The organism is Cellulosimicrobium sp. GQ32 (genome assembly GCF_059758455.1).
The window spans coordinates 225,810-283,480 of the sequence record NZ_JCAXEP010000006.1; the positions used below are offsets into that span (position 1 = coordinate 225,810).

General features: G+C 74.9%; 49 protein-coding genes (2 of these 49 cut by a window edge). 29 read left to right on the forward strand and 20 right to left on the reverse strand.

The window, feature by feature from the left end; translation table 11 throughout:
• Positions 1-526: the 5' portion of a winged helix-turn-helix transcriptional regulator gene (locus AC6CH9_RS12285; protein WP_498155128.1), read on the reverse strand. 245 nt of this gene lie to the left of the window's left edge; 526 of the gene's 771 nt are visible here — the first part of the coding sequence; its start codon is at positions 524-526; the stop codon falls past the left edge of the window.
• A 280-nt stretch (positions 527-806) separates the two neighbouring features.
• On the opposite strand from AC6CH9_RS12285, the gene AC6CH9_RS12290 reads away from it, so the two are divergent.
• The 3 genes from AC6CH9_RS12290 to AC6CH9_RS12300 are packed head-to-tail and all read left to right on the forward strand — an operon-like array spanning position 807 to position 2,539.
• Entirely contained in the window at positions 807-1,541 is a 735-nt protein-coding gene (locus AC6CH9_RS12290) for a hypothetical protein (RefSeq protein ID WP_378219024.1), read from the forward strand.
• Positions 1,538-2,020, forward strand: coding sequence for a thioredoxin family protein (locus AC6CH9_RS12295; RefSeq protein ID WP_498155129.1), 483 nt, complete (start codon positions 1,538-1,540; stop codon positions 2,018-2,020). Before AC6CH9_RS12290 ends, AC6CH9_RS12295 begins: the two co-directional genes overlap by 4 nt.
• 39 nt (positions 2,021-2,059) lie before the next feature.
• Complete coding sequence (locus tag AC6CH9_RS12300) at positions 2,060-2,539, forward strand: DUF4395 domain-containing protein (protein ID WP_498155130.1); 480 nt, start codon at positions 2,060-2,062, stop codon at positions 2,537-2,539.
• A 33-nt stretch (positions 2,540-2,572) separates the two neighbouring features.
• On the opposite strand, the gene AC6CH9_RS12305 is transcribed toward AC6CH9_RS12300, so the two are convergent.
• Complete coding sequence (locus tag AC6CH9_RS12305; RefSeq protein WP_498155131.1) at positions 2,573-2,968, reverse strand: DsrE family protein; 396 nt, start codon at positions 2,966-2,968, stop codon at positions 2,573-2,575.
• A gap of 261 nt (positions 2,969-3,229) precedes the next feature.
• Between AC6CH9_RS12305 and AC6CH9_RS12310 the strand changes: the two genes are divergently transcribed.
• The 8 genes from AC6CH9_RS12310 to dtd all read left to right on the forward strand — a co-directional run bounded on the left by AC6CH9_RS12310 (position 3,230) and on the right by dtd (position 8,849).
• On the forward strand, positions 3,230-3,826 hold the full coding sequence (locus AC6CH9_RS12310) for a heme-binding beta-barrel domain-containing protein (protein ID WP_047232347.1): 597 nt from the start codon (positions 3,230-3,232) through the stop codon (positions 3,824-3,826).
• A 62-nt stretch (positions 3,827-3,888) separates the two neighbouring features.
• Positions 3,889-5,031 (forward strand): CAF17-like 4Fe-4S cluster assembly/insertion protein YgfZ, encoded by a 1,143-nt coding sequence (ygfZ, locus tag AC6CH9_RS12315; protein ID WP_498155132.1) that lies wholly within the window; start codon positions 3,889-3,891, stop codon positions 5,029-5,031.
• Entirely contained in the window at positions 5,028-6,176 is a 1,149-nt protein-coding gene (locus AC6CH9_RS12320; RefSeq protein WP_498155133.1) for an FUSC family protein, read from the forward strand. The genes ygfZ and AC6CH9_RS12320 overlap by 4 nt, the downstream gene beginning before the upstream one ends.
• 79 nt (positions 6,177-6,255) lie before the next feature.
• Complete coding sequence (locus AC6CH9_RS12325) at positions 6,256-6,573, forward strand: type II toxin-antitoxin system Phd/YefM family antitoxin (RefSeq protein ID WP_498155134.1); 318 nt, start codon at positions 6,256-6,258, stop codon at positions 6,571-6,573.
• A gap of 7 nt (positions 6,574-6,580) precedes the next feature.
• Positions 6,581-7,018 carry a type II toxin-antitoxin system VapC family toxin gene (locus AC6CH9_RS12330; RefSeq protein ID WP_498155135.1) on the forward strand — a complete coding sequence of 146 codons (438 nt, stop codon included), beginning with the start codon at positions 6,581-6,583 and terminating at the stop codon, positions 7,016-7,018.
• A 10-nt stretch (positions 7,019-7,028) separates the two neighbouring features.
• The gene (locus AC6CH9_RS12335) at positions 7,029-7,361 is read left to right on the forward strand and encodes a DUF2516 family protein (protein WP_313663758.1); all 333 of its coding nucleotides are present in this window, start codon (positions 7,029-7,031) and stop codon (positions 7,359-7,361) included.
• Between the two features lie 7 nt (positions 7,362-7,368).
• Entirely contained in the window at positions 7,369-8,412 is a 1,044-nt protein-coding gene (locus AC6CH9_RS12340) for an asparaginase (RefSeq protein ID WP_498155136.1), read from the forward strand.
• The gene (gene dtd, locus AC6CH9_RS12345; protein WP_498155137.1) at positions 8,409-8,849 is read left to right on the forward strand and encodes a D-aminoacyl-tRNA deacylase; all 441 of its coding nucleotides are present in this window, start codon (positions 8,409-8,411) and stop codon (positions 8,847-8,849) included. Before AC6CH9_RS12340 ends, dtd begins: the two co-directional genes overlap by 4 nt.
• 626 nt (positions 8,850-9,475) lie before the next feature.
• On the opposite strand, the gene AC6CH9_RS12350 is transcribed toward dtd, so the two are convergent.
• On the reverse strand, positions 9,476-10,507 hold the full coding sequence (locus tag AC6CH9_RS12350; protein WP_498155138.1) for a CorA family divalent cation transporter: 1,032 nt from the start codon (positions 10,505-10,507) through the stop codon (positions 9,476-9,478).
• Positions 10,507-10,704 carry a hypothetical protein gene (locus tag AC6CH9_RS12355; protein ID WP_498155139.1) on the reverse strand — a complete coding sequence of 66 codons (198 nt, stop codon included), beginning with the start codon at positions 10,702-10,704 and terminating at the stop codon, positions 10,507-10,509. The genes AC6CH9_RS12350 and AC6CH9_RS12355 overlap by 1 nt, the downstream gene beginning before the upstream one ends.
• Before the next feature lie 510 nt (positions 10,705-11,214).
• Between AC6CH9_RS12355 and AC6CH9_RS12360 the strand changes: the two genes are divergently transcribed.
• The 4 genes from AC6CH9_RS12360 (at position 11,215) to AC6CH9_RS12375 (ending at position 20,224) form a co-directional block, all read left to right on the forward strand.
• On the forward strand, positions 11,215-14,274 hold the full coding sequence (locus AC6CH9_RS12360; RefSeq protein ID WP_498155140.1) for a helix-turn-helix transcriptional regulator: 3,060 nt from the start codon (positions 11,215-11,217) through the stop codon (positions 14,272-14,274).
• Between the two features lie 258 nt (positions 14,275-14,532).
• Positions 14,533-16,440 (forward strand): glycosyl hydrolase family 18 protein, encoded by a 1,908-nt coding sequence (locus tag AC6CH9_RS12365; protein WP_498155141.1) that lies wholly within the window; start codon positions 14,533-14,535, stop codon positions 16,438-16,440.
• Positions 16,441-16,745: 305 nt separating this feature from the next.
• Entirely contained in the window at positions 16,746-19,400 is a 2,655-nt protein-coding gene (locus AC6CH9_RS12370; RefSeq protein WP_498155142.1) for a glycosyl hydrolase family 18 protein, read from the forward strand.
• A 203-nt stretch (positions 19,401-19,603) separates the two neighbouring features.
• Positions 19,604-20,224: a hypothetical protein gene (locus AC6CH9_RS12375; RefSeq protein ID WP_498155143.1), complete on the forward strand. Its 621-nt coding sequence runs from the start codon at positions 19,604-19,606 to the stop codon at positions 20,222-20,224.
• 100 nt (positions 20,225-20,324) lie between these two features.
• Here the strand turns inward: AC6CH9_RS12375 and AC6CH9_RS12380 are convergent, their stop codons facing one another.
• Both AC6CH9_RS12380 and AC6CH9_RS12385 read right to left on the reverse strand, forming a co-directional pair.
• Positions 20,325-21,365 (reverse strand): hypothetical protein, encoded by a 1,041-nt coding sequence (locus tag AC6CH9_RS12380; protein WP_498155144.1) that lies wholly within the window; start codon positions 21,363-21,365, stop codon positions 20,325-20,327.
• 291 nt (positions 21,366-21,656) lie between these two features.
• Positions 21,657-23,495 (reverse strand): DUF4012 domain-containing protein, encoded by a 1,839-nt coding sequence (locus AC6CH9_RS12385; RefSeq protein WP_498155145.1) that lies wholly within the window; start codon positions 23,493-23,495, stop codon positions 21,657-21,659.
• Positions 23,496-23,636: 141 nt separating this feature from the next.
• Here AC6CH9_RS12385 and AC6CH9_RS12390 point away from each other — a divergent pair, with 141 nt between their 5' ends.
• From AC6CH9_RS12390 to AC6CH9_RS12430, 9 genes are all read left to right on the forward strand, one after another.
• A complete protein-coding gene (locus tag AC6CH9_RS12390; RefSeq protein WP_498155146.1) occupies positions 23,637-24,200 on the forward strand; it encodes an RNA polymerase sigma factor in 564 nt (187 codons plus the stop codon).
• Positions 24,201-24,269: 69 nt separating this feature from the next.
• Positions 24,270-25,730, forward strand: a complete 1,461-nt coding sequence (locus AC6CH9_RS12395) for a hypothetical protein (RefSeq protein WP_498155147.1) — start codon at positions 24,270-24,272, stop codon at positions 25,728-25,730.
• Positions 25,731-26,019: 289 nt separating this feature from the next.
• Positions 26,020-27,258, forward strand: coding sequence for an inositol-3-phosphate synthase (locus tag AC6CH9_RS12400; RefSeq protein WP_498155148.1), 1,239 nt, complete (start codon positions 26,020-26,022; stop codon positions 27,256-27,258).
• Positions 27,255-28,178, forward strand: coding sequence for an SCO3242 family prenyltransferase (locus AC6CH9_RS12405; RefSeq protein ID WP_498155149.1), 924 nt, complete (start codon positions 27,255-27,257; stop codon positions 28,176-28,178). The genes AC6CH9_RS12400 and AC6CH9_RS12405 overlap by 4 nt, the downstream gene beginning before the upstream one ends.
• The gene (locus tag AC6CH9_RS12410) at positions 28,175-29,134 is read left to right on the forward strand and encodes a sugar phosphate isomerase/epimerase family protein (protein WP_498155150.1); all 960 of its coding nucleotides are present in this window, start codon (positions 28,175-28,177) and stop codon (positions 29,132-29,134) included. The genes AC6CH9_RS12405 and AC6CH9_RS12410 overlap by 4 nt, the downstream gene beginning before the upstream one ends.
• Positions 29,131-29,835, forward strand: coding sequence for an EboA domain-containing protein (locus tag AC6CH9_RS12415; RefSeq protein WP_498155151.1), 705 nt, complete (start codon positions 29,131-29,133; stop codon positions 29,833-29,835). Before AC6CH9_RS12410 ends, AC6CH9_RS12415 begins: the two co-directional genes overlap by 4 nt.
• Positions 29,835-30,713: a TatD family hydrolase gene (locus tag AC6CH9_RS12420; protein WP_498155152.1), complete on the forward strand. Its 879-nt coding sequence runs from the start codon at positions 29,835-29,837 to the stop codon at positions 30,711-30,713. Before AC6CH9_RS12415 ends, AC6CH9_RS12420 begins: the two co-directional genes overlap by 1 nt.
• Positions 30,714-30,725: 12 nt before the next feature.
• Complete coding sequence (gene eboE, locus AC6CH9_RS12425; RefSeq protein ID WP_498155153.1) at positions 30,726-32,042, forward strand: metabolite traffic protein EboE; 1,317 nt, start codon at positions 30,726-30,728, stop codon at positions 32,040-32,042.
• Positions 32,039-33,457, forward strand: a complete 1,419-nt coding sequence (locus tag AC6CH9_RS12430; RefSeq protein ID WP_498155154.1) for an alkaline phosphatase family protein — start codon at positions 32,039-32,041, stop codon at positions 33,455-33,457. The genes eboE and AC6CH9_RS12430 overlap by 4 nt, the downstream gene beginning before the upstream one ends.
• Before the next feature lie 137 nt (positions 33,458-33,594).
• Here AC6CH9_RS12430 and gadC read toward each other — a convergent pair whose 3' ends face one another.
• The 4 genes from gadC to AC6CH9_RS12450 all read right to left on the reverse strand — a co-directional run bounded on the left by gadC (position 33,595) and on the right by AC6CH9_RS12450 (position 38,603).
• Positions 33,595-35,196 (reverse strand): glutamate/gamma-aminobutyrate antiporter GadC, encoded by a 1,602-nt coding sequence (gene gadC, locus AC6CH9_RS12435; RefSeq protein WP_498155155.1) that lies wholly within the window; start codon positions 35,194-35,196, stop codon positions 33,595-33,597.
• A gap of 10 nt (positions 35,197-35,206) precedes the next feature.
• Positions 35,207-36,607, reverse strand: coding sequence for a glutamate decarboxylase (gene gad, locus AC6CH9_RS12440; protein ID WP_498155156.1), 1,401 nt, complete (start codon positions 36,605-36,607; stop codon positions 35,207-35,209).
• Positions 36,608-36,821: 214 nt separating this feature from the next.
• A complete protein-coding gene (bsh, locus tag AC6CH9_RS12445; RefSeq protein WP_498155157.1) occupies positions 36,822-37,769 on the reverse strand; it encodes a choloylglycine hydrolase in 948 nt (315 codons plus the stop codon).
• Positions 37,770-37,919: 150 nt separating this feature from the next.
• Entirely contained in the window at positions 37,920-38,603 is a 684-nt protein-coding gene (locus tag AC6CH9_RS12450) for a DUF4241 domain-containing protein (protein WP_498155158.1), read from the reverse strand.
• An 84-nt stretch (positions 38,604-38,687) separates the two neighbouring features.
• On the opposite strand from AC6CH9_RS12450, the gene AC6CH9_RS12455 reads away from it, so the two are divergent.
• Positions 38,688-39,110: a GNAT family N-acetyltransferase gene (locus tag AC6CH9_RS12455; RefSeq protein WP_498155159.1), complete on the forward strand. Its 423-nt coding sequence runs from the start codon at positions 38,688-38,690 to the stop codon at positions 39,108-39,110.
• A gap of 90 nt (positions 39,111-39,200) precedes the next feature.
• On the opposite strand, the gene AC6CH9_RS12460 is transcribed toward AC6CH9_RS12455, so the two are convergent.
• Entirely contained in the window at positions 39,201-42,824 is a 3,624-nt protein-coding gene (locus AC6CH9_RS12460; RefSeq protein ID WP_498155160.1) for a S8 family peptidase, read from the reverse strand.
• Between the two features lie 288 nt (positions 42,825-43,112).
• Between AC6CH9_RS12460 and AC6CH9_RS12465 the strand changes: the two genes are divergently transcribed.
• Positions 43,113-43,841 carry a hypothetical protein gene (locus tag AC6CH9_RS12465; protein WP_498155161.1) on the forward strand — a complete coding sequence of 243 codons (729 nt, stop codon included), beginning with the start codon at positions 43,113-43,115 and terminating at the stop codon, positions 43,839-43,841.
• Between the two features lie 4 nt (positions 43,842-43,845).
• On the opposite strand, the gene AC6CH9_RS12470 is transcribed toward AC6CH9_RS12465, so the two are convergent.
• The 7 genes from AC6CH9_RS12470 to pnuC form a co-directional block, all read right to left on the reverse strand.
• Entirely contained in the window at positions 43,846-45,375 is a 1,530-nt protein-coding gene (locus AC6CH9_RS12470) for an AMP-binding protein (RefSeq protein ID WP_498155162.1), read from the reverse strand.
• A gap of 22 nt (positions 45,376-45,397) precedes the next feature.
• Entirely contained in the window at positions 45,398-46,021 is a 624-nt protein-coding gene (locus tag AC6CH9_RS12475; protein ID WP_498155163.1) for a hypothetical protein, read from the reverse strand.
• Positions 46,011-47,987: a hypothetical protein gene (locus tag AC6CH9_RS12480; protein WP_498155164.1), complete on the reverse strand. Its 1,977-nt coding sequence runs from the start codon at positions 47,985-47,987 to the stop codon at positions 46,011-46,013. The genes AC6CH9_RS12475 and AC6CH9_RS12480 overlap by 11 nt, the downstream gene beginning before the upstream one ends.
• Positions 47,984-49,264, reverse strand: a complete 1,281-nt coding sequence (locus AC6CH9_RS12485; RefSeq protein WP_498155165.1) for a hypothetical protein — start codon at positions 49,262-49,264, stop codon at positions 47,984-47,986. Before AC6CH9_RS12485 ends, AC6CH9_RS12480 begins: the two co-directional genes overlap by 4 nt.
• A complete protein-coding gene (locus AC6CH9_RS12490; protein ID WP_498155166.1) occupies positions 49,240-50,844 on the reverse strand; it encodes a MoxR family ATPase in 1,605 nt (534 codons plus the stop codon). The genes AC6CH9_RS12485 and AC6CH9_RS12490 overlap by 25 nt, the downstream gene beginning before the upstream one ends.
• Before the next feature lie 82 nt (positions 50,845-50,926).
• A complete protein-coding gene (locus AC6CH9_RS12495) occupies positions 50,927-52,054 on the reverse strand; it encodes an AAA family ATPase (protein WP_498155167.1) in 1,128 nt (375 codons plus the stop codon).
• Positions 52,051-52,692: a nicotinamide riboside transporter PnuC gene (gene pnuC / locus AC6CH9_RS12500; protein WP_498155168.1), complete on the reverse strand. Its 642-nt coding sequence runs from the start codon at positions 52,690-52,692 to the stop codon at positions 52,051-52,053. The genes AC6CH9_RS12495 and pnuC overlap by 4 nt, the downstream gene beginning before the upstream one ends.
• A gap of 235 nt (positions 52,693-52,927) precedes the next feature.
• Here pnuC and AC6CH9_RS12505 point away from each other — a divergent pair, with 235 nt between their 5' ends.
• Positions 52,928-53,371 carry an OsmC family peroxiredoxin gene (locus AC6CH9_RS12505; protein WP_141390928.1) on the forward strand — a complete coding sequence of 148 codons (444 nt, stop codon included), beginning with the start codon at positions 52,928-52,930 and terminating at the stop codon, positions 53,369-53,371.
• 102 nt (positions 53,372-53,473) lie between these two features.
• Here the strand turns inward: AC6CH9_RS12505 and AC6CH9_RS12510 are convergent, their stop codons facing one another.
• The gene (locus AC6CH9_RS12510; protein ID WP_498155169.1) at positions 53,474-54,517 is read right to left on the reverse strand and encodes an NAD-dependent epimerase/dehydratase family protein; all 1,044 of its coding nucleotides are present in this window, start codon (positions 54,515-54,517) and stop codon (positions 53,474-53,476) included.
• A gap of 63 nt (positions 54,518-54,580) precedes the next feature.
• A complete protein-coding gene (locus tag AC6CH9_RS12515; RefSeq protein ID WP_498155170.1) occupies positions 54,581-55,291 on the reverse strand; it encodes a TetR/AcrR family transcriptional regulator in 711 nt (236 codons plus the stop codon).
• 115 nt (positions 55,292-55,406) lie between these two features.
• Here AC6CH9_RS12515 and AC6CH9_RS12520 point away from each other — a divergent pair, with 115 nt between their 5' ends.
• Complete coding sequence (locus AC6CH9_RS12520; protein WP_498155171.1) at positions 55,407-56,168, forward strand: hypothetical protein; 762 nt, start codon at positions 55,407-55,409, stop codon at positions 56,166-56,168.
• A protein-coding gene (locus tag AC6CH9_RS12525) for a YhgE/Pip family protein (RefSeq protein ID WP_498155172.1) crosses the window boundary here: on the forward strand, positions 56,165-57,671 show its 5' portion. It continues 596 nt past the right edge of the window; only the first 1,507 of its 2,103 coding nucleotides appear in the window; its start codon is at positions 56,165-56,167; its stop codon lies off the right edge, out of view. Before AC6CH9_RS12520 ends, AC6CH9_RS12525 begins: the two co-directional genes overlap by 4 nt.

The following is a 57,671-nucleotide window of genomic DNA, read 5'->3' on the forward strand; positions in this document are numbered from 1 at the left end:
GGAGCTGGGCGCGCGTGAAGACGCGGCCCGGGTGCTGCACGAGGTACTTGAGGAGCTCGAACTCCTTGTACGTGAGGTCGATGGGGCGGCCGCGCAGCCGGGCCGTGTAGCCGCTCGCGTCGATCGCGAGCTCGCCGGCCGCGATCTCCTGCGGCCCGTCCTCGGCGGGCCCGCGCGCGGACCGCTCGATGACGAGGCGCAGCCGCGCCTCGACCTCCGCTGGGCCCGCCCCCTCGAGGAGGAGGTCGTCCGCGCCCCACTCGGCGGTGACGACGGTCAGGCCGCCCTCGGTGAGGACGAGCACGAGCGGGACGGTCAGGCCGGTCGCGTGCAGGAGGCGGCACGTGGTGCGGGCCGCGACGAGGTCGCGCCGCGCGTCGAGCAGCACGACGTCGGAGTCCGGTGCGTCCACGAGCGCCGACGGCTCCATGGGCAGGACCCGGATGCGGTGCGAGAGCAGGCCGAGCGCGGGCAGCACCTCGACGGAACCGCCTGTCGCGGGGGTGAGGATGAGCAGGTCTGCCATCCGACACCTCCTTCCGGGTCGCGGGGCGCGGGCGGCGCCCCCGGGCGTCGACGCGTGGCGACCGGGCCGGGACGTACCTCTGCCGGGCTCGCCACGTCATCGGCCACGTTCTCGGTCCGTGGATGGTTACCGTATCGCGTGCCGGGCGCGGAGACGGCGAACGTCTCACGGGCGCGCGCGCCGGGGCCGGTAGGCGGTCCGGCGGGAGACTCTGCGACACTCTGAGGCGTGCTGCACGACCCGACCACCTCCCGCGACCCCCGAACGGGGCGCTGACCGCGTGGACCTCTCGACCCGGGCCGTCGTCACGGCCTGCCTCGCCGCAGGCATCGCCGTCGCCGCGTTCTTCGGTCCGCTCCCGCTCGCCGCGGCGTCGGGGGCCCTGGCGCTGATCGTCGCGATCGGGTGGCCGCGCCTGCTCGACATCCCCGTCCACGGCGGGACGCGCGTCGTCATCGCCCTCGCCGGGCTCGGTGCCGTCGGCGCCACGGCCGCGACGCACGGCGAGCCCGCGCTGCGCCACCTGCCCGTCGTGCTCGCCCTCGCCGTCGTGCTCGCCTTCGTGGCCGAGCTCCTGCGGCGCGACGGGCGGCCGCGCCTGGTCGAGTCGCTCATCGGGACGGTGAGCGGGATCGTCGTCGCGACGTCGTGCGCGGGCTGGATCGCGACGGGCCGCACCGACGCGGGCGAGTCCCTCGTCGTGACGTGCGCGGTGGCGCTGGCCGTGGCCTCGGCGGTCTCCGCGCTGCCGCTCGGCGGGTGGACCAACGCGGCGCTCACGCTCGGTCTCGCGGTCGCCGCGGGCGGCGCCGTCGGGTACGTGATGCCCGACCTCGACCTGCTGAGCGGCGTCTGGTCCGGCGTCGTCGCGGGTCTGCTCGTCGCGTCGCTCCATGCGCTGTTCGACCAGCTCCCGGAGCTGCGGGGCCGCCTCGGCGCGTTCTCCGCGACGGCGCTCCCGGTCGCCGTGGGCGGGACGCTGATCTTCGTCGTCGGGCGGGTGATCGTGGGATGACGCCCTCCGCGCTGCCCGTCGTCCTCCTCGGGGTCACCCTGCTCGCGACGCTCGCGCTCGGCATGTGGTGGCAGCGGCGTCAGGGGGTCGTGCGGACGGCGCGCACGACGTCGTCCCGAGCCTCGGCGGACCAGGACGGGGCGCTCTTCGACTGGCCCGCCCACGGCGTCGCGCTCGGTGCCCGGAGGACGTTCGTGCAGTTCTCCGCGGAGCTGTGCGCGCCGTGCCGGGCGACCGCACGCGTCCTCGGCGAGGTGAGCGCGACGCACGACGACGTGACGCATCGTGAGATGGACGTCGACGACCACCTCGACCTGGTGCGAGCATTCGGCATACTGCGCACGCCGACCGTCCTCGTGCTCGACGCGGAGGGCCGGGAGGTCGCCCGCGCGAGCGGGGGCATGAACCGAGCCCAGGCGCTCGCGGCGCTGGCCGTCGCGGACCCGGGCTCCGTCCCCGCGAGCGAGCGCGACGCCTGACCGCGCCGTCCCCGACGGCCAGAACCCGAGGGAGACCGCATGAGCGACCAGGCCGGCCGTGGGGACACCGCCACCGAACCCCCGGCGGCGCCCGCCGGCATCGACCCGCGCGGCCCGCGTGCGGGCGCCGGGATCACGGCGGTCCTGCTCGCGGTCGTCATCTTGCTCTGGACGTCGCCCGCGGCGCTCGCGCTGCTCGCCGTCGTCGCGGCGAGCTTCCTGCTCGGTGCGGTCCGGGGCGCGCAGGGCACGTGGCAGGCCTGGGTCTACCGCATGCTGATCCTCCCGCGCATCGGCCCGACGGCGGAGCGCGAGGACCCCCGGCCGCCGCGGTTCGCGCAGGCGGTCGGCCTCGTCATCACCGGCGCGGGGGTCGTGCTGGGGCTGCTGGGCGTCGAGGGGGCCGTGCCCGCCGCGGCGGCGCTCGCGCTGGTGGCCGCCGTCCTCAACGCCGCGTTCGGCCTGTGCCTGGGCTGCGAGCTGTACCTGCTGCTGCGTCGGGTCGCGCCCGCGCGCTGACGCCCCCTGGACGTGGGCGGACGGGTGCCCGGGTCAGTAGACGAGGGCCTGCGCGCCCTCGCGCAGCGCCTCCTCGACGAACACCGCGGCACCGGCGATGCGCACGCCGGGCAGCACGTCGTCGGCCGTGATGCCGCGACGTGCGGCGCACTGCGTGCAGACGGTGAGGGTGCCGGCGGCGAGCACGGCGTCGAGCAGGTCGGGCAGCGGGGCCGCGTGCTCGAGCTCGAGCTCGGCGGCACGACCCGGGAGCCCGAACCACGCGGCCTCCCCGGTGAGCCACACGCTCACCTCGACGCCCGCGGCCACGGCCGCGGCGGCGACGGTGAACGCCTGGTTCGCGGCCTCGGGGCGGTCGAGCCCCGACGTGGCCTTGACGACGAGCGAGCGCGGACGGGGGGCCGCGGCGAGCGGCGCGGTGTCGGTCACGCGGCCGAGCGTATCCCTCCGCCGGAAGCCGCTCCCGGGCCGCGACGTGGCGCGGCCGCCCGGCCGGTAGGATCGGGCGCATGAGTCCGCACACTCTCGAGCTGATCTTCCTCGGCCTGCTCCTCGCGGCGACGGTCACCATCACGTGGTTCGCGGGATACGTCGTCTACAAGCTCTACAAGGGCCAGCGCTGACGCTGCCGCGCGGGACCGTGCCCCGCGCGTGCCCGTCGCCCGGCCCGACTCCGAGAGGTGGTCGCTGATGCCGTTCGAGTTCCCCGAGGGCCTCGCGCCCGAGGTCTACCCGCTCGCCTGGCTCGTCGGGAGCTGGCGCGGCGAGGGGGTCGTCAAGTACCCGGGCATCGAGGAGACGCCGTTCGTCCACGACGTCGTGTTCGACCACGACGGCGGCCCGTACCTGCGCTACGAGTCGACGCTGCGCGTCCTCGAGGCCGAGGTCCCCGAGACCGTCCCGGACGAGGGTGCCTGGCCCGAGCGTGACGGCGCGACCCTGGACGCCGCGGCGGCGGACGCTCCCGTGTGGTCCACCGAGACGGGCTACTGGCGCGTCTCGACGGACCGACCCGACGGTCTCGAGGACGACCGCCACCCGCTCGAGGTGCTGATCGCCGACCCCGCGGGCCGCGTGTCCGTGTACCTCGGCGCGGTCGGCAACGGCCGGGTGGACCTGGCGAGCGACCTCATCGCGCGCACGTCCACCGCGTCGGAGGTCACCGCCTCGAAGCGGCTGTACGGGTTCGTCGAGGGCCAGCTCCTGTGGGTCTGGGAATTGGCGGCCTTCGGTGAGCCGTTGCAGTCGTACGCGTCCGCGAAGCTCACCCGGCGCCCGTCGGCCTGACCGGCGCCCCTCGCCAGGAGCACGCCAGCAGGCCCGGACGCGCCGACGAAGGAGGACCACCCGTGACCACCGGCTACACCAGCCCGCTCCTGTCGCGCCACGGCGCGGTGCCCGCGACCGGCCCCGACGAGGGCGTCGCCTGGCACTACGGCGACCCGACGGGGGAGCAGCGCGCCCTGCGCACGGGCGGCGCCGTCGTCGACCAGTCGCACCTGGGCGTCGTCACGGTCACGGGCCCGGACCGGCTGAGCTGGCTGCACTCCATCACGTCGCAGGACCTGACGAACCTGGCCCCGCGCACGTCCACGGAGCTGCTCGTCCTCTCCCCGCAGGGGCACGTCGAGCACGCGGCCTCCGTCGTGGACGACGGGGAGACGACGTGGCTCGTCACCGAGCGCTCGCACGCAGCCGACCTCGCCGCGTGGCTGGACCGCATGAAGTTCATGCTCCGTGTGGAGATCGCCGACGCGACCGACGACTGGGCGGCGCTCGGCGAGCCCGTCGACGCCGAGGGCGCCGAGGGCGAGCCGGTCACGTGGCGCGACCCGTGGCCGCGCGTCACGGGCGGCGGCACGCGCTACGGGCCGCCCGAGGCCGAGCATCCCGGCACGGAGCGGCCCTGGCGGCTCGTGCTGGTGCCGCGGGCCGAGCTGTCCGACGCCGTCGCGGCGCGCGAGGCGGCCGGGTGGCGGCTCGTCGGCACGTGGGCGAGCGAGGCGGCGCGCGTCGAGGCGTGGCGGCCGCGGCTCGCGACCGAGATCGACCACCGGTCCATCCCCCACGAGACCGACTGGCTGCGCACCTCCGTCCACCTCCACAAGGGCTGCTACCGGGGCCAGGAGACCATCGCGCGCGTGCACAACCTCGGTCGCCCTCCGCGCCGGGTCGTCATGCTGCACCTCGACGGCTCCGGCCACCTGCTGCCCGGGCCGGGTGCCGAGGTCACGCTCGACGGACGCGCCGTCGGTGCCGTGACGTCGGTCGCGCGCCACCACGAGCTCGGACCGATCGCGCTCGCGGTCCTCAAGCGCAGCGTCCCCGAGGACGCTGAGCTCCTCGTCGACTGCGACGGCGGGGCGATCTCCGCGGCGCAGGAGGTCGTGGTGCCGGGCGAGGGCGTCTCCGTCGACCGCCCCGCCCCGCGCGGCCCCGTCGGTCGCGGGATCACGCCTCGCGGCGAGGGCGCGCCCACGAGCATGCTGTGAGCCGCAGGCCGGCGTCCCGCGAGGACCCCGGTCCCGGCGCGGTCGACGTCGCCCGGACCGCGTGGCGCCGGCTCCTCCTGCGGGCGCGGATCCGGCAGGGCGCGTCGCGCGTCAGAGTCGCGCTGTGGCCCATCCTCCAGGCCTCGGCCGCGGCGGGTCTCGCGTTCGGCATCGCCCGGTACGGGCTGGGCCACACGGCGCCGTTCTTCGCGCCGGTCTCCGCGTGGATCTGTCTGGGCTTCAGCCAGGACCGCCAGCTCCGGCGCGTGCTCGAGCTCGCGGTCGGGGTCGCGATCGGCGTCGGGCTCGGCGACCTCGTGGTCCACGCGATCGGGTCGGGGTGGTGGCAGGTCGCCGTCGTGCTCGCCGTCTCCGCGCTCGCGGCCCGCTTCATCGACCGCGGCGCGATGCTCACGACGCAGGCCGGCGTCCAGGCGATCGTGATCGTGGGTCTCCCGGCGGCGCAGGCGGGCGGACCTCTGGGTCGGTGGACGGACGCGCTCGTGGGCGGTGCCGTCGCGCTCGCGGTCGCCGCGCTCACGCCGGGCGACCCGCGGCGTCGGCCCCGGCTGCTGGGCGCGGAGGCGACGACGGAGCTCGCCGCGGTGCTCGACGTCCTCGCGCGGGGGCTGCGCGCACGCGAGCGCGCCGACCTCGAGGCGGCGCTCGTCAAGGGCCGCGCCTCCGAGGGGGCGCTCGAGGAGTGGCAGGCGGCGGCGTCGTCGGCGCGCGAGCTCGCGCGCGTGAGCGCGGCGGGGCTGCGGCACCGGGACGAGCTCGGCGGGCTCGAACGGCAGGCGGTGCTCGTGGACCGCGCGATGCGCAGCGTGCGCGTGCTCGCGCGGCGCGCGATGCCGGTCGCGAGCGGCCCGGACGAGCGGGAGCTCGACGGCGTCGCGGACCTCGTCGCGCGGTTCGGCGCGGGCGTGCACGTGCTCGCGGAGGCGGTCGGCGCCGGGCGTGACCCGGCGGTGGCGCGCGAGGTCCTCCTCGAGGTCGCGCACGGTGCGGACCCGCACGCTCTCGGCGACGGCGACTGGCAGGTGCAGTCGCTCGTCATGCTCGTGCGGTCGCCGATCGTGGACCTCCTCGAGGCGGCCGGGGCGTCGCCGGAGCAGGCGCGCGACGCCCTCCCCGAGCTCTGAGCGGGCGATCCTGGCCTGCCGGGCGAACCGGACGATCTTCACCCTGCACAGCGGCGCCCCGGGCCGGTACCGTCGGGGCATGGAGGTCCCCGTCAGCGCCCTGCGCGCCGAGCTCAAGTCATGGATCGAGCGGGCCAGGGAGGGCGAGGAGGTCGTCATCACCGAGCGCGGCGTCCCCGTCGCCCGGCTGACCGGCGTCGCGACGGCCGACCTCGTCACCGAGCTCGTGCGCGACGGCGTCCTGGTCCCCGCGGCGGGCGAGCGCCCCGTCCACGCCGTGCCCGGCGGGGACACCGACGCGCGGCCCGCGAGCCCGGACGGCGGGCGACCCGCCGACGGTGCCCGGTCGGCCCGTGGGGGCGGCGTGGCGGCGCTCGTCCGCCGGATCCGGCGCTGAGGCCCCGATGGCCCTGGTCTACTTCGACGCGAGCGCGCTGGTGAAGCTCTGCGTGCCCGAGGCTGGCTCCGCGCTGGCGAGCCGCTTGTGGAACCGCGCGGACGTCGTCGTGACGAGCCGCCTCGCCGACGTCGAGGTGCGGGCAGCCCTCGCCGCCGGCGCCCGCGGCGGCGTGCTCGACACCCCGGGGCACGCGCGCGCCCTCGGCACGTGGGACGTGCTCCGCCCGGCGCTGCACGTGGTGGAGGTCTCCGGCGACGTCGCCGACCGCGCGGCGGAGCTCGTCGCGGCGGGCGCGCTGCGCAGCAACGACGCGGTGCACGTGGCGAGCGCCCTGGCCGTCGCGCACGACGACACGATCGTGGCGGCCTGGGACCCGCACGTGGTCACCGCCGCACGGTCGGTCGGGCTGCGGGTGGTGCCGTGGCCGCTCGGCAGACCGTAGGCTCGTGCCCGTGGGAATCATCGGGTCGCTCCAGTGGATCGTCTTCTTCGTGCTCATGCTCGTCGTGTTCGTGACGGAGCTCGTCGCGCTCGTCGACGCGATCCGACGTCCCGCGAGCGCGTTCACGGCCGAGGGCAAGCTGACCAAGCCGATCTGGCTCGCGATCCTCGGCGTCGCGGCAGCCCTCGGATTCGTCTCGCTGCCGCCGATGAGCGTCGGGGGCTTCTTCGGGATCATCGGCGTGGTCGCGGCGATCGTCTATCTCGTCGACGTGCGTCCCCGGCTCCTGCCGTACGGCAACGGCCGCGGCAACGGGTCGTCCGGACGTCCCGGCGGCTGGTGACCCGCCGGTGACTGCGCACGTCCAGGGCGGGATCGAGCGCGCCGCCGTCCCGCTCGCCGAGGTCGTCCGGGGGGACCTGGTGGAGTCGGTCCACGCCGGGCACCTCGTCCTGCTGGGCGAGGAGGGTGAGCCGGTCCTGGAGCGTGGCGACGCCGACGCCGTGATCTGGCCGCGGTCGAGCGTCAAGCCCTTCCAGGCGGTCGCGATGCTGCGGCACGGTCTCGCCCTCCCGCCCCGGCTCCTCGCGCTGGCCGCCGCGAGCCACAACGGCGAGCCGGTGCACCTCGCCGGCGTCCGGGAGATCCTCGAGGGCGTCGGGCTCGACGAGTCGGCGCTGCGGAACACGCCCGACATGCCGCTCCACCCGCCCGCCGCGTTCGCGTGGCAGCTCGAGGGGCACGGCCCGTCAGCGATCACGCAGAACTGCTCGGGCAAGCACGCGGCGATGCTCGCGACGTGCGTCGCCGCCGGCTGGGACACCGCCACCTACCTGGACGTCGACCACCCCCTCCAGGTCGCGGTCCGCGAGACCGTCGCCGAGGCGACCCGCGTGCCGGTGGAGCACGTGACGGTCGACGGCTGCGGCGCGCCGCTCTTCTCGACGACGGTGCGCGGCCTCGCACGAGCGTTCGGGCACCTCGCGGCCGCCCCGGGGCGCGACCCGCTCTCCCCGGAGGCGCAGGTCGCGCGCGCGATGTCGGCGTTCCCGGAGATGGTCGGCGGGACGGGCCGGGACGCGACGCTCGCGATGCGCGCGGTGCCCGGCCTGGTCGCCAAGGACGGTGCGGACGGCGTCTACGGCGCCGGCCTGCCCGACGGCGGCGCGCTCGCCTTCAAGGTGCTCGACGGCGGCTCCCGGTCGCGGCCCGCGGTGCTCGCCGCCGCGCTCCGGCGCCTCGGCGCGCTCGGCGTGGCGGGGGCCGACGACGCGGCGCTGACCGCGCTCGGCGACGTGCCCGTGCTCGGTGCGGGCCGGCCCGTGGGCGTCGTGCGGCCGGTCCTCGACGGCGCGACCGCGGTCCCGAGCGGTGACGCGGAGCGCCGCTCGTGAGGGCCGTCGTGCAGCGCGTCTCGCGCGCGAGCGTGAGCGTCGTGGCCGAGGACGGGACGACGGAGGTGGTCGGGGCGATCGACCGCCCGGGTCTGCTCGCGCTCGTCGGCGTGACGCACGACGACGGCGACCCGCAGGTCGAGACGATCGCGCGCAAGATCGCCGAGCTCCGGATCCTTGCGGGGGAGCGCTCGGTGCAGGACGAGGGCGCGCCGGTGCTGGTCGTCAGCCAGTTCACGCTGTACGCCGACACGAAGAAGGGCCGCCGACCGTCGTGGAACGGTGCGGCGCCCGGGCCCGTCGCCGAGCCGTTGGTCGAGGCGGTCGTGGCGCGGCTGCGCGAGCGCGGGATCGAGGTCGCGACCGGGCGGTTCGGCGCGCACATGGCCGTCGAGCTCGTCAACGACGGCCCGGTCACGCTCCTCCTCGAGGCCTGACCGCCTCCGCGCCGAGCACCCACCCCGGTGCGCCGAGGTAGAGCCGTGGTTGCGCGAGGTAGAGCCGTGGTTGCGCGAGGTAGAGCCGTGGTTGCGCGAGGTAGAGCCGTGGTTGCGCGAGGTAGAGCCGTGGTTCTTGGGCTCGACGGCGTGTGGTTGCGTTGGGTGGTCGGGGTGGGTGGTGGTGCCGCGTCTACCATCCGCCGCTCGTTCCTCGCGGCTCCCGCCAGGCCCGCCACGACACGGCACCACCACCCACCCCGCCCGGCTTCGACCCACCCTGGTCTTCGCCCACCTCGGGCGACCGCCCGCGGTGGCGGTTCAGTCGAGGGGCGCCGACCGGCGCCTCCTGGGCGATCGGACGGTCGGCCGTCGGCGACGCTGCAGCGCAGGGCGAGCGGACGTCGTCGGACCAGGCCTCTACCTCGCGTGACCACGGCTCTACCTCGCGCGACCAGGGTTCTACCTCGCGCGACCAGGGTTCTACCTCGCGCGACCAGGGTTCTACCTCGCGCGACCAGGGTTCTACCTCGCGTGACCACGGCTCTACCTCGCGTGACCAGGGCTCTACCTCGCGTGACCAGGGCTCTACCTCGGCGGAGCGGGCGCGGGCGGGGTCGTGGAGGTCAGCGGAGCCAGCCGCGGCGCTTGATGTAGGCGAGCGGGATGACGGCCGCCACCAGGGTGAGCAGGACCGTGACGGTGAAGCCGGAGGGGCGGTCGAGCTCCGGCATGTGCGTGAAGTTCATGCCGTAGAACGACGCGATGAGCGTCGGTGGCAGGAACACGGCGGTGATGATCGTGAAGACCTTGACGATCTGCGCCTGCTTGACGTCGAGCGAGGTCATGATCGCCTGCTGGAGGTAGCGCACCTTGTCGTGCTCGAACCCGGCGTGCTGCTTCACCCCGTCGATGTCCGCGACGAGCGTCTCGACGAGCCCGGCGAGCACGGGGTCGGAGTCCGCGATCTCGCTGCGCAGGTGCCGTGCGGCGCGGGCGAGCGAGAGCTGGGACTCCTGGGCGCGAGACACGATCTCCTCCGCACGGTTCATCCGGGTGATGGTCTCCTGCATGTCGCTCACCCCGATCTCCCGGCCGCGGGAGTCGACGCCGCGCGTCGCCTCGTCGATCTCGTCGGACATGTCCTCGAGCAGGTCGCTCGCGTACGACACGACGCGGTCCGCGGCCTCGTTGAGCGCGTACAGCAGCGCGTACGCGACGCCGTAGGAGGAGCCGATGAGCCACGGGGTGCGCCGCATGCGGGCGATCGCCTTGTCGAAGACGCCGTAGTGCCGCTGCGGCTGGGCCGTCACGACGACGTCGGGGGAGAGGGCGAGCACGACCCGCTCGTAGGCGACCCGGTCGCCGTCGCGTCGCGTCGCGGTGACGGGGAGGTACACGTGGGCGTCCGTCTCCCAGACCCGGCCGCCGGCGGCGGCGAAGTCGACGCCGTGCTCGGCCGCGCGGGCCGTCGCGTCGGGGTCGCCCACGCCGACCTGGACCCAGCGCGAGCGCAGGACGCGCGGGTCGAACCGGGGGGTGCCGGTGCCGTGCGCGCGGGCGTGGAGGTCCAGCCCGCCGCGCGCGGGGGCGGGGAGCGCACGGTCTGCGCCGGGTGCGGGAGCGAGGCTCGTGGGCTCAGGCAGCGTCGTCGTCATCAGACACCTCCGGCCGTGACGTGCGCGAGCAGCAGCGCGACGCAGATGAACACGTACAGGCCGACGGTGAAGGAGATCGACTGGCGTTCCAGGTTCGGTCGGACGCGGCGTCGAGGGGGCCGACCGGCGCGCGCTTCCCGCAGCGTCGGGCGTGCGGGGCGGGTCCGGGTCTCGGTGGCAGGCGAGCGCTGTGTCATGGTGGTCGTCCTTCTCGGCGGGCCGACGACCACGGGCGGACGCCACGGGGTGGGTGGCGGGCGCGGGCGGGTCGGCGGGTGCGTCAGCGGGTGGTCCAGCGGCGCGCACGACGGCGCGCGCGGTGCGCACTGGCGACCTCCCCGCGCGGGACGACGGCCGGTCGCGGGAGTCCTCGAGGAGCGCGCCGACTCAGGCGACGGGCTGCGGGCCACGGAGGGTGAGCGCGCAGTGCACGGTTCTATGACTGCTGCCGTCCGGCATGGGGCTCACCTCGCTCTCGTGGCGGCGGCGCCGTGGGCGCCGCACCCAGGTCGGGGCGCACGAGAACCGTGGCCGCGACGGGGATCGAGGCCAGGCTAGCCCTCCCGTCCAGGCGGGGCAAGCGGCGTCGGCCCAGGTGGCGATCGTGTGACGGCCGGGAAACGATGAGGTGATCCCTTGTTTACGGAGGGTTGTTAACATTTCATCCGGTCGACGGGCGAAGAAGCCCCCGGACGGAGGGTCCCGACATGTCAGAACAGCTCGACTACCTGGTTCCCGAGCCGCACCGTCGCGCGGACACGCGGTCCGCACGACGGCTCGAGCGGCTCTCCTCCCGCGCGCAGGAGGTCGACCGCGCGCTCGCGGCCGTGGGCGAGGGCAAGGGCGGCCTCGTGTGGACGGCCGAGCCGGGCATGGGGGCGAGCGCGACGCTCGAGCTCGTGTGCGAGGCCGTCGCGTCGCAGACGTTCGCACGCCCGACGCTCACCCTGCGGTGTCGTCCGCCCGCGGGCGTGCCCGCGCCGGGCTCCGCCGTCGTGTCGCTCGTGTCCCAGGTGTCGCAGCTCGCGGGCGGCGTCGTCCCGGAGCGTCTCACGCGCGTCCTCGAGCCGGTCGACCCTGGCTTCGGATACCTCCCCGAGGTCGCGGCGGTCGCGCTCGCCGAGCTCCTCGTGGAGTCGTTCGACGGCGCCACGGTCGTGCTGGTGGCCGACGACCTGCACCTCCAGGACGAGCTCAGCAGGTCGGTCCTCGCCAGCCTCGTCGCGCAGCGCCATGCGCCGGTCGTGCTCCTCGGGACGGCGACCGCGGGCGCGCTCGAAGCGACCTCCGGGCCGTTCGAGCTCCGCGCCGTCCCGCCCCTCGCGCCGGCTGACGCCCTGCACCTGCTGCTCGTCGAGCGCCGGCTCGCGGTCGCGCCGCACGTCGCGGCCCGCCTCGCGGGGCTCCTCGGCGGCAACGCCGCGGCGCTGACGCAGACGGCGGCGCTGCTCACACCGGAGCAGCTCTCCGGGGGGTCGATCCTCCCGGACCCGTTGCCGGCCGTCCCCGCCGTGCGCTCCCTCTTCGCCGACCGCCTCGCCGCCCTCAGCGAGGGGGAGCGGCACGCGCTCCTGGTCGCGGCCGTCGCCGTCGTGGACCGGACCGAGCTGCTGCTGTCGGCGACCGGCCTCGCGATGGACGTGGTCCTCGACGGCCCGCTCGCCGAGCACCTCTCGCTCGTGGGCGGCCGCTTCGCGTTCGTCGACCCGCGCATGCGGTCCCTCGTCCATGCGGACGCGCGGCTCGCCGAGCGTACGGCGGCGCACGTCGCGCTCGCCGAGGCGCACCGCCGGTCGGGGGAGGAGGACGTCGCGGTGTGGCACTCGGCGCTCGCGACGCTCGTCGGCGACCCCGCGCTCGTGCCGGGGCTGCTGCGGATCGCGCGTCGGCACCTGGACCGCGGGGACGTCGTCTGGGCGCACGAGGTGGCACGCGAGGCCGCGAGCCAGGCAGCGACCGAGCACCGCGCCGAGGCGTTCGCGATCGCGGGCGTCGCCGCGCTGCGGACGGGCCACGTGCAGGACGCGGCGGACTGGCTGCGCAAGGCGTCGCGCAGCGGTGACGACGCGCTGCGCGCTCGGACGCTCGGGCCGCTCGTCGCCGCGCTGACGCTCGCCGAGGGTCAGGTCCCCGACGACGTGCTCTCGCCCTACCTGCGCGGCGGGCAGCCCGACGACCTGGCGCCGGACGCCGTGGCGGGCGTCGTGTCGGGCGTGCTCAACGCGGCGCGGCTGCACGCCGAGCGCGGCGACGGCGTGAGCACGTCCCAGCTCCTCGACACGGCGACGTTCCTCGCGTCCTGGTGCGACGACGACGCGACGGCCGCCGGGCTCGCGCTCGCGCGCTCCTGGGCCGCGGTGTTCGGCGTGGGCGAGCGCGCCGCCGTCCCCGACGTGGACCTCGGGCCGGACCACGAGGCGTCGGTGCAGGTCGGGCGAGCCCTCGCGCTCGCGGCCGACGACCGGCTCGAGGACGCCGCGCAGACGCTCGCGAGCGTCGTCGCGTCGCTCGCCCCGGTCCGCGACGGCGGCCGCTGGTTCGACGGCCCGGACACCGCGCTGACCCCGCTGGCCGAGGCGCACGTGCGCCTCGCGCAGACGCTCGTGCACCTCTGGCGCGGGACGCTCACGCGCGCCGCCGACGAGCTCGCCGAGGCGGCGTTCCGCCTGCCGATCGGGCTGCCGTTCGCCGGTCTGGGGGTCGCGGCCGCCCGTCGCCTCGACATGATGACCCGGGGCGTCGTCGGCCCGGTCGCGACGGCGCTCGAGGAGACGTGCGCGAGCCCGACGTCCCGCCCGGTCCGGCTCGGGCTCCTCGTGGACCGGGCGATGGGCGCGGCGTTCGCGCACCACGTGACCCAGGCAGCCACGCTCCTGGAGCTCGCGGCGGAGCGCGAGCGTCCCGACAGCGCACGCATGCTCCCGCTGCCGGGCCTGGACGACGTCGAGGCGTGGGTCGTCGCAGGACGTCACGACGCGGCGCAGCGCGCGCTGGCCCGACGGAAGGTGGACGCGAAGGAGCTGCCGCCGTCGCTGCGGTCGGCGACGCTCGTCCGGGCCGACGTGTCCCTCGCCGCGCCCGAGGACCTCGCCGCGCCGCTCGAGCGGGCGACGCGGGTGAACCGGACCACGGCCTCGCCGTACGAGCACGCGCGGACCGACCTCTGCGCCGCGCGCGCACTCGTGCGCGCGGGCGAGCTCCAGCGTGCGCACGGACTCTTCCTGTCCGCGATCGAGCTGTTCGACGACGCGGGTGCGGACGCCTGGACGACGATCGCGCGGGACGAGCACGCGGACGTCGTCCGGTTGCTCGGCGGGCCGGTGGCCGACGACGCCGCCGGTGGCCCGGCAGCGACCCCGCTCGGGACGGCGCCCGGCGGGGTGCCGTCCGGGTCGTGGGCCGCGGCGGCGCGCGCGGCCGGGCTGCACGCGCCGCTGCCGGGAGTCCTCGGTGGGCACCGACCGGGCACCGAGCCGGTGGTGGAATCCCGGCCCACACCGCCGGACGCGTGCCGGCTCGCCGTGCGGGAGAGCGACGTGTCGGACGAGGCGCTCGCCGAGCTCCGGGGGCGATGGTCCGACGAGCTCACCGAACGTGAGCTCGACGTCGCGCTGCTCGTCGTCCAGGGCGCGTCCAACCGCGAGGCCGCGGACCAGCTCTACCTCTCGGTGCGCACCGTGGAGGTGCACCTCGGCCGGGTGTTCCGCAAGCTCGGGGTGCGCTCGCGCGTCGAGCTCACCGTGCTCGCGCACCGTGTGGGGCGCTGAGGGGAATCCACGACCCGCGTGGCCGCGGTACGTACCGAGTCGCCGACGCCAGGGGGATTCGATCCATCTCGTCCGCTTCTGGGAGCCTTTGTCCTACGGGGGAACCCTTACGCCGCGGGTAAGTTCGCACCATGAACAATGTGGGAAGCGCGGATAACGCCACGGTGCCCGCGTCATTACGTTCGAGAGGACCCGAGGGCGACGGCGACTCCGGAGGACGGCGACGCGGCCCACCGCACCAGCAACGAGGCAGGACCCATGGACGTGTCCCTCTTCTCCAGAACACCCCGCGCCGGGCGCCGGCGCGGCGCGCGCGTCGCGGCGCTCGCGACCGCTGCGGCGCTCGTCGGCGGGCTCCTCGCGGGAGTCGCGCCGGCACAGGCCGCCGAGGTCGCACCCGCCGCCGTCTCCCACCCGGGCGACAGCGACGTGAACGGCTACCGGAACGTCGGCTACTTCACGCAGTGGGGCGTGTACGGCCGCAACTTCCAGCTCAAGAAGGTCCAGGACTCCGGCGCTGCCCAGGACCTCACGCACATCAACTACTCGTTCGGCAACATCCACCACCAGAACCTCACGTGCTTCATCGCCAACAAGGCGCAGGGCACGGGGCCGAACGGTTCCGACGGCGCCGGTGACGCGTGGGCGGACTTCGGCATGGGCTACACCGCGGCGAGCTCCGTGGCCGGCGTCGCCGACACGTGGGACCAGCCGCTCGCCGGCTCGTTCAACCAGCTCAAGCAGCTCAAGGCGAAGAACCCGCAGCTCCGCGCCCTCATCTCCATCGGCGGCTGGACCTGGTCCAAGAACTTCTCGAAGGCCGCCGCGACGCAGGCGTCGCGCGAGAAGTTCGTGTCGTCGTGCATCGACATCTACATCAAGGGCAACCTCCCCGTGATCGACGGCCGCGGCGGGGCCGGCGCTGCCGCCGGCGTGTTCGACGGCATCGACATCGACTGGGAGTGGCCCGGCTCGAACAACGGCGAGGTGGGCAACTACGTCGACACCGTCAACGACCGCGCGAACTTCAAGCTGCTGCTCGCCGAGTTCCGCAAGCAGCTCGACGCGTACGGCGCGCAGACGGGCAAGCACTACCTGCTCTCGGCGTTCCTCCCGGCCAACCCCGACGACATCGCGGCGGGCGGCTGGAACGACCCGGCGATCTTCGAGTACCTCGACTACGGCAACGTCCAGGGCTACGACCTGCACGGCGCGTGGGACCCCGCGCTCGCCGGTCCGCAGGCCAACCTGTACGACGACCCCGCCGACCCGCGGGCTGCCAACCGTCGGTTCAGCGCCGACAAGGCGGTGCAGGAGTACCTGCGCAGCGGCGTCGACCCGAGCCAGCTCGGCCTCGGCATGGCCATGTACGGCCGCGGCTGGAAGGGCGTGACGTCCTCGGCCCCGTGGTCGGCGGCGTCGGGAGCCGCCCCCGGCACCTGGGAGGCGGGCAACGAGGACTACGACAAGCTCCGCACGCGGGGCCAGGACTACTTCGACCCGGCGACGGTCTCGGCCTGGCGCTACGACGGCGACCAGTGGTGGGGCTACGACAACGCGCGGTCCGTCGCCGCCAAGGCGGAGTACATCGACCGCCTGAACCTCGGCGGCGGCATGTGGTGGGACCTCTCCGGAAACCACGACGGCACGCTGCTCGGGGGCTTCACGGACAAGATCCGTGCGCTCCCGGCGGGTCCGGTCGACGGCACGGACGGCCCGACCGACCCGACCGACCCGACCGACCCGACCGACCCGACCGACCCGACCGACCCGACCGACCCGACGGACCCGACCGACCCCACGGACCCGACGGATTGCCTGGCCGCGTGGTCGTCGAGCGCGGTGTACACGGGCGGCGCGACGGTGTCGTTCGAGGGGAAGAACTACCGCGCGAAGTGGTGGACCCAGGGTGACCGTCCGAGCGCGGGCGGCCCGTGGGAGGCGACCGGCACGTGCGGCGCGACCGACCCCACGGACCCGACCGACCCGACGGACCCGACCGACCCGGGTACGTGCACCGCCCCCGCGTGGTCGTCGAGCGCCGTCTACACCGGCGGCGCGACGGTCTCCTACCAGGGCCAGAGCTACCGGGCGAAGTGGTGGACGCAGAACAACGTCCCGGGCGCGGAGCAGTACGGCCCTTGGGAGTCGCTGGGCGCCTGCTGACGCCCGGCCCTCGTCGCCCCTGACGGCGCCGGTCGCCACGAGCGACCGGCGCCGCCGAGCGGGACCCCGTCCGCGACGTGGTCGGCGGCTGGTGCGGTGACGAGTCCTGTGCACCCGCCCGTGCACCCTCCCCTCGACGCGCCACCGGCGCTCCCGTCGTCGACCGCCGTCGTGACGGGTCCCGCTCGGCACCTCTCAGCAACCCCTCAGCACCCGTCGGTCGCCCTCCCCCGGGCGACCGTGCCCGACGCGACGCCGTCCGGCGTCGTGCGCAGCAACCCAGCAGATCGAGGTACCCCATGCGGTTGTCCCTGACCCCCCGGGCGCGCGCCCCCCGCGCTCCCGGACGCCGCCCACAGGTCGTCGCGGCCGTCACGACGCTCGCCGTGCTGGCCACCGGCCTCGCCGGTGCCGCGGCCGCGCAGGCCGCGACCCCCGTCGTCGCCGCCGCGACCACGGCGTGCGCGGACCCTTGGTCCGCCACCCCGGCCTACGTGGGCGGCGCGACCGTCTCGTACGGCGGCCAGAACTACCGGGCCAAGTGGTGGACGCAGAACAACGTCCCGGGCAAGGAGCAGTACGGGCCCTGGGAGTCGCTCGGAGCGTGCGGCGACACCCCGACCCAGGAGCCGACGACCGACCCGACGACCGACCCGACGACGGACCCGACGACGGAGCCGACGACCGATCCCACGACCGACCCGACGACGGATCCCACGACCGACCCGACGACGGACCCTACGACCGACCCGGCCGCGAACCCGGACGAGAAGTGCCGCCCTGACGGCATGGCGCAGACGCCCGGCGTCCGGACGCCCTACTGCGACGTGTACGACGAGAGCGGGCGCGAGAAGCTGCCGAACGGTCTCGACCGTCGCGTCATCGGCTACTTCTCGAGCTGGCGGACCGGCGCGAACGGCCAGCCGCGCTACCTCGCGAGCGACATCCCGTGGGACAAGCTCTCCCACATCAACTACGCGTTCGCACACATCGACGGGAACGACAAGGTCTCGGTGAACGCCGGTGCGGCGGGCAACGCGGCGACCGACATGACCTGGCCGGGCGTCGCGGGCGCGGAGATGGACCCGACGCTCGACTACACGGGCCACTTCAACCTGCTGGCGAAGTACAAGAAGGCCCACCCGGGCGTCAAGGTCATCCCCGCCGTGGGCGGCTGGGCCGAGACGGGCGGCTACTTCGACGCGAGCGGCAAGCGCGTCGCGTCCGGCGGGTTCTACACGATGACGGAGTCGCAGGCCCGGATCGACACCTTCGCGGACTCGGTCGTCGACTTCGTCCGCCAGTACGGGTTCGACGGCATCGACATCGACTACGAGTACCCGACGTCCAACAACCAGGCCGGCAACCCGGACGACTTCCCGATCTCCGACAAGCGGCGCGGGCAGCTCTTCCAGGGCTACGTGAACCTCATGAGGACGCTGCGCGAGAAGCTCGACGCGGCGGGCGCGCAGGACGGCGAGTACTACATGCTCACCACCGCGACGCCGTCGTCGGGGTGGCTGCTGCGCGGCATGGAGGTCTACCAGGTCACGCAGTACACGGACTACGTCAACATGATGACGTACGACCTGCACGGCGCCTGGAACGAGTACGTGGGTGGCAACGGCGCCCTGTTCGACGACGGCAAGGACCCCGAGCTCGCGGCCGGCGGCGTGTACAGCGCGTACAAGGGCATCGGCTACCTCAACGGCGACTGGGCCTCGCACTACTTCCGGGGCGCCATGCAGTCCGGTCGCATCAACCTGGGCGTGCCCTTCTACACGCGCGGCTTCCAGGGCGTCCAGGGCGGCACCTACGGCATGGGCGGCACCGCGAAGGCGCCGGCCGGGTTCCTCTGCCCGGCGGGCACCAACAACAAGTGCGGCTACGGCGCGGAGGGCATCGACAACCTCTGGTACGACAGCGACCCGCAGGGCAACGCGGTCCCGGCCGGCGTCAACCCGATGTGGCACGTGCTCAACCTCGAGAAGGGCGTGACGGGCGACTACGTCTCCGCGTACGGCGTCACGGACACGATCCAGGGCACGTACGAGCGCCACTTCGACCCGGTCACCAAGAACGAGTGGTGGTGGAACGCGCAGACGAAGACGTTCCTCTCCGGCGACTCGACCGAGGCGATCGCCGCCAAGGCGGACTACGTCGCGGACACCGGGCTCGGTGGACTGATGATCTGGGAGCTCGCGGGCGACTTCGGCTACGACCAGGCGAAGGGCCAGTACGAGATCGGCAGCACGCTCGTCGACCTCATGCACAGCAAGCTCTCGGCCACGACGCCCTACGGCGCGTCGAAGGCGAACGCCGACCGGAAGATGCCGACGCAGGCGCTCGACGTCGACATCCGGTACACGGAGTTCGCGCTCGGTGACAACAACTACCCGATCTCGCCCAAGGTCGTCTTCACCAACAAGGGTGCGAAGGACATCCCGGCCGGCGCGACGATCTCGTTCCAGTACGGCACGACCGACCCGGGCGAGATGAGCGACTGGAGCGGCTTCAAGACCACCGTCACCGCGAAGGGCCACACCGGCGACAACGTCGGCGGCCTCGACGGCGACTTCCACACCGTGCAGTTCACGGTCCCGACGGGGGGCGTCCCGGCGGGTGGCTCGATCACGAACCAGCTCAAGTGGTCGATGCCGGTCGCCCAGTTCTCCAACGTGATCGTCACCGTCGACGGCGTGGACTACGCCACGACGTACGACCACCCGCGCGGCGTCACCGTCGTCGACCTCCCGGGCTCCGGGGGCGGCGAGGGACCGGGCGGGCCGGGCACCGGCACGGGGACGTGCACCGCACCGGCCTGGACCGCGGGCACGGTCTACACGGGTGGTGCGGTCGTGAGCCACGGCGGCCACGTGTGGACGGCGCGCTACTGGACCCAGAACGACACCCCCGGCGCCTCGGCGTGGGGTCCGTGGGCCGACGGCGGCGCGTGCTGAGGCACCACCGGCGTCCCTGACGAGGTCCCCCTCGGACGGCTCGCGGGTACGGGGAATCCCGTACCCGCGAGCCGCCATCGTGTGGGTCTCACGCATCTCCACCCGTGTTCGCGCTCGCTAGCGTGACAAGACCGACGAGGTCTCCGCAGCTCTCCCCAGTGGGCTGCGGAGACCTCCGACCGTGAAAGGCGACCATCGTGCACGTGCAGCATCGAACGACCCGTTTCTCCCTCTCCCTGGCGGCTGTCGCGCTCGGCGGCGTGCTCCTGGCCGCGTGCTCCGGGTCCTCCGAGCCCGACGCGACCGCCGACGGAGGCTCGGGCCCGGCAACGGCCGAGGACCACGGCGCGCACGGCGCCCATGCCGACGAGGGCAAGGTCCCGGTCGGCCCTCTCCAGCTCCCGGCCGCGGAGTACTGGTCCGTGCTCCAGCCTGCCGACGGCCTCACGCAGGTCCGCGCGGGCGGTTGCCCCGAGGACGCGGTCTGCCCCAGCTTCGAGATCCTCACCGGCGCGGCCCTCGACGGCGTCGACCCCGCCGCGGCGCACGTGCCCGACGGCGCCACCTGTCCCGGAGGCGACGAGCTCGCCGCCCGCGCGGTCGGGGAGGCGTCGGAGTCGGAGGTCGAGGTCGCCGGCACGCCCGCCACCCTGGCGCGCTGGACGCTCTCGTGCGTCGACGCGTCCGGCGCGGAGGTACGCACCGTCGAGCAGCTCCAGTGGTACGTCCCGGACGCCCCCGGCGGTGCGGTGCTCGTCGTCGACCGCTGGGCCTTCGAGGGCCTGGAGTCGCGCCTGGCGGCCGGAGGCTGGGCGGCCGCCTGACCGATCGGTCCCCGTCCGGGTCGCCACGGTCGTGAGCCGGACGGACGAAGGCCTCGCACCCTGGCGGGTGCGAGGCCTTCGTCGTGCGTGCGGTGTCCGGTCAGCCCTTGCGGGTCCGGCGCGTCAGCAGGACGATCGCCGCGCCGACCACGGCGAGCCCGGCCGCGATCGCCGCGTACAGGCCGACCGTCGCGCCGGTCTCCGCGAGCGTCGGGTTCTGGCTCCCGGCGACGGGGTTGTCGACCGGCGTCACGCCGGGGAAGCAGTTGCTCGTGTCCTGCGGGTACGTCACGGGGACCGTCACCTCGGGGTTCACGGCGAACGTCACGTCCACGGTGCCGGTGGCCCAGCCGTGGGTCGCGGTGTTGATCCACATGTTGTTCACGAGCTCCCAGCCCTCGTCGGCCGGCAGGTCCACGAAGCGCTCGGGATACGCACCGGGCCACAGCACCCGTCCGCTGAGGGGGAGGTCTGCCATGACCTCGTCCTCACCGTCGGGGTTGTGCCAGGTCAGGGTGGCCGTCGTGTTCGGCGTCCCGGTGACCGAGACCCCGTAGTCGAGGTAGGAGACGCCCTCGACGCAGACGGGCGTGAGCACGTCGACCTTGATCGTCGGCTCCGGGGTGCCGGGCGGGTTCGTCGCGCACTCCGGTGTCGACGGCGGGTAGGCCACGACGGTCTCGGCCGTCGGGTTGACCTCGAAGACCACCGTCACGCCCGCGCGGACCCAGTCGAACTCGTCGCCGACGACCCACTCGCCGTCCACGAGGCTCCAGCCGGGCCAGTCGACCGGGTTGCCCGCACCGTCGACCTCGGCACCGGGCCACAGGACGCGGCCCGAGAGCGGCAGCCCGGACTGGACGACGTCCTCGCCGTCAGGGTTGACCCAGGTGATCGAGAGCGGGTTCGCCTCGTCGTTCTCGTAGTTCTCGGGAAGCTCGAAGACGTAGTCGAGGTAGGGGACGTCGCCGTCGCAGACCGGCGAGGCCACGGTGATCTCCGGGACGTAGGTCTCGGGGTCGGTGGTCGCCGCGCTCGCGGACGTCGCGACGACGGGGACGGTCAGGAGCGCGACGACCGCGGAGAGCGCTCCGACGAGCACCGCCCGTCCCGTGCTGCGCAGACCCTTCGAGGTACGCATGGCTTCTTCACCCGTCTCGGTTCAGGGATTGTGGAGTTCCGGTACACAGAGAGCCCCGGAGTGCGGTCCGTGATGCATCGTGCGCCACAGGCCGGTGGCACGGGTCGAGCGACAGGCGCCCAGAATAGCGAGGATCGAGACCCGAACTGGACGGTCGTCCGGGTGAATTGTGGTCGCCAGGACCATCGTTATCGCGCCGTGATCCCCGGCGTGATCCTGCGCGTGCTCCGGTGCGTGGACCGGGCCGATCGAGGGCGGTGCCGTCGGCGTCGTCCCGGTCGCGGCGACGGTTCACCCGCACGCGGCGACCGGGACCACCGCGAGGCCGGGCGTCGACACCGTCGGGGTCGTCCAGACGTCGATCGTGGCGTCGGCGCCCGGACGGGCCTGCATGCCGGGCGAGGTCACGGTGAACGAGACCGTCGTGCCCTGACCGGGCGCGAGCTCGACGGGGAGCGAGGACGCGCGCCGGCCGCCCACGTCCGCGACGAGCGCTCCCGTCGGTGCCCCGCCCACCCGGACGGTGCCGACCTCGCCGCCGCGCGGCGGGTAGAGGACGACCACCGTGCGCACGTTCCCCGGGGTGACGCCCGAGATGCCGCCGCCGGTGACGTACCACGGCAGGCTCGTCCCGGCGTCGGCCGGCGCGGTGGACGTGAGGGCGGCGCTGAAGGTGTCGACGCGCCCGCCGTCGGTGCACACGCTCCCGGTGAGCCGGACGTCCGTGTCGAGGTAGTAGCCCATCTTGCCGCCGGTGGCGTCGTTGAGGAACACGCCGACGGAGCTCGCCGCGCGGTCGGCGGTGTCGATGTCGCCCGCGACGACCGTCCCGGCCAGGCGGTCCTGCTCGTCGGGGTGCGCGGACCAGAGGAGCACGCGGTGCTCGTCCGCGCCGCGGGCGAGGGCGTCGCGGGCGAGGCCGGGGTCCGCGGCGCCCGCGAGGAAGGTCCCGAGGACGGTCGACGCGACGGAGGCGAAGAACGCGTCCGTCTGCTCCCCGGGCTCGAGCTCCGCGTAGGCGTCCGAGAGGAGGACCTGGACGACGTTGCCCGCGTCGAGCGCGACCGTCTCGTCGCCGAACGGCACGTCGATACCCCCGGTGGCCTCGAGCAGGTAGGACAGCGCGACAGGGTCGATCGCCGCCACGCCGTCCACCGCCTCGCCCTGCGACTGCTCCCACATGGCGGCAGTGAGCTCGGCGGTCGTGGGGAAGTCGGGCGTGAGCGGGGTGTCCTGCACGTACCTGCCCACGCGGTCGGTGAAGAGCTGCTCGACCCCAGGCTCCAGCGGCAGGACGGGCTCGGGGAACGGGGGGACGTCGGCCGTCGACGCCTGGCGTTCGAGCGAGACGGCGCCGTCGTCGACCGTGAGGACCGCGAGCGCCCCGGGGATGCCGCCGCCCGCGCGCAGCTCCGCGGTGTTCAGCGAGACCAGGAGGTACCGCCGCGGCGCGTCGGCGCCGAGCATGGCCGGGCCGAGCGCGGTGAGGCGGTCGGCGGTGCGCACGACGGGGCGCAGGTCGTCCGTGCGGGCGACGAGCGACGCGTAGGGCTCGGCGATCTCCTGGTGCAGGGCGGCGGGGTCGACGCGGGCGAGCCGGGCGTCGATGTCGTCGAACACGTCCGCGGCGCGCGCGACCGCCGGCGCGGCGTCGACGAGCGGTGCGAGGTCGACGCCGCCGTCCGCGATCGTCAGGCTGTCTCCCTCGACCGCAGCGAGCGCCTGCGTGAGCGACGGCAGGACGACCGCCGCGAGGTCGTCCACGGTCGCGGCCGCGGCGGAGAACGCCCGGACGTCCTGGCCGTACACCGGGAGGTGCGCGGCCAGGGACCACAGCGGGCCGTCCGTGCTCGCACGCGCGGTCGCGGTGAAGGGCTGGACCCGGTCCAGGGCGGCCTCCGCGGAGTCCACGTCGCCGGCGCGCAGCGCCTCCTCGGCCGCGGGGACCTCGTCGAGCGCGCGGGTCAGCGCGTCGCGCGCGGCGAGGGCGTCGCGGGCGAGGAGGGCGACGCAGACCACCAGGAGCACGGCGAGGAGGATCAGGCCCCAGCCCAGCCAGGACGCCCAGTGCCGACGTCGTCGGCTGCCCGTGTGGCGGGGCGGCAGGTCGACCGGCTCCGTCGTCGTCATGCCCCACAGCGTAGGTGCTGGGCGCTGGCAGGATCGGTGCCGTCGCGGGTGAGGTTCGGGTGAAGGATGTGCCGTGCAAGGAACGGGCCCCCCGGGACACAGAGCGGTTGACAGCCCCGACCCCCCCGACGAGGAGCCGCCGTGACGACCGACGAGGGCAACGACGTCGATGCCGACGCCGCCGTCCACGACGAGGCCTGGTTCGCCGCGCTCTTCGCCGCGCACGCGACGCCGCTCTACCGCTACTTCCGCCGCCGGCTGCCGAGCGCCGCCGGTTCCGTGGGGCCCGATGCCGACGACCTCACGGCCGAGGTCCTCGCGACGGCCTGGCGGCGCCGCGCGGACGTGCCCGACGGCGCCGAGCTCCCGTGGCTGTACCGCACCGCGGGCTTCGTCCTCGCCAACCACCGGCGCAAGGCGCGGGCGGTGCCTGTCGCCGAGGTGCCGGACCGCGGTGACGAGGGAGCGGACGTCGAGCACGTCGTCGTGCAGGACGACGAGGTGCGGCGCGCACTGAGCGCGCTCTCGGTCCGCGACCGGCGCATCCTCCTCCTGCACGCGTGGGAGGGACTGGGTGGCGAGGACCTGGCGGCGGTCCTCGGCACGTCGCGCGGGGGCGCCGACGCCGCGCTCTCGCGGGCGCGGGCGCGGTTGCGCACCGCGTGGGCGGAGCAGTCGGCCCTCGCGCAAGAGTCGGGCGCCTGAGCACACATCACGGGTAGACCCGACCGGCCGCGCCCCGCGGCACGGCTCCGGCAGTACCTGGAGGGCGACATGACCACCCACACCCCCGACCAGCCCGACGACGCCGACCTCGCACGCCTCCGCGCCGCCGACCCGGCCGCGAGCGTCGCACCGGACGCCGCCGCGCTGGAGGCCGCGGTCCGTGACCGCGTCCCCGAGGCGTTCGCCGCCGGGGCGGCGGCCGGTACGTCCGACGGCGCCCCGCTCTCCGGTCCTGACGGTCCGACGGCGACGCTCGTCGACGAGCTCGCCGAGCGACGTGCCCGACGCCTGCGCCGGCGAGCGCCGCTCCAGGTCGCCGCCGCCGTGGCCGGCGTGCTCGTCGTCGGTGCAGGCGGCTACGCGCTCGGCACGGGGGCGGTCGGGGCCTCGTCCGCGGGGGACTCGGCCGTCGAGTCCACGGCGCTCGCGCCCATCCGGCTCGGCGCGGCCGACGCGCCCGCGGAGGACGCCGCGGGCGGTGCGGTCGCGCCGGAGCGCCTGGCCGCCGGGTCGCGGGCGACGGCCGACATGGCCTACCCAGGGTTCTGGGGCGGCCGCACGGTGTTCCACCAGGAGGGTCTCTCGACGCAGGGGGCCAGCGCGGACGCGTGGGCGTACGACGCCGCGGGCGTGTACTCGCAGGAGACGGCGCGCCGCACCGCGGACGCCCTGGGGGTCCCTGGCGAGGTGCGCGAGGAGTACGGGTCGTACGTCGTGGGGTCGACCGACGGGACCGGGCCGAGCGTGTACCTCCAGGCTGACGGGCTCGCGAGCGTGAGCTACAACGACCCGACGAAGGACCCGTGGGCCTGCGTCGTCGTGACGCCGATGCCGGCGGAGAGTGACGAGGGCTCGGGGAGCTCCGGCGCGGATCCGGGAACGTGCGAGGAGTCCGACCACGGTGCGCCCCCGAGCGGTGCGGACGCCGTGGACGCGCTCCGTGACGTGCTCGGGTCGCTCGGCCTGGACGCTGCCGGGTACGAGGTCGTGGCGGAGGAGCAGGCGGCCGACGAGGGCGCGCCGCGGGCGACGACCGTGACCGCGTACGAGGTCGTCGAGGGGCAGCGCACCGGGACGCAGTGGAGCGCCACGTACTCCGGTGCCGGGCTCGCGTCGCTGTACGGGAGCCTCGCTCCGCGCGTCGCGATCGGCGCGTACGACGTGGTGAGCCCGGCCGAGGCGGTGGACCGCCTCGGTGACCCGCGGTTCGGCGGGGGCGGCATGATCGCCCTCGCGCGCGAGGACGCGACCGCGCAGGCCGTGCCCGAGATCGCGCCCGTCGAGCCGGAGGCGCCGACCGTGCCTCCGACGGTCGGCGAGGGCGCCCGGTTCGCGTGGCCGGTCACGGACGTGACGATCAGGGACGCGCGCCTCGGCCTCGCGGTGGAGTACCAGCCCGACGGCGCGGCGGTGCTCCTGCCGGCGTACGAGCTGTCCGACGCCGACGGCAACGTGTGGTCGGTCGTGGCCGTCGCCGACGACCAGCTCGACTTCTCTCCTGCGGGCTGAGCCCGCCTCGCCGGGGACGACCTGGCGGCCGGCATCCGGGCGATGCCGGCCGCCGGGGCGTCTCCGGCGTGCGCTTTTGCATCGTGCAAGCGTCGCGCTCCGCGAAAGTGGCCCCGCTTTTGATTGACCATCGACAAAAGTGTGACTAGGGTCGCAGCAGACCGGGCGCCCACCGGGTCGGAGAGCGATTCACGCCCTCGTCCGGGCGTGCGGTCCGACGATGGCAGGGAGGCCATCGTCGTCGTGCTCGGCGGCGCTCCGGCGCCTGCCGACGGGAACGGGAGCAACGATGCACCACTTCGCTTCTGACGGCTCGTCAGACCGCCCTGCTCCGGACGCGCGCACGGGGCTCTGGCTCGTCGGCGCCCGCGGCTCCGTCGCGACCACCGCGACCCTCGGCCTCGCCGCCGTCGCGGACGGGCGTGCCGCGCCGACGGGGTGCGTCACGGTCTCCGAGCCCTTCGCGTCGGCCCCGCTCCCGGCGTTCGGTGACCTCGTCGTGGGCGGCCACGACATCTCCGACGTCTCGATGGTCAAGCACGCCGAGCAGCTCGTCGAGGCCGGGATGATCGCGCCCCGCCTGCTCACCGCCGCGCACGCCGCGCTGGAGCGCGCCGACGCCGAGGTCCGGCCGGGCTACACCGCCCACCCCGCCGAGGGGGCGCCGCGCGAGTCCCAGCAGGCCGCCGCGGAGCGCCTGGCCGCGGACATCGTCGACTTCCGCGAGCGCCACGGCCTCGCGCGCGTCGTCGTGGTCGACCTCGTGTCGACCGAGCCCCTGCCCGAGCCGGGCCCCGAGCTCGCCGACCGGGAGCTCCTGCGCGCCGCGCTCGCGGACCCGGAGCGCGCCGTGCTCCCGCCGAGCTCCGTGACCGCGTACGCCGCCCTGCTCGCGGGTGCCCCCTTCGCGGAGTTCACGCCGTCGGCGAGCATGCACCTGCCGGTGCTCCTCGAGCTCGCCGCCGAGCGTGGCGTCCCCGTCGCGGGCCAGGACGGCAAGACCGGCCAGACGTGGCTGCGCACGATCCTCGCGCCCGCCTTCGCCGCGCGCGGCCTGCGCGTCCTGTCCTGGGCCGGGGCCAACCTGCTCGGCGGCGGCGACGGCGCGACCCTGGCCGACCCGGAGGCCGTGCAGAGCAAGCTCGCGTCCAAGTCCCGCGGCCTGCAGGACCTCACGGGCAGCCAGGTCACCCCGCTGCACATCGACAACGTGCCGGACCTCGGCGACATCAAGGTCGCGTGGGACCACGTGCACGTCGAGGGCTTCCTCGGGTCCCGACTCACGCTCCAGACCACGTGGTCGGCCTACGACTCGATGCTCGCGGCGCCGCTCGTCCTCGACCTCGCGCGCCTGCTCGCGCTCGCCGACGCCGCCGGGTACGGGGGCCCGGTCCCCGAGCTCGGGTTCTTCTTCAAGGACCCGTGGGGGAGCGACGTGCACGACTTCGCGGCGCAGACCGTGGCGCTCGCGGACTGGGTCCGCGAGGCGGCGGCCCGCGTCGGTGCCGCACCGGCCGACCGGCCGTGACCGGCTCCCTCCACGACCACCTGGACCTCGTCCGCGCCCCCGCGGTCCTCTCGGTGGTCGGTGACACCCTCGCGGGCGCTGCCGCCGCCGGTCACGCGCTCACGGCGCGCCGCGCGCTGCTCCCGCTCGCGTCCGCGTGCCTCTACGCGGGCGGCATGGCGCTCAACGACTACGCCGACCGGGAGCTCGACGCCGTCGAGCGGCCCGAGCGGCCCATCCCGTCCGGGCGCATCTCCGAGGGCCGCGCGCTCCGGGTCGCGGTGGGGCTCACGGGCGCGGGCGTCGGCCTTGCCGCCGCAGGCGGGGGAGCGCGGGCGCTCGCCGTCGCCGTCCCGCTGGCGGCGAGCGTCTGGACCTACGACACGGTCGCCAAGGAGCACGCCGTCGGCCCCGTCGTCATGGCCGCGTGCCGCGGGCTCGACGTCCTGCTCGGCGCGGGCGTCGGGCACCTGCGTGCCGCGCTGCCTGCCGCGGCGGGGATGGCGGTGCACACCGCGGGCGTCACGTTCGTGTCGCGCGGCGAGGTGCACGGCACGACGTCGTCCCTCGCGGCCGGCGTGGCCGCGGCCACCGCGGTGGGCGGGGCCGTCGTCGGCGTCGGGGCGCTGCGCCGCGGACGCCCGGCCGGGGACGGGCCGGGTCGGGCGACGCGCGTCGCCACGGCGGTCGCCGGGGCCGTCGCGGCGGGTGCCTACCTCGTGACAGCGCTGCCTCGTCAGGTGGACGCCGCGATCACGCCGTCGGCGGGCAACGCCTTCGCGGCGACGAAGGCGGGGATCCGCGCGATGCTGCCGCTCCAGGCGGCGTGGGCGGCGCGCGGAGGCAGCCTCGCGTCGGTGGGCGTGCTGGCGGGCGTCGAGCTCGCTGGTCGGCTCCTGCGCCGGGCCGGTCGCGGGCGCGCCGAGATGAGCGAGACGTGACCGCGCACGGGACACGGCAGGCGCTGCCCTTCGCGCTCGGGTACGGCACCAACGGCTTCACGGACCATCCGCTCGACGTCGCGCTCGACGTGCTCGACCACGAGGGCTACGGCGCCGTCGCGCTCACGCTCGGGTTCCCGCACCTCGACCCGTTCGCGGACGGGTGGCGCGCGGAGGTCGACGCGCTGCGCGCGCGCCTCGCCGCGCTGCACGGCGGCGCCGGGATGCGGGTCGTCGTCGAGACGGGCACGCGGTTCCTGCTCGACCCGTACCGCAAGCACCGGCCCACGCTCGTGGACGCCGAGGCCGGTGCCCGGCTGCGCTTCCTCCGGCGGGCGGTCGAGATCGCGGCCGCGCTCGACGCGGAGTGCGTGTCCTTCTTCTCGGGCGTCCTGCCCGACGGCGCGTCCCCGGCCGAGGGCTGGTCGCTCCTGCGCGACCGACTGCCCGGGCTCGTCGAGCACGCCCGCGACCACGGCGTGCGGCTCTCGCTCGAGCCCGAGCCGGGGATGCTCGTCGAGACCGTCGGCGACGCGCTGCGGCTGCGCGACGAGCTCGGCGGAGATGCGGGGGACCTGGCGGACCTCGGCGTGACCGTCGACGTGGGCCACTGCCTCGTCGTCGAGCCCGACGGCGTCGTGGGCGCGCTGCGCGCCGCCGCCCCGTACCTCGCGAACGTCCAGCTCGACGACATGCCGCGCACGCATCACGAGCACCGCCCGTTCGGCGAGGGCGAGATCGACCTGCCGCTCGTGCTCGCGACCCTCGTGGACGTCGGGTACACCGGCGTCGCCGCGGTCGAGCTGCCCCGCCACTCGTACGACGCGCCGGGCCTCGCGCGCCGCAGCATGGCGGCGCTCCGTGACGCGCTGCCGCCGGCCCGGGACCGACGCTCCGCCGTGCCCGTGCCCGACCAGGAACCACCCGTCTCCGACCACCCCCAGGAGGTGCCATGACCGAGCCAGCCCCCGCCGCCCCCGCGGCCCAGGACGGCGCGACCACCGAGGGCGAGCGCTGGCTCGCCGAGGCGCGCGCCGCCGTCGAGCAGGACCCCGCGGCCGTGTCGCGCGCGTTCGCGCTCGCCGGTCGCAAGGTCGGCCGCACCCCGGTCCGTCCCGAGACCGACCCCGCCGGCGTCGTCCACGGGACGGTCGACGACGGCGCGCGCGCGGCGCTCGTGGTCGCCCTCGCCGAGGCGGTAGCGCGCCGCGGGTCGGACGCCGACGCCGCGCTCGCCGCTCGCCTCGCCGACCTGTACCAGCACGGCGACACAGCCGAGCGCCGCGGCGTCCTGCGCGGGCTCGACGCGCTCACCGAGCGCGGGACGCTCGCGGGCGACTCCGCCGCCTCGGTCGTCGCCGTCGGGCGTGACCTCGCCGCCGACGCCCTGCGCACCAACGACCAGAGCCTCGTCGCCGCGGCCGTCGGGCCGTTCGCGGCCGCGCACCTCGACCCGCACGCGTGGCGCCACGCCGTGCTCAAGCTCGTGTTCATGGGCGTGAGCCTCGACGCCGTCGCCGGCCTCGACGACCGCGCGGACGACGAGCTCGCGCGCATGGCGCGCGACTTCGCCGCCGAGCGCCGCGCCGCGGGCCGCGTCGTGCCCGACGACGTCGCCCGCCTCGCCCCTGACGTCACCACCGGGAGGACCGCCTGATGCGCATCTTCGACCCCCACATCCACATGACCAGCCGCACGACGGACGACTACGAGGCCCTGTACGCCGCGGGCGTGCGCGCGCTCGTGGAGCCGGCGTTCTGGCTCGGCCAGCCGCGCACGAACGTGGGGTCGTTCCTCGACTACTTCGACGCGCTCCTGGGCTGGGAGCGGTTCCGCGCCGCGCAGTTCGGCATCCGCCATCACGCGACGATCGCCCTCAACCCCAAGGAGGCGAACGACGCGCGCTGCCGAGAGGTGCTCGACGAGATCCCGCGCTACCTGCTCAAGGACGGCGTCGTGGCCGTCGGCGAGGTCGGGTACGACTCGATGACGCCCGAGGAGGACGAGGTGTTCTCCCGCCAGCTCCAGATGGCGCGCGACGTCGAGCTTCCGGTCCTCGTGCACACCCCGCACCGCGACAAGCTCGCGGGCACGCGCCGCACGCTCGACGTCGTGCGCGAGTCCGGCGTGCCGTCGGAGCACGTGCTCGTCGACCACCTCAACGAGACCAACGTGGCGCTCGTGCTCGACGCCGGCGCGTGGGCCGGGTTCTCGATCTACCCGGACACGAAGATGGACGAGGACCGCATGGTCGCGATCCTCCAGGAGCACGGCACCGACCGGATGATCGTCAACTCCGCGGCGGACTGGGGGCGGTCCGACCCGCTCAAGACGCTCAAGACCGGTCGCGCGATGCTCGCTGCCGGGTTCTCCGAGGACGACGTCGACAAGGTGCTGTGGCGCAACCCCGTCGAGTTCTACGGGCAGTCGGGCAACCTCGTGCTCGACCCTGTGCCGGGCTTCGTCGAGGGCGACCTCCCGACGCCCGGCGTCGAGTTCGAGGGCTCGTCCGTGCTGCGCGGCGTGCGGGCGTAGGGCGGCACCACCGTGCTGTTGTCGTACTGCACCAACGTCCACCCCGCCGAGGACCTCGACGGGGTCGTCGAGCAGCTCGTGACCTACGCGGGCCCGGTCCGCGTGGCCGCAGGGCTCGACGTCCTCGGGGTCGGGCTCTGGATGCCCGCGACGCTCGCACACCGGCTCGCCGCGTCGCCGGCCGACCGGGCGTGGCTGCGCGCCGTCCTCGACGAGCAGGGACTCCAGGTCCACACGCTCAACGCGTTCCCGTACGGCGGTTTCCACGCGGACGTCGTCAAGCTCGACGTGTACACGCCCACGTGGGCGCAGCCCGAGCGGCTCGCGTACACGCTCGAGTGTGCCGAGGTGCTCGCGGACCTCCTGCCCGACGGCGTGGCGGGGTCGATCTCGACCCTCCCGCTCGCCTGGCGCGAACCGTGGTCCGCGGCCGACGACGACGCGGCGACCCGCGCGTTCGTCGCCCTCGGCGCGGGGTTGCGCGACCTGCACGAGCGGACGGGGAAGGTCGTGCGCGTCGCGGTCGAGCCCGAGCCGGGCTGCGTGCTGGACACGGTGGACGACGTCGTGGCCTGGCTCGCGGCGCGCACGGGTGGTGACGGTGCCGAGGCGGCAGCCGGGGAGGAGCGGATCGACCCCGAGCACGTCGGGGTGTGCCTCGACACGTGCCACCTCGCGGTGTCCTTCGCGGACCGCCGCGCGGGGACGGCGGCCACGGTGCGTCGCATCACCGACGCCGGGCTGCGCGTGGTCAAGGTGCAGGCGTCGGCGGCGCTCCACGTGGACGAGCCGTCCGACCCGGCCGCGCGCGCGGCCGTCGGCGCGTTCGCCGAGAAGCGCTACATCCACCAGGTGCGCGAGCTCACGGCGTCGGGCGACGTCCTCGCCGCCGACGACCTGCCCGACGCCCTCGGCGACGGGCCTGCGCCCGGGCCGGGGGACGCCGTCGGGCACGCGCTGCCGGGCGAGGGGCCGTGGCGCGTGCACTTCCACGTGCCGCTGCACCACGAGCCCGCGGCGCCGCTCGCGGCGACGACCGACGTCCTGCGCGACGCCGTCGACGCCGTCCGGGCGGCCCCGCACGGCGACGAGGCGCACCTCGACGTCGAGACGTACACGTGGTCGGTGCTCCCGGAGGGCGCGGCGACCGACTCGCTCGTCGCGGGCATCGCGGCCGAGCTCCGCTGGGCCACCACCCACCTGACCCCCACCCCCGCCGAACACGACATGAGGGACGCGAACGAGCCTTTGACGGCGCCCATGTCGGGTTCGCCGACGGGCCATGTCGTGCTCGGCGAGAAGGACACCACCACCAGGAGGACCGCATGAAGCCCGTGCTGCTGCTCGACGTCGTCGGGCTCACCTCGACCGCGCTCGCGCACATGCCGCGACTGCGCCAGCTCGCCGCGAGCGGCTGGCAGTCCGAGCTCGCGACGGTGCTGCCCGCGGTGACGTGCAGCGTCCAGGCCACGATGACGACGGGGCTCAGCCCGTCGCAGCACGGGATCGTCGGGAACGGCTGGTACTTCCGCGAGCTCGGCGACGTGTACCTGTGGCGGCAGCACGCCCGGCTCGTCGAGGGCGAGAAGCTGTGGGAGGCCGCGCGCCGGGCGCGCCGCGAGTACTCGTCGGCGAACGTCTGCTGGTGGTACGCGATGGGCATGACGACGGACGTCACCGTCACGCCGCGCCCGATCTACCACGCCGACGGTCGCAAGTCCCCCGACGCGTACGTGCGCCCCCCGGCGCTGCACGACGACCTCGTGGGCCGGTTCGGCGAGTTCCCGCTGTTCACGTACTGGGGCCCGACGGCGGACATCTCGTCGTCCCGGTGGATCGTCGACGCGACGCGGCACGTGCTGCGCACGCACGCCCCGGACCTCACGATGGCGTACGTCCCGCACCTCGACTACGACCTCCAGCGGTTCGGACCGACGTCGCCGCAGGCCGACGCCGCCGCGGCCGAGCTCGACGCGACCCTCGCGCCGCTGCTCGACGACGCCGCGAACCAGGGCGTGACCGTCCTCGTGGTCTCCGAGTACGGGATCGCGGACGCCGACCGGCCCGTGCACCTCAACCGGATCCTGCGTCGCGAGGGCCTGCTCGAGGTCTACGTGCAGGACGGCAAGGAGCAGCTCGACCCGTGGACGTCGCGCGCGTTCGCGGTGGCGGACCACCAGGTCGCGCACGTCTACCTGGGCGACCAGCACGACCCCGGGCTCCAGCGGCGCGTCGCCGACCTGCTGCGTGGGATCCCCGGGGTCGACGAGGTGCTCGACCGCGAGGCGCAGGCCCGGTACGGGCTCGACCACGAGCGCTCCGGCGACCTCGTCGTCGTCGCGGAGCCGGGGGCCTGGTTCACGTACTACTTCTGGCTCGACGACGCGCGGGCGCCGGAGTACGCGCGCGGCGTCGACATCCACCGCAAGCCCGGCTACGACCCCGCCGAGCTGTTCTTCGACCCGGCCGACAAGCTGGCGAAGGCGAAGGCGGGCCTCAACCTCGTGAAGAAGAAGGTCGGCCTGCGGTACGCCATGAGCACCGTCCCGCTCGACGCGTCGTACGTGAAGGGCTCGCACGGCCGGCTGCCCGGCTCCTCGGCGGACACCCCGCTCGTGCTGTGCTCCGACGCCGAGGTGCCGGCGTCGGTCGCGGGGATCGTCGAGAGCGACTCGGGCCAGGTCCCGGCCGCGGCGATCAAGGGCCTGGTGCTCGAGCTGCAGGGCCTGGGCGCGCGCGTCTGACCGGGGCTGCCCGGCGCCGAGCCCGCTACCGGGGAGAGGCGCTCGTCGAGCCAGCTCGCGACGCGCAGGCCGACCACAGCGACCTCAGCGACCCGTCGGAACCGTTCGCCACGACGATCGGCGGCCGGTGCGCGTACCTAGCTGTCGCCGCGGGAGGGCGGGTTGACCAGGATGCTCTCCGTCGATTCGCTCTCACCCGGCGTGCGCTGGTCCCACGAGGGCTTGCGCAGGGCGTAGAAGAGCAGCGGAGGCCCACCGAGGACCACGACGACGGCCGCCACCACGAACGGGTAGGCACCGGGCGGGACTCCGGTGAAACCCTCGGGCGGGACGAAGGCGAGGACGAACGCTACGGCGCACGCGACGAAGCCGACGCCCGCGACCGCCTTCATCGCGGGGGTGCGGTAGGACCGCACCACGTCCGGCTTGGAGCGGCGGAGCCGGATGGCCGCGGCGAACATCATCATGTACATGATCAGGTAGAGAGCGGCCGCCATGTCGATGAGCGCGATGAACGCCGTGTTGATGTTCGGGATGACGATGAAGAGCAGCGCCAGGACGGACACGACGACACCCTGGGCCCCGAGGATGCCCACCTGCACACCCGCCTTGTTGCGCTTCTGGAGCGAGGGGGGCAGCAGGCCGGTCCTGGCCGCGGCCAGCAGGCCTCGCGAGGGACCGGCGATCCAGGTGACGACGGACGCGAACGCTCCGAGCGCGATGAGCGCCGAGATCGCGGTGACGGCCCACGGCATGTCCCACTTGTCGAAGAAGACCTCGAACGCGAGGTTGATGCCGTTCGTCAGGCCCAGCTCCTTCTTGGGGACCGCGACCGCCATGGCGATCGTGGGCAGGATGAAGACGAGCAGGATGAGGAACGTGGCGATCGCGATCGACCTGGGGAACCCCCTGCCGGGGTTCTTGAGGTCGTTCGCGTGGACGGCGTTGACCTCCATCCCTGCGTACGCGAGGACGTTGGAGACCACCAGGACGATCGACGCGATCCCGGTCCACGGCGGGACGACGGCGGACGCCTCCAAGGACGTCTCGGACTTCTCGCCCGTGGCGAGCCAGATCGCGCCGAGCACGATCAGCAGGACGGCAGGGAGCAGCGTTCCCAGGATGCCGCTCCACGACCCCACCTTGGCGAACAGGTTGCCACCCTTGAGCGTGATGAGCGTGGATCCCCAGTACAGGACGAGGATCACGACCGCGGTGTACAGGCCGTTGTCCGCCAGACCCTGGTTCCCGACCACGAACGACAGGCTGGCCGCGATGAAGGCGATCTGCGTCGGGTACCAGACCACGTTCTGGATCCACTGCAGCCAGATGGCCGTGAAGCCCATCCGGTTGCCGAAGGCCTCCCGGACCCAGGTGTACACGCCGCCCTTCCACCCGGTGGCCAGCTCCGCGGCGACGAGGGCCGTCGGCACGAGGAACACGATCGCGGGGATGACGAACAGGGTGATGGACCCGAGTCCGTAGGCCCCCATGGCGGGGAGCGAGCGCAGCGAGGCCACGGTGACGACCGTGAGCATCGCGAGCTGGAAGACCGAGAGGAAGGTCGTCGCGGTCGCGGCGGGAGCGCCGATGGCCGGCCCGGTGTGCTGCGGGTCCTGACCGTACGGGTGCGGGGCGACGTGCTCAGGCCCGGGTGCGTGGGTTCCGTCCGCCCGGACGAAGGGACCCCGGAGGGCCGCCTTCGACCGGGCGCGGTCGCCCGGCTGGCTCGTGGTCATGTCTGCCCCCTCAGTGGTGGAACCCTGGGTGCTGGCCCTCGACGGGCATGGGACCCGACAGGGCCTCGAGGTAGTCGACCTCGGTGCGCAGGTCGTCGATCAGCGCGTGCGCGAGGTCCATGCTCAGGCCGTTGCGGACGACGATGCGCTGGACGGTGAGCGTCTCGAGGTCCGCAGGCATGGGATAGGCCGGGACCAACCATCCCTTGAGCCGCAGACGGTCCGACAGGTGGTACAGGTTCCAGTTCTCACCGTGCCCCTCGGCGACGCTCCAGGCGAAGACGGGGATGTCGCTCCCGTCGTTCCACAGGTCGAACTGCGGCATCTTCGCGATCTCGCCGGAGAGGTACTTCGCGACGTCCTGCGATGCCTGCTGGACCTTCCGGTAGCCCTCGAACCCGAGGCGCAGGAACAGGTAGTACTGGAGCAGAACCTGTGCGCCCGGGCGCGAGAAGTTGAGGGCGAACGTCGGCATGTCACCGCCGAGGTAGCTGACGCGGAAGACCAGGTCCTCGGGGAGCGACGCCACGTCGCGCCAGACGACCCAGCCGAGCCCCGGGTAGACGAGCCCGTACTTGTGCCCCGAGGTGTTGATCGACGCGACGCGCGGGACCCGGAAGTCCCACTCGAGGTCGGGCTGGAGGAACGGCGCGATCATCGCGCCCGACGCGCCGTCCACGTGGACGGGGACGTCCAGGCCCGTCGACTCCTGGATCCGGTCGAGGGCCGCGGCGATCTCGGTGACGGGCTCGTACATCCCGGTGTACGTGACCCCGAGGATCGCGACGACCCCGATCGTGTTCTCGTCCACGTACTTCTCGAGCTCGAACCCGTCGAGCACCTTGTGCTCGTACGAGATGGGGACGTATCGCGCCTCGACGTCCCAGTAGTTGCAGAACTTCTCCCAGCACACCTGCACGGCGCTCGACAGGACCAGGTTCGGCTTCTCGGTCGACTTCCCGGCGGCCCGGCGCGCGTGCTGCCAGCGCCGCTTGAGCGCCAGCCCGCCGAGCATCGCGGCCTCCGACGACCCGATGGTCGACGTCCCGATCGTGCCCTCCGGGTCCGGGGCGTGCCACAGCCCTGCCAGCATCTTCCAGCAGCGTGTCTCGATCGCCGCGGTGGCCGGGTACTCGTCCTTGTCGATCATGTTCTTGTCGGCGGTCTGCTCGTACAGCCGCTGGGCCGACGGGTCCATCCACGTCCCCACGAACGTCGCGAGGTTGAGGCGTGCGTTGCCGTCGAGCATGGCCTCGTCGTGGACGATCTGGTAGGCCGTCTCGGGCAGGGACTCGTCCTGCGGCAGGACGTTGCGGGGCAGCTCGGTGGCCTCCCCGGGTCGGGCGAAGAGCGGGTTGAGGGCGACGACGTCGCGGTCCTCGGACTGTGCACCACGGGTTGATCCAGACATGGTCTTCCCTTCGTCGAAGGTCGTCGGCGCGGCGCGGCGATGCGCCTGGGCTCGTGCGGTGGAGCGTCTCGAGCACGAGACGGACGGAAGGTCCGTGGGGTCTCCCACCAGGTGTGCACCTGCGCTCGTACCGGCAGGAGCCGCAGGTCCGGCCCGGCGAGCGGGTCAGCGCCGCTGCGATGTCGGGGGAGCAGGCACGCTGCTCGGCCTCGTGCTAGGCGAGGACGAGCTTCGAGCCGTCGGCGGCGTGGTCGGCCATCGCGACGCTCCGGACGGCCGGGTCCTCATAGGTGTTCCAGTAGTAGGTCGCCGTCCTGGAGGAGAAGAGCCCCGTGTAGACCGTGATCTCGAACTCGCCCGACCCCATCGCGGCGCAGCCGTCCACCATCGCGACCTGCTGCAACGTGTGGAACGCCCGGCTGACGTTCTCCGCCTCGGTCCCACGGGTCGGGTAGTGGGAGTTGACGTACGCCGCGCGGACGAATCGCGACGGGGAGTAGTAGTCGCCCGGGATCCCCCGCATGTGCGAGCCGGAGCCGAACGGGGCGAGGTGCGCCCGGCCGACGACGGTGTCCTCGGGGAAGTCGGGCGAGGCGTTGAGGTAGTTGCGCAGGTTCTCATGGTGCCAGGTGAACCCGGGCTGGTTGGTGAGGACGTCCACGTCGTCGTCGAAGACGTGCATCCCGTCGGCCGTGTGCTCCACGACGATCGCGCGCCGGGAGTCGCCGATGATCCAGTGGAGCATCGAGCTCGGGTACGCGTCGTTGATCGGCCGGTCGACGATCACCACGTCGCGGAGCGCCGCCTCCACCTCGTCCACGGTCGTGAACTGCGCGCACACCCACAGGGGGAACTCGTACGCGGCGACGTTCACCGCACCCTCGACCGGGCCTGGCGCGTAGTGCGCATATCCGGGGAAGTTGAGTCCGGCCACGGCCAGGCCCGCGTCGTTGCCGCAGTCGAAGTAGAGCGGGGTGTCCTCCTGCACGATGCCCATCCCGATGGTCGCGTGCTCGATGCCGCGGACGGCACCGAACGGCGAGCTCGGGGAGTAGCCGGTGGGCGTCACGACGACCTGCTGCCCGAACCCGCTCGTCCAGTCGAGGTTTCGTGCGAGGTAGACGCCACCGTGCTCGTCCGAGAACCTGATTCCAGTGCACATGTGGATCGCCCCCGCCATTGCCGACCCAGCTCGCGGCGGGGGCACCCGTCGGTCACTGTGTCGTGCCGTGATCCCATGGTTGCGCCGGACGACCGGGCTTGCCACTCCAGAGCGACGTCGCGTCGGCTCCGCTGCTCCGTCCGGACGGGGTCAGTCGTCGTCCGGGAGGGCGACGAGGAGGTCGAGGTGCAGGCCGAGGACGGTGCCGTCGGCCGCGACGGTGCGCACGAGCGGGTAGAAGCCGTCGCCCCACCCCGAGTGGGAGAGCACGACGTTCTCGCCCTCCTGGGCGCCCGGGAGCAGGATGTTCGCCGACCCCTCGCGCAGGTGGTCGGGCGAGTCCGTCAGCGCGAACCAGCTCGTGTCCGTGCCGTCGTCGAACACCTCGTCGTACCAGTCGCCGTCCGGCATGAGGCGCGCGACGGCGTCCGCGTCCGCGAACGCGACCGTCCCGGCGTCCACGGGCACGCCGTAGGCCGCACCGGCCTCGGGAGGCCCGTCGGCGCCCTCGGGGACGACCGGCTCGACGGCCGCCACCTCGCCCTCGGCGAGCACGACGCTCAGGTACGCCTCACGCAGGTGGGAGCCGTCCTGCTCGTCGGAGACGTCGGCGACGGTGACGCGCACGGGGTACCGGCCCGGCTCGACCTGCACGACGAGACCCTCGCCGAGCAGCGTGAACGGGTCGGACGCCTCGAGCCGGCCGCTGGGCAGGACGATCTCGCCCAGGTCGTGCACGGCGAGGCGCAGGCCGGGGCCTCCGGCGGGCCCCGTCCCCGCGGCGGAGCCGGGGCGCAGGGCGAAGAACGTGTCAGGGGTGGGGAAGTCGCTCACGCCGCGAGCGTAGCCGCCGGAGCCGACGTGCCGCCCGAGAAGGCGCCCCTGCGCGCGCGGCGCGGGGGCGGGCATCATGTCAGGGTGTCCCTGACCACCGACGACGACCCTCGCCACCTGGACCGCGACTGGATCTGGCGCATGCTCTCGACCGAGGTCTACTGGCACCGCTGGCGGGAACGCGCCGACGTGGAGCGGCAGATCGACGGCGCGTGGCGGGTCGTCGGCGTCTACGACGGGGCGACCGGTCGCCAGGTGGGGTTCGCCCGGGCAGTGTCCGACGGTGTGAACGACGCCTACCTGGCAGACGTGGTCGTCGACCCGGCGGACCGCGGTCGTGGTGTCGGCACGCTCCTCGTGCGGACGATGATCGACGAGGGCCCCGGGTCGCGGTTCCGCTGGACGTTGTTCACCGACGACGCCCACGGGCTCTACGCGAAGTTCGGGTTCGAGACCCCTGACCGCACGGCGATGGTGCGGCCCGGCACGCGTCGTCTCGCACCCTGACGCGGCGAGGGCCGCCACCCGGTCTCGGATGGCGGCCCTCGCCGTCGTGCGTACGGCCGACTGCTGACGGCCGCTGGCGGCCGATGACGACTACGAGCAGCTCAGCGCCTCGTAGTCGGCGTCGTAGGTCGTCGTGACCTCCTCGCCGTCGACCTCGGCGGTGAGGGTCGCGGTCACGGACCCGGCGTCGAACGACGCGGAGCGCGACGAGAAGGACTGGTAGGCGTTCTTGCCGTCCTTGACGTTCGGGAACGTCTTCTCGCCGTACGGCGTGGTGACCACGACGTCGGCCGTGGCGCCCGACTCGTTGAGCACGCGGACCGCGACGTGCGCCTTGCCGCCGAGGCAGCGCGCCTCGGCGGTGACCGTCGCGTCGACGACGGCGGACGTCGTGACGTCCACGGTCTGCCAGCGCTTGGTCGGCGTCGCGTTGTGCAGGTGCAGCAGCAGGAGCTTGCCCCTGCCCGCCTCGGCCGCGGCCTCCGAGCGGTGCACCGGGATCGACGTGTCGTCGGCCCCGACGTACAGGAGCTGGTCGCCGCCGTCGAACCAGTAGGCCGGGTCGTACGGGTCACCCGTGAACGTCTCGGTCGCGTCGACGAGCTGGTCGGCGGCCTGGGAGTACGGCGAGTACGTGAGGACCTGGAAGGTCGGCACGTCGCCCTCCTCGATGCCGAGCGAGCCGATGCCCACCGGGATCACGACGACGTTGTTGTCGAACACCGAGGTGTCGACGTTCCCCCACACGGAGTTGATCGGCTGGAGGTCGACGTTGTCGCCGGCCTCGTACGCCGTCCCGTCCGGAGCGGTCCAGTCCTTGAGGGTGAACGTCGCCGCGAGGGTCAGGTCGGTCTCGCTGTTGTACTTGATCGCCGCGACCTCGAAGTCCGCGGTGCCGTCGGAGTCGACGTCCACCTCGACCGCCGGGATCGACACCGAGCCGAGGCTCGCCCACTGCCCGTCGACCGCGACGCCGATGCCGATGACGCCGTCGGCGGGGTCGCCGCCGTCCGCCGCGACCTGCGGCGCCGTCGACGTGAAGCCGACCGCGCGCACGTCGGCCGCCGCGATGGCCGACGCCGAGGCCCCGACCGCCGCGTCCGCCTCGAGGCGCGGGCTCGTCGTCTTGAGCTCGAACGGCGCGACGAGCGAGTACCAGCCGCCCGAGGCCACGCCGCGGCCGTCGAGGTCGAGGTCGGCGGTGGTCGCCGAGCCCGGGAACGCCACGGCCTTGCCGGACAGGTCGCTCACGAGCTTCGGCGACGCCTGGACCGGGACGCGCAGCGCGGCGCCGCCGTCCGTCGGGGTGAGGACGACGCGGCCGCTGACCGACGACACGTAGTCGCGCGGCACGCCGAGGCCGGAGTCGTCCGACGACGTCGGGTCGAGCTCCTTGGCGAGCGTCGCCGGGTCCGCGGTGAGCGTCACGGTGACGACCGTGCGCTGACCCGCGGGGACGGTGACCGACGCCGGGGCGACGGACACGGTCGCGCCGCCCGCCGTGCTCGACTGCGCGAAGCTCGTCGCGTACGTCTTCGGGGCGTCGCCCGTGTTCTGCACGGTCACGGTCTTGCGCACGGTCACGGTGTCCTTGCCGACCGGCACGACGCCGAACGCCACGGACACCTGGTCGGAGTCCTGCGACGCGTAGGCGAGCGTCGTGTTCCCGACCGCGTCGACGGCGTCGACGCGCCCGGAGCCCACGCGCTCGGGGCCGTAGGCGGTGCCCGTGCCCGACGGCCCGGTGAAGACGTCGTGCGTCGCGGTGTTCATGACCGACGCCTTGACCTCGGCCGGCGCCCAGCCCGGGTGGGCCTCCTTGACGAGCGCCGCGATGCCCGCGACGTGCGGGGTGGCCATGGAGGTGCCGGACTTGATGCTCGCGCCGTCCAGGTGACCCGACGCGACGGAGGCGATCCCCGTGCCGGGGGCCGCGACGTCGGGCTTGGCGATGCCGAGCGAGCCGTGCACGCCGCGCGACGACCCGCTGTTGAGCGTGTCGCCGATCTCCGGGATCGAGACGAACGACGACAGCGCGAGCGACGGGCCGATGGTCATCGTGACCTCGCCGGCCTCGATCGCCGGGCGCAGCGCGTCGTGGCTCGGGCCGGTGAGCTGGGCGCCGGGGATGCCCGCGTTGCCCGCGATGCCCGCGACGAACGACGGGAGCTCGGAGGAGAGCAGCACGCCGACGGCGCCCGCGGCCTGCGCGTTGTTGAACCGCGCGGCGCTGCCGCACGCACGCGTCGCGTCGTTGTCGTCCCAGTAGAGGAACGCGATCTTGCCGTCGACGGCCGCGGCCTGCTCGGGCGTGAACGCCTGGCAGCCCGAGAAGTCGTCCGCGACGAACGCGACCGGTGCGGTCACGTCCGCGCCGCCCGCGTAGCTCTGGGAGTTCTGCGCCGGGTACGGGCCCGCGAGCGACGCCGGCGCCTCGACGCGCACCGCGTCGAACGTCTGGGTGTCGCCGACGGAGTTCGCGACCGTGAGGGCGGTGCGTGCGTTGCCGGGCGAGCCGCCGACGTCGGTCACGTCGCCCGCGTTGCCCGAGGCGATGACGGACAGCGTGCCGAGGCGCGAGAGCTGGTCGATGAAGAGGTTCTCCGGGTCGTCCGCGGGGGAGCCGTCGGAGCCGAGGGAGAGGTTGACGATGTCGAGGCGGTCGGACAGGTCGCCGTCGCCGTCGGGGTCGGCCGCCCACTCGAGCGCGTCGACGACGACGCCCGTCGAGCCGCCGAGGTCGCCGAACACCTTGAGCGCGTACAGGCCGGCCTCGGGCGCGGAGCCCGGGCCGACCTGCCAGTCGGAGATGTCGGTGAGGGTGGAGTAGTCGCCGTCGAACGTCTCGCCGTCCGCCGTGACGCCGTACGCCGCCGTCGTGCCGGCCACGTGCGAGCCGTGGCCCGAGCCGACCGAGTCGAGCGAGTCGATGGGGTTCTCGTCGGGCGTCGGCACGAGCGTCGTGCCGGGGACGGTCCCGCTCGCGTCGTAGTCGTACCCGGCGAAGTCATGGCCGCCGAGGAACTTCAGCTCGTCGTACGTGCCCTCGGGGACCGGGCCGGTGCCGCGGTCGCCGTAGGCCTCGTCGAACGCCTCCTGGGTGCCGGGGCCGCCGAACGCCTTGTGCGTGTAGTCGATGCCCGTGTCGATGATGCCGATGCGCACGCCCTCGCCGGTGAGGCCGGTGCTCTGCCACGTCTCGAGCGCTCGCGTGAACACGTCCGTGCCCTTGTTCGCGGGCTTCTTGGGGATGATCCGGTACACCGTGACGACCGAGGCGTCGCGCGCGAGGTCGCGCACCCGGGCCGCGTCGCCCGTGACGACGACGCCCGCGACGAGCGTGCTCGTCACCGACACCTGCTGCGGGTCGCGCGCGCCGGCGCTGCGGGCGGTCGCCTGCTGCGGGACGACGTCGTCCGCGAGCTGCGCGACCTCCTGCGCGTTGGCCTCGACCTCGTCGGGGCTCGCGCCCTGCGCGGTCAGGTCGACCGCCGACGGCGCGTCCAGCTCGACGAACGCCGTGACGGTGCCGGTCGCCTTCGCGAGGGACGGGGCGACCTTGTCCGTAGGGGCGAGGGAGGCGCCCGACTGCACGCCGAGGGAGTCCCCGGGGTCGGGCGGCGGGTCCGCGACGGCAGGTGCGGCGGCCGCGGCGACGACGGCGAGGCTCGCGGCGGCAGCGGTCAGCGACACGGGCAGAGAACGGTGCTTCATCGACACTCATCTCCCCGGCAGGGCCGGTTCGGCGAAGGGTTCGTGGATGGGTCCTTCCCAGCGGTCTCGCCCGGGTGGGACGGAGGCCACCCGAGCACGGTAACGAACGAGTGCCCGACCTGCCCAGCGGCGGGTGCGGAGGTCGGCGACACGCCGGAGACAACGGGCACCGCACGCTCTACGATGCGGGCGGGGTCACAGGACGTGGCCGTCCTGTGGGAGTCCCCTTCCCGCGGCAGGTCCACGGGGTGCGAACCCGGGGGCGTGGCCCACGCAGAAGGAGAAACCATGACCAGATCCTCGCTCCGCGTCCTGTCCGCCACGCTCGTCGCCGGACTTGTCCTCAGCGCCGCCGCCGCGGCGCCGGCCCTCGCGTCGGAGCCGGACCTGCGGGTCGTGACCTGGGACCGTGGCGCCGCCCCCGCCGACGACGCGCAGGTCTCGACCGGCGAGAGCTGCGCGGTCGAGGCGCAGCCGCTCCTTCCGGGCCAGGACCCCGACACGCTCCCGCCCGCGCCCGAGGTGTGCTTCGGCTCGCTCGAGGAGGCGCTCGAGTTCGTCTCGGGCGGCGACGTCGCCTCGTCGCGGCTCGCCGACGCGACGCCGGCGGAGGTCGAGGGTCTGGTCTCGGAGCTCAACGCGTCGGCGTCGCCGGCCCCGGCCGGGCAGCGCCTCGCCGGGACGGAGCGCGCCACCACCGCCGCTGCCGCCAGCTCGCTCGTCCTGGGCGTGCTGTGGCGTGACGCGAACTACAAGGGCGCGTCCAAGGTGCTCTACGGCTCGGGCACCAACGGGTGCTACACCGGCTCGACCTACGGCTTCCCGAACCTCGCGAACCTGCTCATGAACAACGTCGTCACCTCCGCGACGACCTACGCGGGCTGCTGGGTGACCCTCTACGACGCCTACAACTACGCGGGCGCCAAGAAGAACTGCACGCCGCACTGCGCGACGCTGGGCACGTTCGACAACAAGGCGTCCTCGGTCGTCTACCGCCCGGTGGGCCAGCTCGGCTGAGCCGTCACGCGGCACCGCCGGGCACGTCGCTGGACCAGCGGCGCGCGCGACCGGCGCCGAGCCGGGCCGGGCTCACCTCGCGCACGGTGACGCGGCGCCCCAGCAGGTGCCCGACGGCGTCGCCCGCGGCCCGTGCGGCCCGCGCCCCGGCGTCGCCCGGGACGTCGGGGACGACGTCGAGCGCGACGCTCCCGTCGGCGGACTGGTGGAGCTGCCACGCGGCCATGCCGTGCGCCTGGAGGTGCTGGGCGGCGTCGACCGACGGCACCCAGGCGCCGTCGGGCCGCAGGTAGCGCACGGGGGACCGGCCCTCGAGGTCGTGCAGCTCGACCAGCTCCCCGCGCCGCACGATCCGCGCGCGGTCCCCGGTGCGGTAGCGCAGGAGCGGCAGGTACGGGTTCTCGTCGACCGTGACGACGACCTCGCCGAGGTCGCCGTCGGGGACCGGCGCCCCGTCGTCGTCGAGGACCTCGACCCAGACGCGCCGGCCCGCGACGACGACGAACGGCCCCGCGTCGGTGCGGGCCGCGACCGCGCCGGTCTCGCGCAGCCCGTAGAGGTCCACGACGGGCACGTCCCACGTCGCGCGCAGGCGTGCGCGGGCGACGTCGGACAGGTGCGCGGCCCCGCTGACGAGCGCGACCGGGTGCAGCGCGAGGCCCTGCTCCTCCGCGAGCCGGGCGAGCGCGAGGAGCGGCAGCGGCGAGCTCGACACCACCTGCGGGTCCTGCGCCGCGAGGAACGCCGTGCGGTCGCCGGGGTGACTCCAGGCGCCGGGGTCGAGGTTCACGCGCGCCATGCTCGGGGCGGCGACACCCGGTCCGCGGCGGAACCCGGTCATCGCCGACGCGTACGTGAACGCCTCGCGCTGGTCCACGAGGTTCATCAGGCCCAGGCGGCCGGGCGCGGGCTCCCAGGCCGCGCCCGTGCGCGCGACGAGGTGCTGCAGGAGCACGAGGTCCGCCGCGACGGCCACCGGGTGCAGAGGGACGCGGACCGCCGCGCCGGTGCTGCCGGAGCTCGTGCCCTCGAGCACGCGGCCGAGCGGCACGTCCACCGGGACGAACGACGACACGTCGTGCCGCAGGTCGTCGCGCGTGACGGGGCGGACCGCGGTGAGGGGCGACCCGGCACGGCTCTCGCCGCGGTCGCGCGCCCGGCGGTACCGCGGCACGACGGCGTGCGCGCGGTCGACGAGCGTGCGCACCCAGGCGGGCGGTGCGAGGGGCGACCCGTCCGCGGCGGCGGGCGGCACGCCCCGGTCCTCGGCGCGGGTGTCGGCACGGGCGTCGGGGCGGCCGGCGGCGAGGCGGGCCGCGACCTCGTCGAGCACGGGCAGGTCGTCGGGGCGCAGCCGGTCGCCGGTGACGTGGACCCAGGCGGGCGCGGCGGGGTGGTCCCGCACGGCGTCGAGCGCGGCCCGGCCGGCGTCGTCGAGCGTGGGCCAGCGCTCCGCGTCGGTGAGCGCGACCGCCGAGCCGGGGGCGTACTCGTCGAGCGTGAGGTCGGGGGCGTCGTCGGGTGTCGTCGTCATGGAGTCCTCGTCAGGAGCTTCGTCAGTAGTTCGCGTACTGCGCGGCGGCCTCCTTGGCGCGCTTCTCCGCGAGCTCGCGCGCGAGCTGCTCGGCCCGCCGCGCCTCCTGGGCCATCTCGCGCGCGATCCGGCGCTGCTCCGCCGTGCTCACGGCGGCCCACCGGTCCTGGGCCACCTCGGGGCTCTCGCCCGCGGGCCGCAGCCCGAGCTCGCGCAGCACGGCGCGCGCCAGCTCCTCGCGCGCCGTGGGCGCGTGCAGCCAGTCGTCCGGCGTCCGCAGCAGCGCCAGGGCGGGCACGGTCTGCTCGACGACCCGGACGAGCGCGCCCGGAGTCGCGGCGGCCCGGAACGCGGGCGCGGCGAGCAGGTGCTCGTCGCGCAGGAGCCAGCAGACCGTCCCGGCGAGCGCCGCGTACGGGGCGTGGGTGCACAGCGCCTCCACGGCGGCGCGCTGCGAGCCGCGCAGCACGCCGACCGCGGCGGGGCCCGCGGCGGTGCGGGCGAGGAGGTCCGCGGTGTCGCCGACGAGCGCGGCGGCCGCGACCACGGGATGGTCCAGCACGTCCGGGGGCGTGTCGGCCAGGCGGTGCACGACGTCGGCGAGCGCGGGGCCCTCGACCGTGGGTCGGGCGGGGTCATCGGCCACGGCGGGCTCCTTCCGATCGACCTCGCGTTGTCCGGACGCCGGCCGGGGCGTCCGTCGGGGCGTCCGTCGAGGTGCCCCACAGCTCGCGCGCGAAGGCGCGGGCGAACGCGACGAGATCCTCCTGGGTCTGCACGGCGTGGACCCGGTAGCCGACCGCGTACCCCCGCACCGTCTCGGCGCCCTTCGCCGAGACGTCCAGCACGAGCGTGCCCCCGCCCCCGGCGGCGGCGACGGCACGCGCCGCGGTGCCCTCGTGGGGCGCGACCAGCTCGGCGTCGGGGCGCGTGCCCCACCGGAGCCGGACGACATCGTCGAACATCGAGACGACGCCGTCGTCGGAGATGACGGCGACGTGGCACGGGCGCGTGCGCGTCGGCGCGGCCCCGGTGGCCGGGTCGCCGAGGTGCGTGCGCTCCAGGAGCGGCACCGGGAACGACGTCGAGCCGCCGAAGTGCGCGACGACCGCGTCGAGCACGCGGTCCTCGTCGCGCACGAACCCGTCCGTCCCGGCGACCTGCTGCGGCCCGCTCCACGTCGTCGCCTGCACGCGCGCCCCGGCGCGCAGCGCCGAGAGCGCGAGGACGGCCCCGGCGAGCGCGATCGGTGCGACCCGCCGCGTCGGGTCAGGCATCGAGCCGGACGAGTCGAGGTAGAGGTCGAGGTCGACGGGCACGCGGTCGGGCTCGTCGCCCGTGTCCTCGTCGACCGACCGGCGCACGGTCGTGAACCCCGGCACGACGACGGGCGAGCGCAGCAACGTCCCCGTCCAGTCCACCTCGCTCAGCTCGTCGCCCACGTCCCACTGCTCGTGCGCGCCGAGCAGCGGCTCGGTGGCGCGCACGTGCTCGCGCACGGGGAACGGGACGAGGAGGGGCGCGGCGTGCTCGCGGTACCAGCGCCGGGCCGACGCCGCGGCGTCCGTCGTGAGCCCGAGCAGCCGGAGCGTCGCGTCGTAGTCCGCCGGCGCGAGGGCCTGGCCGGTCGCGTCGTGCGCGCCCTCGCCGCCCGCCCCAGGGGCGTGCTGCGCGGAGTCCGGTCGCGCCGGGGGTTCGTCGTCCGCGCCCAGCCCGAGGTCCCCGACCACGCGCGGGTCGAGCGCGGGGTGGCGCACGGGCTCGACGGCGCGCGGGTCGGTCGCGAGCCCGCCCGGGACCGCCCCGGCCACCTCGTCCTGGCCGCAGACCACCTGGGGCAGCGTGGACCGCCGACGCCGGAGGTGGCGCCGACGGGCCTCGCGGTCGCCGAGCTCGGGTCGTGCCCGGCGGCGCGGGTCCTGCGCGGTCGCCGGCGACCCCGCCTCCGACGCGAGCAGCGTGCGCAGCAGCGCGGCGAACCCCGCGGCGCCGCCGACGGGGTCGTCCGCGTAAGCGCGCACGAGCCGGGCCACGAGCGTCGCCTCACGCTCGGCCACGGGGACGTCCGATGCGGTGAGGTCGCCGCGGGGCAGGCCCCAGAGGATCTCGTCCGCGCGCAGCACGGTCTGCATGACCGTGCTCGTCCCCGGGCCCAGCGCGCGCCACAGCCCGGCGAGGTCGATCCCGGCGCGGCGCTGGAGCCGGTCGTTGATGAGCAGGTCGCTCCACAGGTTGGCGGTGAGCGGCGCGAGCTGGTCCTGGTCCACGAGCCCGGCGCGCGTGCGCGCGACGAGGAGCGCGCTCGTCGTGAGGTCGCCGGGGGAGAGCACGTGGTGCCCCACCTCGTGCGCGAGGACCGCGACCGCGTGGTCCTCGATCCCCAGCTCCACGACCTCGGCGAGGTCCACGTGGACGCTCACGCGCGTCGTCGAGAACCACGCGAACGACCCGACCCCCTCCGGGGCGGTGCCGGGGCCGTGCAGCGTCGGGGCGCCCAGGCGCGTGAACCGCCCCCAGGCCGCGAGCGCCTCGGGCCACGCCGCGTGCCACCGCTCGCGCAGCGCCCCGAGGTCGGGCGGTGCGTCGGGGCGCTCCCGTGCCGCCGCGCTCACCGGGGCCACCGCACGAGGAGGACGTCGTACGAGCCGGTCCGGCTCAGCAGCGCGAGCCGGCCCGACGGCGTCTCGACCACCGCGGCGCCGCTCACGTCGCTCAGGACGTCGTCGGGGGCCGGTGCGGCCGCACGCCGGCCGGCGGGACCGTGGTCCGACCCGTGCAGCCCCTGGCCGACGGCGTCGGGCCTGGGCGGGGTGACCGTGCCCGTCGCGTGGTCGCCGGAACCCGGGGCGCGCGCGACGAACGCGCCGTGGACGTCGGCGACGAGCGTCCACTCGACCGTCTCGTCCCCGACCGTGACGGCGTGCGTGCCGTCGGCCGCGGTGCCCGCCGCGGCCGGCGGGCCGTCGCCGGTCGAGAGCAGCACCCAGCGCAGGCCCGGGTGGCGCGCGTCGGCACCGACGACAAGCGCGGGCGACCGCCACGGGCCGCCGAACCCGCGGAAGCCGCCGAACCGGCCCAGTACCTGGGCAGGACCGGGAGCACCCGGCAGGCGGACCCACCTCGTGCCGGCGCGGCCGTCGCACTCCTGGTCGCCCTCGCCGTCGGCGGGCCACCACCACGGGTCGGCGGCGTGGCGGTCGAGCACGGTCCCCAGGTCGGTGGGACCGGTGCGCGCGTCCGTGCCGGTCGCCGGGAGCGAGAGCGCCGCCCGTGCGACCTGTGCCGGGAGCGAGCGCGCGGCGTCCAGCGCCGCGCCCCGGTAGCGCACGAGCCCGCTGCGCCACGCGGCGACGAGCACCGCGCCCCGGACCGTGCCGGCCGCCGACGCACCTGGCCCCGCGGCGGGCGTCGCCTCGGCTGCGGCGACGACGCGCGCCGCCCAGCCTGCGACGTCCCCCCGTGACCCCGGCCCGCCGCCGACGGCCCGCGCGCCGTCGACGACGGCTGCGACCGTGACCGCGGGCGCTGCCGCGAGCCACGGTCCCAGGCGCGGCACCAGGTCGAGGACGGCGTGCCGCTCCGGCCCGCCGACGCGCCAGCGCCGCGCCGCCACGAGCCGCGCGACCGCGTCGACGAGCGCGTCGCACGTCGCCGCGAAGGCGTCGGCCCCGAGCGGGCCGGCGAGCGGGTCCGCCGCGACGGCCGCCTCGCGCACCGCCTCGGCGAGCACCTCCCGGTCCGCGCCGAGCGCCAGGGCGCGGGCGAGCGCCGCGTCGTAGCGCTCGCGCGCGGCGAGCGCGCGGGACGAGAACGCGGCCGGTGCGACCTCGCGCGCCTCTGGTGCGGGACCGGTGGCGACCCCGGTCACGCGCCGCTCCAGCGCAGCCACGCGAGGTAGTTCGTGTACCGCTGGTGGGCGTACTTGAGCGCGAGCGCGTCCTCGTACACGTGGCCGTGGAGCTTGGCGTGCTTCTCCCACGACGCGAGGACCTGCTCGATCCGGGCGAGCCGGCGCAGCACGTCCGCCTCGGGCAGCCCCTCGAACCCGGCCGCGACGTCCGCGAGGACTGCCCCCACGTCGTCCTGGTCGTCGAGGCCGGCGGCGTCGTACTGCCGGCACGCCGTGTCGAACAGGTCGCGGATCCACGACACGCGGTCCGAGCGCAGCGGCTCGCGCTCGCGGTCGTCGAACGGGGCCGACTGGAGGTCCGGGAGCAGCTTGTCGTGCAGGACGAACGGGAGCACCGCGCGCAGGTCGGCGAGCTCCACCTCGGCGTCCCCGCGGAAGTACGCCATCGCCTTCGCGTACGCGACGAGCGACTGGAGCGCGCGCACCGACAGGCCGTTGAGCGTCTGCGCGCCCACGTCGCCCAGGCGGTCGCGGCCCGTGTCCGCCGTCGCGACGAGGTGCGGGTCGACGCCCGCGACGCGCGCCGTGTCCTTGGTCCGGTACTCGAACTGCCACCCCGCGCGCTCCAGCACCTCGAGCTGGCTCGCGAAGAACTCGAGGCGACGGCGCACCGGCTCCGGGAACGGGACGGCGAGGATCGCGGCGTGCAGCGCGTCGTGCTCGGCGGCGTCGAACACGATCTCGGGCGGCACGTTCTCCTCCGGGCGCACGCGCCGTTCGGCCCGCGCCACGAGGTCGCCGAGGAAGCGGTTGTTGAACGGCAGCGCGTGCACGACGACGTCGATGCGGTCCCGCAGCGCGTCCACGACCTGGTACGTGCCGCCGCCCGCGTCGTCGTTCGCCGTGAGGTACCAGGCGGCGTCGCCCGTCTCGTACACCTGGTCGTAGACCTCGACGTACCCGTCCGCGAGCACCGTGAGCAGCGCCGACTGCGTGCGCGTCGGGATGCGGTTGTACTCGTCGACGATCTTCACGCGCATGCCCAGCCACGAGCGCCACGCGACGTCCACGTCCGCGAGGCTGTCCGCCTGCACGAGGTCCTTGGGCAGGGGCGTGCCGAACAGGTCCGACACGGTGAGCTGCGGGTGCCCGTGCTGCATGGCGCGGCGCACCTCGCGCACCGGGTAGCCGGCGAGGACGCCCATGAGCACGGCGCTCGCGGTCTTCCCACGGCCCGGCCCGCCGATCATGAGGCACCGCCCGCGCACGGCGAACGTCAGGAGCGGCAGCAGCACGAAGCTCGAGTACGACTGGTCGCTCGGCAGCGTCAGCAGCGCCTTCGAGTCGCCGAGGCGGAAGCTCGTCTCCCGCGCGCCGGGCGCCGCGAACTCGACGTCGTAGTGCGGGCTGATGATCGCGTGGTTGACGACCCAGAAGTACGCCTGGCGCAGCTTCTCGTCGAGCGGCAGACCGCTCGGGACCGTGCCGCCGTCAGAGCCCGCCTCGGCGACGGGCGTGCCGAACAGGTCGTCGACGCTCAGGGCGAACGGGTCGCGCGCGGCCTGCCCCGCGGGCTGTGGTCGGGTCGGCGCGGAGGACACGTGCTCGAGATCGGTCACGGGCCGATCCTGCCACCGCCGTGCGCGGGTCGTGGGGACGTCCGTGCCAGGTCCGCGGGCCTCGCCCGGGCGGGCCTGGGGATCAGAAGGCGTCGGTCCCGGCCTGGGGGAGCGGGTCGGCGACGTGGCGCGGCGTCGCGAGCAGCGGCCCGACGGCGGCCAGGGCCTGGGCGAGCCGGCTCGCCCGGTCGCCGCGCACCTCGAACCACGGGACGCCGGGGTGGGCGCCGTCCGGTGTCGGGAGCTCGGCGGGGCCGAGGTGCTGCACGACGTCGGCCGGGTCGCCGAGGCGGGGGCCGGTCGCGGCGAGGACCTCGCGGAACCGGTGCTGCATCGCGTGGCGCACGTGCTCGCCGTCGCGCAGGCCGTCCTGGACGAACGGGATCTCGTCGCCGGTGAGGACGTAGAGGTCGGGGCGGCGGGCGGCGGCGAGCGCCTCGACGGTGGGGGAGCGGTGGCCCACGTAGCGCTCGTGCCACAGGGTCGTGGCGAGCACGTCCGTGTCGCACACGAGGAGCGGGACGGGCGACGTCGCGGCGGCGTCGTCCTCGCGCCGGGCCTGCTCGCGCGCGACGAGGTCGAACTCGGCGGTGTGCCACGGTGCGGAGAGCCCGCCGGGCCGGACCTCGGACCACTCGCGCCCGAACTCCAGCACCGGGTCGAGCCCGAGGTGGGCGGCGAGGTCGGCGGCGAGCGTCGTCGAGCCGGTGGACTCGGCGCCGAGCACGACGACGCGCCGCACGTACCAGGACCGGACCGGCGCGGGCAGCGCCCACCAGTGCGCCGCGGGGTCGGCGCGCACGGCCGACCCGGACACGGGCAGGTGGCGGCGGTCGGGGTCCACCTGGACCCACGTCGCGTCGAACCGCCGGGCGAGCTCGACCCCGTACCGGTCGGACGTGAGCACCGCGTCGACCGGCGGGTCGTCCGGGTCGAGGAGGGAGCGCATGACCTTGACGTGCTCGTCCCACGCGTCCGGGTCGGCGTAGTCGACGGGCGCGTCGTCGAGCCCGTGCACGACCCGCGCACCGGGCAGCTCGGCCCGCAGCCACGCGGCACGCAGCGCGGCGGGGATCGACTCGCGCGTCGAGGCGAGCACCTGGACGGTGACGCGCTCGCAGCGCGCGAGCGCGGTGCGGACCAGGTGCACGTGGCCGGCGTGCGGCGGGTAGAACTTGCCGATCACGAGGCCGTGGGCGAGCCGCGTCACCGGGCCTGCTCCGCGTCGTCGGGCACGGGGGCCGGGCCGACGGCACGCGTCTCCGCGGTGCCCGCCGCCGGCTCCGCGCCGGGGTCGCGCCGTGCCGCCGACCACTCGCGCAGACCCTGCACGCACAGCGCGACGAACCCCACGTAGAGCGCGGCGGTGAGCCACAGGCCCTGGCTCGCGTAGAGCCCGACGAGCACGACGTCCGTCGCGATCCACACCCACCAGTTGCCGATCCACTTGCGCCCGAGCATCGTCTGCGCGAGCAGGCTCGACGACGTCGTGAGGGCGTCCCAGAACGGCACCGCGGAGTCGGTCCACGTGGTGAGGACGGCGACGAGCGCCGCCGTGGTCGCCGCGGCGGCGGCCAGCCCGACCACCCACGCCGCGCGCGGCGTGCGGTGCACGACGAGCCGTCCCCGGTCGGTGCCGCCGCGGAGCCACCAGTACCAGCCGAGCGCGCCGAGCACGAGGTACACGACCTGGAGCCCGGCGTTCGCGTACAGGCCGGTGCCGGTGAACAGCACGAGGAACACGACGTTGTTGGCCAGCCCGACGGGGAACGTCCACACGTTCTGCCGCACCGCGAGCCACACGCACGCGGCGCCCGTGACGAACCCCAGGATCTCCTCGACGCTCACGGGCGCTCACTCTACGGGCGCGGCGCCGAGAGCCCGGGCGGCGCTCGCGTGAGCGCTCCGCCACCTCGGCGCCTGCGGTCGAGATCGGCGCTTGCGACCGCCGATCTCGACCGGGACCGCCGATCTCGCGGCACTGTGACGTGCACCGCGCTCGGGGGCAGGCGGGCCGTCGGGGCGTTACGGTCGGGACGAGCCCGGTCCCTCCCGGGCACCCCGACGTCGAAGGAGATCTCGCATGCCCACGCGTATCGCTCGTACCGCCTGGAACGGTGGACTGCAGGACGGTCAGGGCCAGGTCGAGCTGTCGAGCTCGAAGGTCGGCACGTACGACGTCTCGTTCCCGCGCCGCGCCGCGGACGACGCGGGCGGTGTCACGAGCCCCGAGGAGCTCATCGCCGCCGCGCACTCGTCCTGCTACGCCATGCAGTTCTCGGCGGTGCTCGCCGAGGCGGGCGCGACGCCCGTCTCGCTCGAGGTGACCGCCGAGGTCACGCTCGCGCCGGACCCGGCCGGTGGCTTCCAGATCCCGACGATCGCGCTCACCGTCCGGGGCGAGGTCGAGGGCATCGACGAGGCCGGGTTCCAGCAGGCGGCCGAGACGGCCAAGGCGACGTGTCCCGTGTCGAAGGCGCTCGCGGGTGTCCCGACGATCACGCTGGACGCCGCGCTCGAGAGCTGACGCACGCGCACCCGCGCGCCGAGCACGACATGAGGGTCGCTATCCCACGGGTAGCGACCCTCATGTCGTGCTCGGCGACGCCCGGGGCGCAGCCGGGTGAGTTCAGCGGGGGAGGAGCGGCGGGGTCGAGGTGCCGGCGCCGTCACGGATACCGTCGACGAGCTCGGCGAGCGTGTCCTTCGCGCCGTGTGCCGGGTGCCACCGCAGGAGCTCCCCGGCGAGGCTCGTGTCCAGCACGGGGACGCGCATCGCCATGTCGAGCCAGCCCTCTCCGACCGGCACCAGGCGGGCCCGCCACGCGGCCGCGACCGCCGTGCGCGCGGTGCCGTACGGGACGGTGCGCAGCGAGCCGTCCGCGACGACGTCCGCCACGTCCTGCGGCGTGAGCACCGTGGGGTGCGCGACGTTGAACGGTCCCGGGTGCCGGCCGACCACGATGCGCGCGTACGCCTCCGCGACGTCCTCGGCGTGCACCACCTGGAGCCGTAGGCCGTCGGGCAGCGGGACGGTGGGCAGGGGTGCGCGGCGGAGCGCGCGCGTGCCGAACGGACCCAGGAAGTACCGGGCGATCTCGGAGGCGGCGTCGCGCTGGAACACCAGGGCCGAGCGGACGCGCGAGACGACGATCCCGCTGTGGCGGTCGACCTCGTCGAGGAGCGACTCCACGGCCGCCTTGTCCTCGGAGTACGACGAGCCGGGCACGCCCTCGACGGGCCAGCCCTCGTTGACGGGGACGTCGCGCGCGTCGCCCGCGTACGGGGCGGGCGAGTAGGCGCCGACCGACGACGCGGCGACGAGGTGCGCGACCCCGGCGCGCTGCGCGGCCTCGACCACCCGCCGCGTGCCCTCGACGTTGACGCGGCGCAGGCGCTTGCGGTCGTGGCTCGGCTGGATCGCCCACGCGAGGTGCACGACGACGTCCGCCCCGGCGAACGCGGCGTCGAGCCGCTCGTCCGCGTCGGCCGCGGCGACGTCCGCGTACCGCCACGTCGCCGCGTCGTGCGGGGCCCGCACGGTGCTCGAGCCGTCGGCGCGCGGCACGCGTCGCGCGACGGCCACGAGGGACGTCACGACGGGTTCGGCCGCGAGCCGGCGCAGCACCGCCGTGCCGACGTTCCCGCTCGCCCCGACGACCACCACGCGCATGCGCTGCCTCCCGACCTCGTCCGCGCCGCCCTCTGTGCGTGTCCGGCGGGCGCTCTCCCGACGCTAGCCCGCCGCGCCCGAGTTCGCCCGGGCGATGGCGAGGACGGCACCCCGCGCGGGCTCGGGGAGCTCGGGCACGAGGACGACGGTGCTCGCGAGGACGAGCCGTTCGATCTCCGCGCGCGACAGGTCGCCGCCCCCGAGCCACGCGGCGGTGACGTTCTCGACGAGCGCGACCCAGCCTGCCGCGATGAGCCGCAGGCGCGGCGAGGCGAGGGGCGAGCCGGACGTCGTCGCGGAGACCGTCGAGGTGAGGCGGGCGACGAGGCCCTCGCGGACGCGCGCGAGCGCCTCCTGCGTCGCGTCGTCCTCGCCGAGAGCGCCCCGCCAGAGGTCCTGCCAGACGAGCCGCCTGGCCTCGACCGCGTCGAGGAACGACGCGACGGCGAGCGCCGGGCGCTCCACGAGGGGACGATCGTCCGGTGCGACGGTCGCTGCCTCGAGCCCCGCCACGGCCTCGAGCGCGACGGCCCGGCGCAGCCCGGCGGTGGACCCGAAGTAGTGGAAGACGAGCGCCTTGGACGCCCCGGCGCGCGCGGCGACCGCCGCGGGCGTGAGCGAGTCCAGGCCGTGCTCGTCGGCCTGCTGCGCGGCGGCGTCGAGCAGCTCGCGACGGCGGTCGGCGGGCTCGCGACGGCGGCGCGCGCCGTGCGGCGGGCCTGCCGCGTCGGCGGGGGACGGGGGATCGACGGAGCGAGCGGGCGAGCGGGGCATGGCATCCGTTGTACGCCGTTGTTGACCACGAGTCAACAAGAGGCGTAGCGTTGTTGACCGTGAGTCAACGGCGTCCTCGGTGAGGGCCGGGGACCCACGAGAGGGAAGAGCCGGGATGCAGATCACGCTGACGGACGTCCGCGTCGACGGGCGGCGCGAGCCGATGCTCGAGTCGATGGACCTCGCCTGGTCCGCGGGCGAGTGCGTCCTCGTCGCGGGCGAGCCCGGGCACGGGCACACCGCCCTCGCGCTCGTCGCCACGGGACGGTTCGACCCGTCCGCGGGCGAGGTCCGGCTCCTGCCGGCGAGCACGCCGTCGCGCCGCGCCGGGCGCGCGTCCCGCGGCGCCGCCGCGACCCTGCGCGACGTCACCGCCGTCGTCGACGTCCCCGGCATCAGCGAGCCCGACGACGCGCTCACCGTGTCCGACGTCGTCGCCGAGGGCCTCGCGCTCGCCGGGCGACGGTCGCTGCCCTCCGACGTGACGCGCTGGCTCGCCGACCACTCGCTCGCCGCCGACCGCGCGCGGCGTCTCGACCAGGTCCCCGGGGTCGTGCGCACCGCCCTGCTCGCGGCGCTCGCGGCCGAGGACCCCGACGTCCGGTTCCTCGTGCTCACCCTCCCCGACCGCCACGGGGGCGAGCCGTCGGGCTGGTGGGAGGTCGCGCAGTCGCTCGCCGGCGCGGGCTACGGCGTCCTCGTGCAGTGCACGCGCGCGTCGGCCCGCGACCTCGGCGTCGACCTCCCGCCCGCGCGCGGGTCGTCGATCCACGAGCCGCCCGTCGTCGTGCTCCGCACCCGCCCCACCCCGCCGCCCGACCCGGACCCGGTCGAGGCACCCGCCGCTGCCGAGAACGACCCCGAGGAGGGCCGATGACCGCGATCCGCCTCGGGCTGTCCGAGCTGCGCCGCCTCGCCGCGGGCACGCTGCCGCGCCTCGCCATCCTCGCGATGGCGCTCATCCCCACCCTCTACGCCGGGCTGTACCTGTTCGCGAACCACGACCCGTACGACAAGCTCGACGAGATCCCCGCCGCGCTCGTGGTGCTCGACGAGGGCACGACGACCACCGACGCCCAGACGGGCGCGACGACGCGACGCGACTTCGGGCGCGACGTCGCCGACCAGCTCCTCGACGACGGCGGCTTCGGCTGGGTCGAGACGAGCCAGGTGGACGCCGAGTACGGCGTGCGGTCCGGGCGGTACGACGCCGCGCTCGTCATCGGGCCGACGTTCTCCGCGGACCTCGCGTCCGCGGGCGAGTTCGAGCCGCAGCAGGCGAGCCTCACGCTCATCACCAACGACGCGAACAACTACCTCGCGCGCACGATCGCGGACCAGATCGTCGGCAAGGTGCGCGACTCGATCGCCGAGCAGGTCGGCACCGAGGCGGCCGACACGTTCCTGCGCGGCTTCGCGTCCATCCACACCAACCTCGCCGACGCCGTCGACGGCGCGGACCAGCTCCTCGACGGCGCGACGCAGCTCCGCGACGGGCTCGTCACCGCCGACGACGGCGCGCACACGCTCGCCACGGGCGCGGGCCAGGCCGCGGACGGCGCCGAGCGCCTCGACGCGAGCACGGGGACGCTCGCGGACGCCGTCGGGCAGCTCGACGACGGCGCCGAGTCGCTCGCGTCCGGGCTCGGCACGCTCCGGGGTGCGACGTCGTCCCTGCCCACCCAGACCCAGCAGCTCGCCGACGGCGCCGCGCAGGTCGCGGACGGGAACGCGCAGGTCGCGCAGTACGGGCAGCAGGCGGCCGCGGCCGCGGGCGAGGTGCTCCCGACGCTCGACACGATCCGCGGCGACGTCGACGCGCGGCTCGACCAGCTCGTCGCCGACGGCGTCATCGACCAGGCGACGGCCGACCAGGTGCGGTCGCAGGTCGCCCCCGTGCTCGACCAGCAGCGCGAGCAGGTCCAGGGCGCCGTCGACCAGGTGACAGCGGCGTCCGGGAAGCTCGACCAGCTCGCCGACGGCTCGCGCCAGGTGTCCGACGGCGCGGCCCGGCTCGCCGCCGCGACGCCGCAGCTGACCTCCGGCATCGCGAGCGCGGCGGACGGCGCGGACCGCCTCGCCGACGGCACGGGGCAGCTCGCGGCCGCGACCCCGCAGCTCGTGGACGGCGTCTCGCAGCTCGCCGACGGCACGCGCCAGGTGTCCGACGGCGCGACCTCGCTCGCGGACGGCACGTCGCAGCTGCGCGACGGGTCGGGCGAGCTCGTCGACGGCGTCACCCAGCTCCGCGACGGGCTCGCCGAGGGCCTGGGGCAGGTGCCGGACCTCGACGAGCAGACCCGCCAGGACACTGCCGAGACCATCGGCAACCCCGTCTCCGTCGAGAACGAGGCGCTCTCCTCCGCCGGCACGTACGGCG

What these genes read in the sequence shown, in the direction of transcription:
- AC6CH9_RS12430 (WP_498155154.1), top strand. Translation starts at nt 32,039, where the DNA reads ATGAAGCCCGTGCTGCTGCTCGACGTCGTCGGGCTCACCTCGACCGCG.
- AC6CH9_RS12350 (WP_498155138.1), bottom strand. Translation starts at nt 10,507, where the DNA reads ATGACGACGACGCTGCCTGAGCCCACGAGCCTCGCTCCCGCACCCGGC.
- AC6CH9_RS12505 (WP_141390928.1), top strand. Translation starts at nt 52,928, where the DNA reads ATGCCCACGCGTATCGCTCGTACCGCCTGGAACGGTGGACTGCAGGAC.
- AC6CH9_RS12360 (WP_498155140.1), top strand. Translation starts at nt 11,215, where the DNA reads ATGTCAGAACAGCTCGACTACCTGGTTCCCGAGCCGCACCGTCGCGCG.
- AC6CH9_RS12300 (WP_498155130.1), top strand. Translation starts at nt 2,060, where the DNA reads ATGAGCGACCAGGCCGGCCGTGGGGACACCGCCACCGAACCCCCGGCG.
- AC6CH9_RS12415 (WP_498155151.1), top strand. Translation starts at nt 29,131, where the DNA reads ATGACCGAGCCAGCCCCCGCCGCCCCCGCGGCCCAGGACGGCGCGACC.
- AC6CH9_RS12520 (WP_498155171.1), top strand. Translation starts at nt 55,407, where the DNA reads ATGCAGATCACGCTGACGGACGTCCGCGTCGACGGGCGGCGCGAGCCG.
- AC6CH9_RS12510 (WP_498155169.1), bottom strand. Translation starts at nt 54,517, where the DNA reads ATGCGCGTGGTGGTCGTCGGGGCGAGCGGGAACGTCGGCACGGCGGTG.
- AC6CH9_RS12380 (WP_498155144.1), bottom strand. Translation starts at nt 21,365, where the DNA reads ATGCGTACCTCGAAGGGTCTGCGCAGCACGGGACGGGCGGTGCTCGTC.
- AC6CH9_RS12310 (WP_047232347.1), top strand. Translation starts at nt 3,230, where the DNA reads ATGCCGTTCGAGTTCCCCGAGGGCCTCGCGCCCGAGGTCTACCCGCTC.
- AC6CH9_RS12330 (WP_498155135.1), top strand. Translation starts at nt 6,581, where the DNA reads ATGGCCCTGGTCTACTTCGACGCGAGCGCGCTGGTGAAGCTCTGCGTG.
- gadC (WP_498155155.1), bottom strand. Translation starts at nt 35,196, where the DNA reads ATGACCACGAGCCAGCCGGGCGACCGCGCCCGGTCGAAGGCGGCCCTC.
- AC6CH9_RS12325 (WP_498155134.1), top strand. Translation starts at nt 6,256, where the DNA reads ATGGAGGTCCCCGTCAGCGCCCTGCGCGCCGAGCTCAAGTCATGGATC.
- AC6CH9_RS12470 (WP_498155162.1), bottom strand. Translation starts at nt 45,375, where the DNA reads ATGACGACGACACCCGACGACGCCCCCGACCTCACGCTCGACGAGTAC.
- AC6CH9_RS12395 (WP_498155147.1), top strand. Translation starts at nt 24,270, where the DNA reads ATGACCACCCACACCCCCGACCAGCCCGACGACGCCGACCTCGCACGC.
- AC6CH9_RS12460 (WP_498155160.1), bottom strand. Translation starts at nt 42,824, where the DNA reads ATGAAGCACCGTTCTCTGCCCGTGTCGCTGACCGCTGCCGCCGCGAGC.
- AC6CH9_RS12385 (WP_498155145.1), bottom strand. Translation starts at nt 23,495, where the DNA reads ATGACGACGACGGAGCCGGTCGACCTGCCGCCCCGCCACACGGGCAGC.
- AC6CH9_RS12365 (WP_498155141.1), top strand. Translation starts at nt 14,533, where the DNA reads ATGGACGTGTCCCTCTTCTCCAGAACACCCCGCGCCGGGCGCCGGCGC.
- AC6CH9_RS12295 (WP_498155129.1), top strand. Translation starts at nt 1,538, where the DNA reads ATGACGCCCTCCGCGCTGCCCGTCGTCCTCCTCGGGGTCACCCTGCTC.
- AC6CH9_RS12355 (WP_498155139.1), bottom strand. Translation starts at nt 10,704, where the DNA reads ATGACACAGCGCTCGCCTGCCACCGAGACCCGGACCCGCCCCGCACGC.
- AC6CH9_RS12420 (WP_498155152.1), top strand. Translation starts at nt 29,835, where the DNA reads ATGCGCATCTTCGACCCCCACATCCACATGACCAGCCGCACGACGGAC.
- bsh (WP_498155157.1), bottom strand. Translation starts at nt 37,769, where the DNA reads ATGTGCACTGGAATCAGGTTCTCGGACGAGCACGGTGGCGTCTACCTC.
- AC6CH9_RS12515 (WP_498155170.1), bottom strand. Translation starts at nt 55,291, where the DNA reads ATGCCCCGCTCGCCCGCTCGCTCCGTCGATCCCCCGTCCCCCGCCGAC.
- gad (WP_498155156.1), bottom strand. Translation starts at nt 36,607, where the DNA reads ATGTCTGGATCAACCCGTGGTGCACAGTCCGAGGACCGCGACGTCGTC.
- AC6CH9_RS12465 (WP_498155161.1), top strand. Translation starts at nt 43,113, where the DNA reads ATGACCAGATCCTCGCTCCGCGTCCTGTCCGCCACGCTCGTCGCCGGA.
- AC6CH9_RS12400 (WP_498155148.1), top strand. Translation starts at nt 26,020, where the DNA reads ATGCACCACTTCGCTTCTGACGGCTCGTCAGACCGCCCTGCTCCGGAC.